We start from the raw sequence: 57671 nt of genomic DNA, 5'->3' as shown, positions 1-57671 counted from the left end.
CCATGGTTTATGACGCTGACATTGCCTAATGCGGAAAGCTGAAATCCCTGATTGGTATTGCCGGCGATATTCATTAATGAAGATATCTGTACTCCGTGCATGTCGCCTCCACATACGTTCGAAAGTCCGCCTATCGCTACTCCCTTCTGTTCGTTTCCGGCTATATTTGCCATACCTGAAATCAGTATTCCTTTCGTATTGACGGAACTCATGTTCAAAAGTCCCGTAATCATAAATCCTTTTTGGTTATTACCAGCCAGATTACCTATTCCGGATATCTGCATGGCGTAAGTGGACCTTCCGCTGATATTGAACAGGCCGGCAATTCTTAATCCGTGCGATTTCACTCCGGATATATTGGCTATACCGGCAACCTGCATTCCGGAACTTCTGTTTCCTACAATATTTACAAATCCGGAAGCCTGGAATCCTGCTGTTTTCTGATGAACCACATCCGAGATGATGTTTATACTGGCCCCATTAAGGTTCTGATAGTTACTTAACAGTCCGAAATTGAAATAAGTCTTTTGTTTTTCTGAGTTTTGGTTATTTATGCTCAAAGAGATGTTTCTTCCCTTTTTCAATCCATATTCCTGGGCAGAGATAGGGGAAAACATTGTTCCTGCTGTCAGTATTGCTGTCAGCAGGAACATCTTGAAATATGTGAAGTGTCTTTTCATCTATTATTTTACGTCTTGATACAAGAAACGCTTAATGCTCTTCTTAGGTGTCTTTTCGAATTCTTCCGGATAAATCTTCACTCTTGCTATCTGTGAGTATGCTGGAAGTTCGGAATTGAGTGTAACACGGTTTTCCTCCATTGTTTTTTCAATGTCGGCAGGACTCATTCCGTGTGTGTAGGCATCGTCGAAGTCCGGATAGATAAGTGCTGCCAGCTTATGGTCTTCCTGCTGTATGACTATACTTTCGCATACGAACGGCAGGTTGTTCAGCTTATCTTCTATTTCTTCCGGATAGATGTTTTGGCCCGAAGGTCCTAAAAGCATGTTCTTGCTGCGTCCCTTTATGGTTATGTTTCCTTCAGCATCCATTATTCCGAGGTCTCCGGTATGAAGCCATCCGTCCTTGTCGATAGCCTGTGCTGTAGCTTCAGGGTTTTTGTAATAGCCAAGCATGACATTATCGCCTCTTGTAAGGATTTCGCCTACTATATTTTCCGGATCAGGACTGTCTATCCTTACTTCCATACGCGGTGCGGCTTTACCGCATGAACCTGGTTTGAATCGTTTCCAGTCTTCGTAGCAGATAATTGGACCGCACTCTGTCATACCGTATCCTACTGTGTATGGGAAATCTATGCTCTTAAGAAGTTTCTCTACATCCTGATTGAAGGCTGCTCCTCCTATGATTACTTCGTAGAAATTTCCTCCGAATGCCTGTATCATGTGTTCCTTTACAGCGGCTTTTATCTTGTCGTTGATGATAGGTACCTTAAGCAATATCTTCATCTTTAGAGTCTCCAACTTGGGAAGGACGTTCTTCTTGATGATTTTTTCAATGATAAGAGGTACTGAAATTACGATACTTGGCTTGACATCGGCAAATGCCTGGAATATAATCTTAGGGCTTGGCATGCGTGTAAGGAAGTATATGTGACATCCTGTACACATCTCGTAAAGAAACTCGAAAGCCAGTCCGTACATGTGTGCCATAGGAAGTATTGAGATAACTCTGTCGCCTGGTTTTAGTGACAGGACTTCGAATGCAAACTGTGTGTTCGACCATATTGCCCTATAAGGAAGCATGACGCCTTTCGAGAAACTTGTGGTTCCGGAAGTGTAGTTTATTATGGCCAGTTCTTCAGGATTGTCCCTGCGGTATGAGACGTGTTCGCGACGGAAATTCTTAGGGAACTTCTTACCGAACATTTCGTTAAGATGTTCTCTGGCGTATAATAACTTCTCGCTTCGGCATACTAACAGTGTGAAGTCTGTCATCAGAATTATACCTTCCAATGAAGGCATTTCTGCTTCATTGAGGTTTTCCCACGCCATGTCGCCTACAAAGAGCAGGCGCGCGTCGGAATGGTTCACAATGTTGTGTACATTATCCGGCTTGAATTCGTGAAGTATTGGAACGGCTACAGCTCCGTATGTAAGTATCGAAAGGAATGCGACTCCCCAGTGCGAACTGTTGCGTCCGCATAGTGCTACCTTGTCTCCGGGTTTGACACCACTTTCCTGCAGCAGGATATGAAGTTTTTCTATTTTTCTGGCTACATCCTTATACTGTAGGGTAGCACCTTTATAATCTGTAAGGGCGTCAAGGTCCCAGTTTTTCTTGATACTTTCTTCTATAAAAGCTAAGAAACTATTTTCCATAATCGAAATTTTGGTTGTGCACAAATATAAGTGTATTGTGCAAATATACAATTTTGTTATAAGTATTCAAACTATTTATTGATAAAACGTTATGACATAATAAAGGTGTTCTCGAAAAATAGTTTTTATAAAATTTTTTAACTATTAACGGGAACACCTCTGTATGATTTTATGGAATGTCATTATTGGTACCACCAAAATGTGCAGCCTGCTTAATTGATTGTATCACAGTTTGTTATAAGCTTTCCAAGTGTGGCGATTTGAATAGAAAGAATTTTGGGAATAAACACGGCCGTATTTAAATTGAAACACGGTCGCACTTCGATTGAAATGTGACCGCGTTTATTTCAAGGTTTTGTGGTACTTTATTTTAGTACTGATTTTCAGCAGATGCTTATAACATAACTTAACATCTGGCTCTGCTTTTTATTCGTGGTTGCTGTAGTATTTCATGAACTGAGTTCTTTCGAATGGGTTGATGCTTCCTGCTGCATTGGCATTCATTTTACCTTTCATGCTTTCAATGTTTTCGAAGCCTTTTGATGCCATCCACTCTGTAAGTTCCTTGGTCATTTCAGCAATTTCCTTTTCGCCGTATTTGTAGATTGCGCTACATACTTCTACTGCGCTCGCTCCGGCAAGGATAGACTTGATTACCCCTTTTCCGCAATGTACACCTCCGGATATCGCATAGTCAATCTTAGGTACTGAAGCGGATGATATGGCTGTCCATCTTATTTTTTCAGTCAGTTCGTTAGCCTCGCTGAATACGTTCGAGCTGGTGAACGCCATTGTATCGATATTGATGTCAGGCTGATAGAAGCGGTTGAACAATACTACTGCGGCGGCACCGTTGGCATACAGCTGGTTTATAAGCGCTACAGGGTTTGTAAGATTGTTTCCGAGTTTCATTATCACAGGAATCTTTACGGCATTTTTAATGTTCTTCAGAACATCGATGTGCAATTGTTCGAAACTGCCGTATTTATATTCCTTTTCAGTCTGTAGGGAAAGGATATTGATTTCGAGTGCATCGGCTCCGGCTTCTTCCATGTGTTTGGCGAATTCAGTCCATTCGCTTGTTGAATAGCAGTTGATGCTTGCTATTACCGGTATGTTGCATTCCTTTTTGGCTTCCTTTATCAGCGCGATGTGTTCGTTCAGGGCGTTTGAACGTACGTATGCGCTCAGATAATCGTCAGCTTCAGGAGCTCCGTATCCGCTCATCTGTCCTGCCTGAACTGTTATCTGTTCTTCAAAAACAGATTTCAATACCACGGCTCCGGCACCTGCGGCTTCAAGTTTCTTGATTTTTTCTGCGCTGTTGGTCAGACCAGAGCTACTTACTATGATTGGGTTTTTAAGTTTCAACCCGGCAAATGTTGTTGTTATTTGTGTCATAATTATTATGATTTTAATAGTTTCTTATTCCGAAGATTTTACTGCCTATTCTTACGAGTGTACTTCCATGCTTGATTGCCAGATGATAGTCTTCCGACATTCCCATTGAGAGCTCCCTGAATGAATCATCATTTCTGAACACCGTCGATTTCAGATTTTCGAAGAACGACGCAAGCGTACTGAATTCCTGTTCAATCATGTTCTCATCGTCAGTATTTGTGGCCATACCCATTATTCCACATATTGATACGTTAGTGAGTTCTTTCCAGTTTTCGCTGTTCAGCATATCCATGCATTCGTCAGGAGTGAAACCATACTTGGTTTCTTCCTTGGCCACGTGTATTTCGAGCAGGCAAGGAATGACTCTGCCGGCCTTGGCGGCCTGTTTGTTTATTTCTGCCAAAAGCTTGAAAGAATCTACGGCATGAATCATGGAAATGTATGGTGCAATATATTTGACTTTGTTTGTTTGCAGATGTCCTATAAAATGCCATTCGATGTCCTGAGGAAGAATGTCGTGCTTTTCTTCCAGTTCCTGTACCTTGCTTTCACCGAAAATTCTTTGTCCTGCATCGTAAGCCTCCTGTATAGCCGAGGCAGGATGAAATTTCGATACTGCTACAAGTCGCGTTGTCTGTGGCAACTCGGCCTTTATTTCATCCAATATTGCTTTGATGTCCATGATAGTATAGTCTTATCTGTTTGCTGCATCAGGAAATTCTGGTTTCACGTCCGGTTCGGCAGAGTATGGATATACGTCCATGATAGCTGTTTCGGCAACCGAGGCTATCACATAGTCTGCCATTGTACCCTTCATCCCTTCGTCAAGCTTTTTGATAGAGTCCTTTAGGTCGGCAGCCTGTACCAGAACGTTGGTCGCTGTTTTCTTTTCCGCACCGCTTTTCTCGTCAAGGGTTATGAAATATAATTTGCATTTGAACCATTTGTCGGCTTCATCGTCTTCGCAGAAGAATAATTCGCTGTAATTGGCTCTCTTTATGTCGGAAACGGTGAATTCTCCGCTAATGAAAGGTGTTATTTCTTCTATTATCCTGGATTCAGCCTCAGTAAAGCTGAGTGCATCTACCAGGTATGGTTCTGTTACTTTTTTGTTCATCCCGTTTTCGGCTACTTTTTCATATCTGATTTTGCATTCAAACCAATTATGCATCATGTCGTTTTCCTTTTTTATATTAAATATTACGTATAATTTACTTCGACAAAGATAGTATTTATTTGTAAACGGTGTACGAAAACCGTCAAAACTTTCTTGGCGGTTAGTTGTTTTATTTAGCTATTAAATTTATATTTGCAGCCTAAATTCTTATTTTTATAATAATATGCCACAAATATCCATTAGAGGAAACGAAATGCCAGAATCGCCAATCAGAAAATTGGCGCCATTGGCCGAAGCTGCGAAAGAAAAAGGTATTCATGTGTATCACTTGAATATAGGTCAGCCTGACCTGCCTACTCCGCGAGCGGCCCTTGAGGCTATTCGTAACATAGACCGTACTGTACTGGAATACAGTCCGAGTCAGGGATATAGAAGCTATCGCGAGAAATTGGTAGGTTACTACAAGAAATATGATATCAATCTTACGGCTGATGACATTATCATCACTACAGGGGGATCGGAAGCTGTTCTGTTCGCATTCATGAGCTGTCTTAATCCCGGGGATGAGATAATTGTGCCGGAACCTGCATACGCCAATTACATGGCTTTCGCAATTTCGGCAGGTGCTGTAATCAGAACAGTAACAACAACCATTGAAGAGGGATTTTCATTGCCTAAGGTTGAGAAGTTCGAGGAACTTATAAACGAACGCACAAAGGGCATTCTTATATGTAATCCTAATAACCCGACAGGCTATCTATATACCAGAAGAGAGATGAACCAGATTCGCGATCTGGTGAAGAAGTATGATTTGTTCCTGTTCTCGGACGAGGTGTACAGAGAGTTTATCTATACAGGCTCGCCTTATATCTCAGCATGTCATCTTGAAGGAATTGAACAGAATGTTGTCCTGATTGATTCTGTATCGAAGAGATATTCTGAGTGCGGTATCCGTATAGGAGCGTTGATTACAAAGAATCCGGAGGTGCGTAAGGCTGTAATGAAATTCTGTCAGGCGAGACTAAGTCCTCCACTGATAGGTCAGATTGCTGCCGAGGCGTCGCTTGACGAACCGGACGAATATTCACGCGAGACATACGACGAGTATGTGGAACGAAGAAAGTGTCTGATTGACGGACTGAACAGAATCCCGGGAGTATATTCGCCTATACCTATGGGCGCTTTCTACACAGTGGCCAAACTGCCTGTGGACGACAGTGAGAAATTCTGTGCCTGGTGTCTGTCTGAATTTGAGTACGAGGGTGAGACTGTAATGCTTGCTCCGGCCAGCGGTTTCTATACTACACCTGGAGCCGGAAAGAATGAGGTACGTCTTGCTTACGTATTGAAGAAAGAAGATTTGGTTCGTTCGCTTTTCGTTTTGAGGAAAGCACTGGAAGCGTATCCGGGAAGAGTTGACGAATAAATTATGAATTGGAAACTGTTTATAGCCCGTCGGATATACAAGAACAATGACGGCAACAAAGAAGTGTCAAAGCCGGCTGTGCGTATTGCCATGGCCGGCATTTCTATTGGCCTTGCTGTAATGATTGTTTCAGTGGCTGTTGTCATTGGCTTTAAGAATCAGGTGCGCGACAAGGTCGTGGGGCTGGCTTCAGAAGTTATAATAACGAGTCTTGACGATGCACAGTTGTACATGACGGCGCCTATAGCGGCAAGCGACAGCCTTATTGGCGCATTGACGGCTATGCCTGACATTAGCCATGTGCAGAGATATTCTGTCAAGCCCGGCATGATAATGACTTCCGACAATTTCCAGGGAATGGTGTTGAAGGGAGTAGGGCAGGAGTACGATTTCAGTTATATCCGCAAACATATAACGGAAGGCGAAATCCCGGAGTTTACAGATACGGCAGCCACAAACAAAGTGTTGATTTCTAGGTCTATGGCCGACAAACTGAAACTTAAAACCGGTGACAGAATCTATACTTACTACGTAGATGACAATGTGCGCGCCCGGAGATTGACAGTAGCTGCTATATATCAGACAAATTTCTCGGCTTTCGATGATTATTTCCTGCTGACAGACATTTATACAGTAAACCGTCTCAATAAATGGGAAGCTGATCAGGTGAGCGGAATTGAGATAGATGTGGATGATTACTCGCGCATTGATGCCGTGAATGATGATATCCGCGCTGGGTTGTTTGAAGCCTCCGACAAATACGGGCAGAGCTATTTCTCGCGTACCATAGTTGAGGCCAATCCGCAGATTTTTGCATGGCTGGATTTGCTTGACCTTAATGTCTGGGTAATTCTTATACTGATGACAGGAGTGGCGGGATTTACCATGATTTCCGGTCTGCTGATTATAATATTGGAACGTACCAACATGATTGGTGTGCTGAAGGCTATGGGGGCCGACAATAATTCCATCAGGAAAATCTTCCTTTCATTCTCCGTGTTTCTGATAGGCAGGGGTATGCTGTGGGGAAATGTGATAGGACTTTCACTTTGTCTGATACAGTATTTCTTCGAACCGATAAAGCTGGATCCTTCCGTCTATTATGTCAGTTCTGTTCCTATAGAACTGAATTTTCTTATTTATATTCTGCTAAATGTGTTTACGTTGGTCGTTTCTGTGCTGATGCTCGTTGGACCATCCTATCTTATAAGCAGGATTCATCCGGCACGCTCAATCCGTTATGAATAAAGTCTGTTATCAATAATGATGAGTACGCCGGTCCAGGATAAAATATCAAATCAAAGAAACCGTTACACGGACGTGCTGCGAGCGTGACACGTAGGTGTTCCGCTCGTTACACGGATGTGTCGCGTGCGTTGCACGAACGTGTTCCGTTATCTTTTCCTTGACATTACGGGTGATGTGTATGTAAAAATTTTCAGAACGTACGGTAAACTATGTAAAGGAATAAAACGAAATGTCCGATACCGGGGAAGTTCCCTTGTATCGGACATTTCGTTTTTTATATCATCTTTGGCAATATCAACCTATCTTACTTATTTTCTTGAGCTTTTCTTCGTCTATAAGTTTGATTTTTCTTCCGTCTATTATTATCAGTTTTTCAGAGGCAAAATTAGAGAGTGTGCGTATGGCATTCGATGTTGTCATGTTCGACAGGTTTGCCAGGTCTTCGCGCGAAAGATAAATGCTTAGTGTGCATTCATCCTCTTCCAATCCGTATGTATCTTTGAGGAACAACAGAGATTCTGCCAGACGTCCGCGGATATGCTTTTGGGTGAGACTGACGGTTCTTTCGTCTGAGATACCCAAATCTATAGAGAGTTGACGGATGAAGAACAAACCAAGCTGTGCATTCTCTTCCAGTAGTTTTACTATACATGTCATCGGGATAAGACATATAGTGCATGGCTCAAATGCGGCTGCGGCTGTAACAAAGTTTTCGTTGGCAAAATATGCTCTATAAGCAAAATATTCTTTATCTTTTATTACTCTTATTATCTGGCTTCTTCCGCCGACCCCGTCTTTATAGATTTTTACTTTTCCTTTAAGCAGGCACATTAAGTGCTTAGGTGTTTCCCCTTCACAATAAATTGTTTCGTTTTTCTTGTACTTTTGGATTGTAAAGTTCTGCGCTAAATAATCTTTTTGAGCGTCTGTTAATGGTTGCCATAAATCGGGAATACTTTCGGCAATCTCAGTTTCAGATAATTCTTTTTTTACCATAGATGTTATAAAAAAGTGTTATATAGCACAAAGGTAAGAATAAAAAATTAAAAAACTGTTTTTTTGCAATTAAAAAATAATGCTTTCAATAGGTTTTGTGTATTTTTGTTTCTGATATGTCGTATATATTCAAATATGGAAGATTTAAACTATTGCATCTGCTTTTAGTTGTTTTTTGCATGATGCCGCTGATTGGGCAATCAGAGAATATTATTTCGCTGATTCCCAAAGACTGCGTTGTTCCTGATTCCATTCTTAATAAAATGTATTCATCGGCATCTATTTATTCTAACGAAGTAAAGTCGTATAGAGCAAATCTGTATCTTAAAGGTACAGTTACGGTGCATAACAGAAATAGGATTATCAAGTATATACCGTCTATGTTCAAACTGGAGGATAGCATAAAGCACTATATGCATGAGTCTTTAAGTGAATTGCAATATACAGCGCCGGCTATTTATGACAGAAAGATAAAAGCGATGGTTTCTACCTTCAGAAGTCAAAAGGGGCAGGTGTTTGACATTATGGACTATATGAAATTCAATGTCTACTCATCATCGCTGATGGGTGATAAAGTGCTGTCACCGCTTAATAGTCAGTCTAAAGTTCACTACAAATATATTCTTGACAGTTTGTTGGTAATAGATAATAAACCTTGTTATAAAATATATGTAAAACCCAAGTATAAGAGTACAAAACTGGTGGATGGATATATGTGGCTATATGCTGATGATTGGTCTGTACATAGTTTTGATTTTGAAGGAGTTTATGATTTGATTGATTTCAGGATTAAGGCATATATGGGGAATACACCTCAAACAAAGTATCTCCCTTGCTATATGGACTTGGATATGAATTTCAGATTCCTTCGTAATCATTTGCAAATGAGATATTTTGGATGGTTGGATTATAAAGAGGTGAGGTTTACGGAACTAGGGGAAGTAATATATTTAAAGAAGGACAGAAGTAAATATAATTTGTCGAGTTCATATACACTGACTTGTGACACCAGCAGGTTGGTAACCGATATTGATTCGTTCTCGAAATTAAGACCTTTTCCGCTCACTTACGAAGAAGAGTTGCTCTACAAGGATAAGATGGACCGTAAGATGCTGGACAGACAGAAATGGGTAAAAGATTCTATTGAGAACCTGAAAAGACCGAAAAGCCAGGTCTTTCTGGGACAGGTGGGTGATGCTTTGATAAACTCGTACGATATAGACTTGCCCAAGGTGGGAAGCATTAACTGTTCGCCTATTATCAATCCGCTGTTGCTTAGTTACAGTCATCGCAATGGTATATCCTACAGGCAAGTTTATAAATACAACAAATTGTTTTATGACGGGCGTCTGTTGAGAATAGCTCCGCAGATAGGTTTCAATTTTACGAAGAAGGAGCTGTATGCCAAGGCGGACATTGAGTATGTTTATAATCCAAGGAAACATGGTGCCTGGGAGTTGCACGTGGGAAACGGTAACAGAATTTACAGTAGTGTTGTGCTTGACCAGCTTGCGGCTATGCCGGACAGTACATTCTCTTTTGATGGGCTCGATCTGGATTATTTCAAGGATATATATGTAAATCTGTCGCATAACATAGAAATTATAAACGGATTGAATCTTTGGACAGGTCTTTCCATGCATTGGAGATATACGAAGAGTACTCCTGAACTGGATTCAAGAGTGCGCTCCCGGTATAACAGCTTCGCTCCGCGTGTGAGAATTGAGTGGACTCCGGGAATGTATTATTATATGAATGGAAACCGAAAGGTTAATGTGGGTTCGTTTTATCCAACTTTTATTGCTGACTATGAACGTGGCATTAAAGTCTTTAAAAGTTCAGGTGAGTATGAGCGTCTGGAATTGTCTGCGGAACAGATTATCAAGGTCAGGGACATTCATCACATAGCATACCATGTGGGATGCGGATTCTTCCTTAATCAGGAGGATATGTATTTCGTGGATTATGTAAACTTTGCAAACAGGAATCTTCCTCAGGGCTGGAATGATGACATTGGAGGGACATTCCAGATGCTCGACGGAAGATGGTATAACGCGTCAAGCCATTATGTACGCGGAAACATGACTTACGAATCGCCTTTCATACTGCTTTATCCTGTCAGCAAACTTCTTTCCTTCGTGCAGAAGGAAAGAATATATGCCGGAATATTGTTCATGCCACACCTTAATCCTTATTTCGAAATTGGATATGGTATAGGTACACATGTATTTGATGCCGGTGTGTTCATCGGGAATGAACGTGGAAAGTTTACCTCTGTGGGATGTAAGTTTACGTTCGAGTTGTTCAACAAATAATGTAATCCGTGTGTGACTATTTTCTCATATAGTCACTCTTGTGGCGGGTAATATATCTTATTTTCAGGCTCAGACTGTATAGCGGACGCATGATGTCATATACAAACAGATATGAGTAAACCTTTTCTCCCATAGCCTTTGCCGTTTTTGTGAATATTTCCATGACTGTGATTTCCTTTAATATCCATAATGTCAATGCTGAAATTGTAAAGATCCATTCTCTATAGAATATGCTTGTTGTCAACAAAGCTAATGCCGAGATGCTGAATAGTAATGAAGACCATGTTTCAATAGCGTTTAAGACTCTTGCGTGCCCTTTATAATGGCTGCCTGTCACTTCATATCCAATTTTTTCTTCTTCCCATTGCTTTCTTGTTTTAGGCAGAGGCATTCTCATTATGCTGTTTGATGAAAGACATACTTTTGTATTTTTTCCGTTTGAAATCTCGTTTATAAGTAAGTCATCATCTCCGCGTAGCAAAGGTAACTGGTTGTGGAAACCTTTATGGCTTAGGTATACATCTTTACGGTAGGCCATGTTTCGTCCTATTCCCATGTATGGCTTTCCTCCTATAGCCCTACCAAGGAAACGCATTGAAACCATCAGCATGTCGGAGATTATTCTTTTGGCAAATATTCCTTTGTGTATGTTGTAATTGCAGTATCCCAGTACAATGTCTGTTCCCGGAACGAAGTTTCTTGCCATGCTTCTCAGCCAGTCTTTGCTTTCAGGTTTGCAGTAAGGCTCTGTCACAACAATCCAGTCATATTTGCTGGCCTTGATACCCATTGCCACTCCAAGTTTCTTCCTGCTTATGTATCTTGCGGATTTAGGAATGAATGTGCGGTATAGGTGGTGGTAATGGTTTCCAAGTATTTTCAGTACATTCTCATCTTCGACAGATGATTCATCGTTTACCACTATCACTTCGAACTCCGGATAATCCTGTTCTAGGATTGACGGAAGGTTCTCTTTAAGCATGGTTGCCGAATCATTTGTAACTATAATTACAGAGAGTGGGGGACAATTGTCATTTTCCGGTAAATTGTTTTGCTGTTTACTGCATTTAAACATTCTGCTGTATGGAAAAAGAAAGTAATATAGCTGGATTAGAAACATCAGTCCGCAGAATATCTGCAAAAATAGAATAGCCGAATTATAGTCTATGTTTATCATATCTTATTTTGTTTTCTGAAAAGTCATGCAAAAGTAGTTCAAAATTTCAGAAAAAAGGCTCCTTCGATGGTTTTTATTTAGCCATGAAGGAGCCTTTGCGTGTGCGTTTTTGTTTCTTTAAATAAGTTCGTCGGATGTATATCCTTGCGGAAGTGTTCTGCAGTTGTATGCCGATGCCATTATTTCACCGTATGCACCTGCCGAGCGAAGCGCTATGAGGTCGCCTCTCTTAGTCTTGTTAAGGTCGATGGCCTTTCCGAAAACGTCAGATGACTCGCATATAGGACCTACTACATCGTATGCCTCTACAGCTTCTTCCGAAGTGATGTTTTCTATCTTGTGATAAGCCTGATACAGAGCCGGACGGATAAGGTCTGTCATACCGGCGTCAACGATTGCAAACTGTTTGTTTGTTCCTTGTTTAACGTATGTAACCTTTGTGATGAGGCTACCGCACTGTCCGACTACTGCGCGTCCCAACTCGAAATGCAGTGTCTGCTGCGGACGAAGGCGCAGATGCTTGTGGTATGTCTTGAAGTATTCTGCAAAATCAGGTATCGGCTGACGGTTAGGATGAGCATAGTCTATACCTAATCCGCCACCTACGTTGATGTGCTCAACGATGATTTGGCGCGCGAACAGTTTTTCCTGAAGTTCGTTCACTCTGTTGCAGAGTGCAACGAAGTCGCCCATATCAAGTATCTGAGAACCGATGTGGAAATGAAGTCCTACGAACTTCACATTATTCATCGCCAGAGCACGGTCGATGACATAGTCCATATCGTTCATGCTGATACCGAACTTGTTTTCTGCAAGACCTGTTGTGATGTTGGCGTGAGTATGTGCACCTACATCAGGATTTATACGGAAAGCCACTCTTGCAATCTTGCCTTTGGCTGCTGCAAGTTCATTGATGACTTCAAGTTCAGGAACAGATTCTACATTGAAGCAGAAAATATCGTAGTCCAGTCCGAGATTAATTTCCCAGTCTGTTTTACCTACTCCTGCATATACTATCTTGCTTGGAGGAAATCCAGCTTTGATAGCCGCTTTGATTTCTCCGCCGCTTACACAGTCGGCACCAAGCCCGCTTTCGCGGATAATACTGAGAACCTTAGGATTGGCATTTGCCTTAACGGCATAATGAACGCAGAATTTATTGTATTTGCCACTTTCATCCTTTATAGTCTGAAGAGTTTCGCGAAGAAGGTTTGCATCATAATAATAGAATGGGGTTTCCATTTCGCGGAATTTTCCGATAGGGAATGTACCTTTCATAAGATGTTCTGTTTTTTATGATTTTCGTTTGTAGCTATATATTTCACAAAAAAGGCGAATGGTCAGGATACAATATCCACAGCCATTCGCCTTTATATTATAGATGTTTATTTATTGTTGAATAAAACATCGCTCAGAGACTGCAGTGCGCGTTTCTTGTCTTCTTCACGGATAAGGAAAGAAATGTTGTAGTTGCTTCCTCCGTAAGAAATCATACGGACAGGAACTTCTTTCATTGCCTGAAGGGCTTTTGACTCGAAACCTACGTTTTCCCATTCCAGGTCACCTACCACACATACGATACACATATCCTGGTCAACGGTAACTGTACCGTATTTCTTCAGGTCGTCAACAATTTCGTTGAGGTGTTTTGTATTGTCGATAGACATCGATACGCCAACTTCTGAAGTACAAACCATATCAATGGCAGTCTGGTAGCTTTCGAATATTTCGAATACCTTGCGGAGGAATCCGTGAGTAAGCAGCATACGGCTTGACTTAATCTTGATAGCAGTGATATTGTCTTTTGCTGCCACTGCCTTGATTTTGCCTTTCTCTGTTTCGTTAGAGATAAGAGTACCAGGTGCGCTTGGCTCCATAGTGTTGAGCAGTCTTACCGGGATATTTGCATATTTGGCAGGCTGTACGCATGTAGGGTGAAGAATCTTTGCTCCGAAGTAAGCCAGTTCTGCAGCTTCTTCGAAGTGTAACTGACGTACAGGAGAAGTCTTCTCAACGATACGAGGGTCATTGTCGTGCATACCGTCGATATCTGTCCATATCTGTATTTCAGAAGCGTTGACAGCCGCACCGATAAGAGATGCTGTGTAGTCGCTACCGCCTCTCTGCAGGTTGTCTATCTCGCCGTAAGCGTTGCGGCAGATGTAACCCTGAGTGATATAGATTTCATATCCAGGGTTTGCTTCAAGTTGGAGAGCCAGTTTCTCACGGATGTAAGTCAGGTCAGGTTCGCTGTTCTTGTCAGTACGCATATATTCCAATGCTGGCAGAAGAACAGCATTGATACCTTGTTCGCAAAGGTAGTTTGTCACCATGTTTGTAGAAATGATTTCTCCCTGAGCCAGGATAACTTTTTCTTCGAACAAAGTGAAAATGTCTTTTGTATATGAACGGATATAGTCAAATACTGACTTTACGAATTCCAATGTCTTCTGTTTATATTCTTCAGTAGAATAAAGTTCATCTATGTGCTGTTTATACTTTGCTTCCAGCTTATTGATGATTTCATTCGCACCTTCAGGATTTTTCTTGTACAGATAATCCGAAATTTCAACTAATGTGTTAGTTGTACCCGACATTGCGGAGAGTACTACTATTTTCTGCTCGCCGTCAGAAATCAATTTGGCAACATCTTTCATTCTCTGTGCAGAGCCTACCGATGTTCCTCCAAACTTTAAAACCTTCATTTTACGTTTCGAATTTTAATGGATTGTTAATAATTAAATATCAGAGTGCAAAATTAGCAATAATAATCAATTTCTTTTTGTTTTTATGCCGATTTTACGTTCATGTTTGATTTTTTTATGAATTCTGCTGCTCTTCCAGCTTGTGCGACTCACATTTATATACTTTGCCGGGGTATTCCGAAAGCAAGTTTATATTGTGAGTGGTCATTATTATCGCCGAGCCTTGAGAACATATTTCCCTGAGGAGTTCAACAATACGATGACCGGTTTCTACATCAAGATTACCTGTCGGTTCGTCTGCCAGGATAAGTTCAGGCTTGTTCAGGATTGCCCTGGCTATTACAATTCGCTGCTGTTCGCCTCCGGACAGTTCGTTAGGCATCTTGTATCCTTTGGTTTCCATCCCTACCTGCGTAAGAACTTCTGTTATTCTGGCCTGGATGTCGTTATTGTTTTTCCATCCGGTTGCTTTCAGTACAAATTCCAGATTTTCTTTTACCGTACGGTCTGTAAGTAGCTGGAAGTCCTGAAAAACGATACCTATTCTTCTTCTTAGTGCAGGGATATGTTTTCTTTTTATACTTTTCATGTCATAACCCAGCACTGTAGCATTGCCGTCCTTTATGTCAAGTTCGCCATATATGGATTTCAAGAAAGTGGATTTTCCGCTTCCTACCTTACCTATAATATAGACAAACTCTCCTGGATTGATGCTGAAATTGATATTTTCCAGAATCTCCTGTTCCTGTTGCCAGATACTTACATTGCTGTATGATATAAGTGGTGCTTCGCTCATCGATTAATGTTTTTTCCAGGTTTCACTGTGGCGTTCTTTCAGTTCTCTTGCCAGATCTTCTATACGGTAACCTTTCGAAGTAAGCAATACTATAAGGTGATAGAGGAGGTCTGCTCCTTCATAAATAAGTCTTTCGTCGGTACCGTTGCATGCTTCGATTACAGTTTCAACGGCTTCTTCACCCACTTTCTGTGCCATTTTGTTTACGCCTGATTTGAATAGACTTGTGGTATATGATTTTTCTGGCATTTCTTCATGGCGTTTGTCTATAAAATCCTGAAGCTCCTTGAGGAACATGATGTCCTGCTCGTTCTTGTCGCCCCAGCAAGTGTCTGTACCAAGATGGCAGACAGGTCCAACAGGATTTACCATTATGAGGAGAGTGTCGTTGTCGCAGTCAGCCTTGATTGAAACCACATTCAGGAAGTTGCCGCTTTCTTCACCTTTAGTCCAAAGTCTGTTTTTTGTACGGCTGAAGAAAGTAACTTTACCTGTTTCTACTGTTTTCTGGTATGCCTCTTCGTTCATGAAGCCCAGCATAAGCACTTTCTGGGTATAGTTGTCCTGTATGATGGCTGGAACGAGTCCGTTCATTTTGTCAAAATTCAATTCCATAATTTTAAAATTCTTTTTCCGATTATTATATATGTATTTAAATTCTTACTGAGATACCTTCTTTGCGAAGATATTCTTTCAGTTTCATTATAGGTATCTCTCCAAAGTGGAAAACGCTTGCAGCGAGTGCGGCATCGGCTTTTCCTAAAGTAAAAGCGTCTCTGAAGTGTTCCATCTTTCCTGCTCCTCCGGAAGCAATTACAGGAATGTCCAGTGTTTCGCTCAGATGCGACAAAGCTTCGTTGGCATATCCGGTTTTCACTCCGTCGTGATCCATACTCGTAAACAGGATTTCTCCAGCACCACGGTCGTTGACTTCCTTTGCCCATTCGTACAGATACCTTTCTGTTTCCACTCTTCCGCCGTTAAGATAGCATTTCCAGCCATTGGCTGTCTGTCTGGCATCAATGGCTACCACGCATACTTGAGAACCGAAGTGTTTTGCTATTTCATCAACAAGCATCGGATTTCTTATGGCTGCAGAGTTTATGGACACTTTGTCGGCTCCGGCATTGAGCAGTCTGTCAACGTCTTTAAGCTCGTTTATTCCTCCACCTACTGTGAATGGAATATTAATATGTGCGGCTATTCGCTTCACAAGATCTGTGAATGTTTTTCTTCCTTCATGGCTTGCCGTAATATCAAGATAAACAAGCTCGTCGGCTCCCTGTTCGCTGTAAGCCTTTCCAAGTTCGACCGGATCGCCGGCTTGGCGTAAGTTTACGAAGTTTGTGCCTTTTACAGTCTGTCCGTCTTTTATGTCAAGGCATGGTATAATTCTTTTTGCAAGCATAATCAGTCTTGTTTGTCAGAGTTTGATAAATCGGACAAGTCCTTTAGTTTGATTTTACCTTCATATATAGCTTTCCCGAATACTACTGCAGGAATACCGGCCTCATCCAGTCTGTAAATATCGTCAAGGCAGCTTACTCCTCCACTGGCTATCAGATGCATATCCGGATGGTTTGCCATTATGTTTTTGTAAAGTTCTATTGACGGGCCTTCCAGCATTCCGTCCTTGCTTATGTCTGTACAAAGAACTTTAGATACTCCTTTGGCTGTATAATCGTTCAGAAAATCTTCAAGCATAATGTCGCTTTCTTCTTTCCAGCCGTTAATAGCTATTTTGTTGTCTTTTACGTCGGCTCCCAGAATTATCTGTTCGTGACCGTATTTGTTCAGCCATTTTTCGAACAGTTGAGGATTCTTGACTGCTATACTGCCGACAGTTACCATCTGTGCTCCGTTGTCGAAAGCAATAATAAGGTCTTCATCCGATTTTATTCCTCCTCCGAAATCGATAATAAGAGAGGTTCTTCCGGCCAGTTGCTCCAAAATCCTGTAGTTGACAATATGTTTTGATTTGGCTCCGTCTAGGTCAACTACGTGTAATCGTCTTATACCGTATGCCTCAAATTCTTTTGCTACTTCAACAGGATTTTCATTGTATATCTTTTTAGAGTCATAGTCTCCTTTTGAGAGGCGGACGCATTTTCCGTCGATTATGTCTATGGCAGGAATTATTTCTATCATAATATTATTATGTGTTTATAGTTCTAAGAAATTTTGTAAGATTCTTTCTCCCGTTTTTCCACTCTTTTCAGGGTGGAACTGTGTGGCATAGAAGTTGTCTTTGTGCAGCGCAGAACTGTAAGGAAGAATGTAGTTAGTACGTGCGGCTGTGAAATCGTTCAGCGGAACATAATAGCTGTGGACAAAATAAACATACTCATCCTTGTCGAATCCTTTAAACAGAGGGCTTACGGTATTCTCGATAGTGTTCCATCCCATGTGTGGCACCTTGTCAATGTGTCTTTGCGGACAGAATCTCTTTACATCTGTATCAAAAATTCCGAGGCATTCTGTATTTCCTTCTTCGGAATATTTACACATAAGCTGCATACCCAGGCATATTCCTAAAACCGGCTGCTTTAAGTCCTTTATCAATATATCCAAATTTTGTTCTTTCAGATATTTCATTGTGGTTTCAGCCTCACCTACGCCTGGAAATATCACTTTGTCAGCTTTAAGAAGTGTCTCCTTGTCGGATGTTATGACAGGTGTCACTCCGATGCGCTTTAAAGCATAATCTACAGAGAATATGTTTCCGGCATTATATTTTATGATTGCTACATTCATTTTGTCTTTTTTCTAACTCATTATATCGTTTTGCAAAAGTAACCAAATAATATTTAATTCCTATCTTTTATGTCAAAAAGTTTGAGATACGGCTTATTTTATTGCATGATATGACTTTTTTAATAGTATATTTCTGAATAAAGTTTTTTGATATTTATATGATACGATAAGTGAAAGAATATTTGTAATTTAATAGGAATAAATTAATACAATTACAAAAATTATATATATCTTTACAAAATTGATATTAAACAAGTGGAAAAAATGAAAGCAAACAATGTTATAATGGAAGTGGAGGCTTATGAAGCTCCGGAATGTCAAGTGATAAACTTGGAATGTGAATCAACTATCCTTAGTGGTAGCGTTTCGTCAACGCATGAAGGATTTGAAGAAAATGAATATATTTGGTGAATTAAGATTTTATGTATGAAAAAATATTTTATACCGTTCCTTATTCTAGGAACATCAATGTTGTATTCATGTACTAAAGAAGAAATTATTTCGGATACAAATTCTTCAAGTACTGAAAAAGTTAAATTGGAGTTCAAGGCAGGTATTGATCCGGTTTCGCGTACAGTTTTGGTTGCTGGAAATAAAGTGAATTGGGAAGAGAATGATGCAATATCTTTATTTGATCAAAATAGTAATAATAAATTTATTACATCTACGGGAGGAGAATCTGTAATTTTTACAGGCTCGGCACAAGACAATCAGAATACATATTATGCTTTGTATCCATATGATGCTGATGCTACAATTTCAGGAGATGGAATTACAACTACATTACCGGCAAAACAAACCGCTCGTGCAGGTAGTTTTGTAAATAACTTAAATCCGTCGGTTGCCAAATCTGGAAGTGATAAAACTTTGATTTTCAAGAATGCTTGTGCACTAGTGAAGTTTACCCTTCAGTATTCCGGAAGCAATAAAATAACAAAAGTGATGTTCCGTGGTAATAGTGGTGAAGCATTAGCTGGTAAATTATTTGTTCAAGTTAATGATGCAACTCCTTTAACGGCGGTTGAATCAGAAATTAGTACTGAAGTTATTTTGTCAGATGATCAAGGATTTGAAAATCAAAAAGACTATTATTTTGTTGTAGCTCCTTCTGAATTAAAAAACGGAATTACACTTGTTCTTTACGATGCCAACGGTATGGAATGGAAACGTAGTAGCAATAAACCTGTAACATTGAAATCCGGGCATATTTTAAATTTGGATAAAATAGAACCTGGTGAGTTTAAAAAAGTAATACGTATTAGTACTGCTGAACAATTGATTGCTTGGGCAGAAAGTGAAGATAGGTTGACTACAGATGTCATATTGGATGCAGATATTGAAATGAAGGATATGAAATGGACTCCTGTAGGAAGCAGTATGGATATTGGTAAAGGATATTCTGGAAATTTTGATGGAAATGGAAATGCTATAAAGAATTTGAGTTTGAGTGGAACTGGTAATATAGGTTTCTTTGGAGGACTTGCTATTGGAGCAAAGGTTCATGATGTTGTATTTACCGATGCAACAATTAAAGGAGATGCATCTTCTTCTGTAGGTGTGGTAGCAGGTACTAGCTTAGGTATAATAGGTAGCTGTAAAGTTAGTAACTCTACGGTATCTGGAAGTAATAATGCTGGTGCCATAACAGGTAACAATAGCCTACAAGTTAATAATAGTAATGTACAGAACGTGACAGTAAGTGGAAACAGTGCAGGTGGAGTAGCTGGTGTTAATTATGGAAAGATTGAATATTGTACAGCATCAGGCAATAATACTAAAATTACATCTACAGGTTTAAGTGCAGGTGGAATTGTAGGTTCTAATTCGGAGGAAGGTGGTACTAAGACAAGTGGTCGTGTTTTAAAATGTGCTGTAGATGGAATAACTATAATAGGTAATAGAGCAGGAGGTATAACAGGGGAGAATGGTTTTGGTACTGTGGCGCAATGTGTTGTAAATAAATGTAATATTACTCATAATTCTACGGGTAATAGTGCAAATCTTGGTGGAGTAGTAGGATACAATGCTCGTGGTGAAGTGGTTGCAAGCTATTCAGCAAATTCTATTATAGGTGCAGCAATTTTAATATCAGAGGCTATAGGTGGTATTGTTGGTTATAATATGAATTCTGCATCGTCACCGGCTTATGTTTATGGATGCTATTCAACACATGTATCATTGCTTGGTAGTGCTGTTAAGAATATTGGTGCCATAACAGGATATAATAACGGACATGTAACTTCGTGTTATGCTGTTTTGCCTGATGGTGTAACTGGAATTACATTGATTGGTAATGAAGCTTCTACAGGCATAATAGACCATTGCGTAGAAGTAGGTGGAAATAATTATACAGAACTTGAAAATGCCAGTGACCTTACAGTTACGGATGGTACCGTGTGGAAAGCTGCAGAAATTTGGGAAATAACAGCTTCTGGTGTTACTCCTACGATAAATGTAAATTATATAGGAGAAGCCGGCACTAATTAATTTAATACAATTGCTATATAATATTAATGGGACACGATTTCACATTTGATACGTGTCCCATTTTTTTAGCCTTATTTCTTGCCAGGCAATTGTGGAATAATACTTTCTATTCTGTTTTCAACTTCATCAGGTAGTTTCGAGAAGAAGTCCATCCCTGTGACATTCTCCACGCTATCCACCGTCACCATGTATTTATCTAAATCTTGTGAACGGGCGATGTTTTTGAATATAAATCCCATGGCTATAGGATTCTTTCTATTATATATAAGTATAACCTTGAAGAATCTGTCTGGTACGGCAACCTTATGCCCACCAATCCTCTTAGGTGATTTGGAATCAAAAATAGGTCCGCAGGCAATGTATATCCTTCCGTATTTGTCTGCCCAGTTTCTGCAAAGTTCTTCCAGGTCGTTCCAGTCCCCACGGTTCAGGTTACCAACTTGAGGACAGATATTGCTCATATAGAATGATTCTATCATAGCCTGTTTGCTCCATTTCATATCCGCTGCCGGAGCCATGTGCCCTCTGTCGTATCCGCTTTTCGTATAGTCTTTGTGTACTACTCTCGGTTCAGGCAGGTCCGGGTCGGGCATGAACTTATCGTATCTTTCTGTTTCTCCTTTAGTCTCTTCCCTTGTCAGTTCCCATGCCACCCAATTAGGGTTTTTATAATACTGGTTGTACGATAGTGTATATCCTGTTCTGTTGATGATGATTTCCTTTTCGTATCTTCCCGGATATGTATAAACAGGTATTTCCAGATTAAGTTTAGGTGTTTCGGCAGATGAGGTTGTCTCTTCCTTGTTTCCTGATCTTATCTTTTCAATTACCGGTTTCAGGTTTTCTGCCTGCGCTACTATTTCATCCTTAATCTTGTCGGCTTCCTGAACTGTTTTTTTTAATGTTTTCTGTATTTCTTTATTGTCAGGAAGTTCCGGTAGATTTATGTTTTTATTTTCTGAATAAACATAGTATCCACCTGCGCATAATCCGATAAGTATAATTAACAGCAACGGTTTCCACTTGATACCGCTTTTCGCTTTTTTCTTTTTTGCCATATCACTTAAACAAGTTTGAATCTTATCCTCAGAATACCATCGTTATGGTCGTGGCTTATTATCTTGAATGTTCCTATTTCTGATGTGTTCTGTACGTGAAGTCCTATGCAGAGGCATTCGTCGTAATCGCCAACCTTTACTATTCTCACAGTGTTCGAGGCATTTTCAGGCAGGCGTTTCATGTCGAATCTGTCTGCGGCTTCCTTTTGTGTTATGAATTCTGTGGTAACATCAAGGTGTTGTGCTATAACACTGTTCACAGTTTCTTCTATTTTCGTAATGTCTTCATCACTTAAAGGTTGCGGAATGGCATAATCCAGTTTGCTTTTCTTCCTTTCGATATGTGCCGAAACAGCTCTTCCGCATCCGAAGAGATTTATCATTGTCCGGTTGATTATGTGTTCGCAGGTGTGCATTGGAGGAAATTCCTGTTTGTTGTGTGCGTTAAGTTGAGTTGATGGTTCCATAATTAACTACATTATTGTTCGTTCTGCAAATTAACTAAAAAATATTCATTACTCTGATAGAATTGTTATTCTTCATTCTGATTTTTCATTCCTATGATGACATAAATATTTACTGATAAATTAGAGAAATATCAGTTGTTTAGTGTTTAAATGTCTTTTCTCATACATTGAAAATAGGCGATTTTTCATTATCTTTGCACTCAAATTAATTTTACGCATTAGAAAACGAATGAAAAATATACGCAATTTCTGTATCATCGCACATATAGACCATGGAAAGTCAACTTTGGCTGACCGACTGCTGGAATACACACAGACCATCAAGGTCACTGAAGGACAGATGCTCGACGACATGGATCTGGAACGTGAGCGTGGTATAACTATCAAGAGTCACGCCATTCAGATGGAGTATAACTACAATGGTGAAAAGTATATCCTTAATCTTATTGACACTCCGGGGCACGTGGACTTCTCGTACGAAGTGTCACGCTCCATTGCTGCATGCGAGGGTGCGTTGCTTGTGGTAGATGCTTCGCAGGGTGTGCAGGCTCAGACAATCTCTAATCTTTATATGGCGCTTGAACATGACCTGGAGATTATTCCTGTTATGAACAAGTGTGATATGGCGAGCGCCATGCCTGAGGAAGTGGAAGATGAAATTATCGACCTTTTGGGATGTAAGCGCGAAGATATTATCCGTGCATCCGGTAAGACCGGTTTGGGCGTTGAAGAAATCCTCAAGGCTGTTGTTGAGCGTATCCCTCATCCTGAAGGTGACGAAGAGGCTCCTCTGCAGGCTCTTATCTTCGACTCTGTGTTCAACTCATTCCGTGGAATCATTGCATATTTCAAGATTGAGAACGGAGTTTTGAGAACAGGAGATAAGGTAAAATTCTTTAACACAGGAAAAGAATACGATGCTGATGAGATTGGTGTGCTGAAGATGGATATGGTACCTCGCAATGAGCTGCGTACAGGCGACGTGGGATATATCATTTCAGGTATCAAGACATCAAAAGAAGTAAAGGTAGGTGATACGATTACACATATAGCGAAACCTTGCGACAAGGCTATCGACGGTTTCGAGGAAGTCAAGCCTATGGTCTTCGCCGGTGTTTATCCTATCGAGGCCGAAGATTACGAGAACCTTAGAGCTTCATTGGAAAAGCTGCAGCTTAACGACGCTTCGTTGACATTCCAGCCTGAATCATCATTGGCTTTGGGATTCGGCTTCCGTTGCGGATTCCTCGGATTGCTTCACATGGAAATCGTTCAGGAACGTCTGGACCGCGAGTTCGATATGAACGTCATTACTACAGTGCCTAACGTATCGTATATGATATACGACAAGCAGGGTGGGGTGCAGGAAGTGCATAACCCTGGCGGTATGCCTGACCCTACATTGATTGACCATATTGAAGAGCCGTATATTGATGCTTCAATCATTACTACTACAGATTATATCGGTCCTATCATGACTCTGTGTCTTGGCAAGCGTGGTGAGCTTGTCCGTCAGGACTATATATCCGGTAACCGTGTGGAACTGCATTACAAGATGCCGCTTGGAGAAATCGTGATAGATTTCTACGACAAGCTGAAGAGTATTTCAAAGGGATATGCTTCGTTCGACTATCATCAGTCCGGCTTCCGTCCTTCCAAGCTCGTTAAACTTGATATCCTCCTGAACGGTGAATCGGTGGACGCGCTTTCCACTCTTACACACTTCGACAATGCTTACGACCTGGGACGACGCATGTGTGAGAAACTAAAAGAACTTATCCCGCGCCAGCAGTTTGAAATCGCAATCCAGGCTGCTATCGGTGCGAAGATTATTGCCCGCGAAACTATCAAGGCCGTGCGTAAGGACGTAACCGCCAAGTGTTACGGTGGTGACGTGAGCCGTAAGCGTAAACTTCTGGAAAAACAGAAGAAAGGAAAGAAACGTATGAAGCAGATTGGTACTGTGGAAGTGCCGCAGAAAGCATTCCTTGCAGTATTGAAACTCGACTAATATACTTATCAAATAGTGAAACGAACCCACGACGGATGATTTTATGCCGTTGTGGGTTCGTTTTTTCTTTATAGACCTCTTCTTTATAAGTATTTTTTTGTAAGTTTGTATCAGCATTAATAAACAATCATACACTTGAAAAAGCATTACAAGACAATAATATTATCAGATCTTCATTTGGGAATGCCTCATGCCAAGGTGAACGAGCTTATTCAGTTTCTACGTTCGGTGTCATGCGAACGGTTGATTCTGAACGGTGATATTATTGACGGGTGGTACATACACAAGCATCCAAAGTGCGCTTGGAGAAGTGACCTGATGCGTCTGTTCCGTACCATATCCGAGATGATGAAGAACAGCACTTCTGATGTTATTTATACATACGGCAATCACGATGACTTCATGCAGAGGTATGTAGGTAAGGTTATAGTAGGTATAAAAGTATTCAGAGATTTTACTCTCTCAAGTGGAGGCAAGAAGTTCCTTGTTACGCATGGTGATTGTTTCGATACCGTAAACCGTAAAGCCACATGGCTCTCAAAAGTTGGAGCTTCATGCTACGAGTTTCTTCTTTTCTTGAATGAATTCTATAACAAGTACAGGGCTTTTCGCCATAAACAGCCGTTCTCTTTCGCTCAGGTAATTAAGCGATGGACAAAAAAACTTGTCTCAAACTTTACTAATTTCGAGAAACAGATAACAGACTTTGCCGTAAAAAATAATTACGACGGTATTATTTGCGGACATATACATCACCCGGAAGATACTCATCTTGGAAATATCCGCTATCTTAATTCCGGTGACTGGATTGAGAATAAATCAGTTCTGATAGAAGATGAAGATCAGAACTGGAAAGTCCTGATGGCATAATTCTGATTTATTCCTTTTTTTTGATGTGATAATAAAAAAATACCAGACATACCTTCCGGTATGCCTGGCATAAACCTATTCTGTAATAGTAAATTATTTCTTGAAGTATCTGTTGTACAAACCTTCGAAACCTTTTCCGTGACGAGCTTCGTCCTTAGCCATTTCGTGAACTGTATCGTGGATAGCGTCAAGGTTAAGAGCTTTAGCGCGAGTAGCGATACGTTTCTTGTCAGCGCAAGCACCGCTTTCAGCGTTCATACGCTTTTCAAGGTTAGTCTTAGTATCCCATACGCAGTCGCCAAGAAGTTCAGCAAACTTAGCAGCGTGTTCAGCTTCTTCCCAAGCGTAACGTTTGAAAGCTTCAGCTACTTCTGGATAGCCTTCGCGGTCAGCCTGACGGCTCATAGCCAAGTACATACCTACTTCTGTACATTCGCCCATGAAGTGGTTGTTAAGGTCTTTAATCATTTCTTCGTCGCAACCTTTAGCTACACCGATAACGTGTTCGTCTGCAAACTGAAGACCACCTTCTGTTTCTTCCATTTCTTTGAACTTAGAAGCAGGAGCCTTACACAATGGACACTTTTCAGGAGCTGAGTCACCTTCGTGGATGTAACCACATACTGTACAGATAAATTTTTTCATAATAGTAATAAGTTTTGTTTGTTATTAAATTAATATTTTATTCCGAATTTAATTCTTGTCGGAATTATTCTTTTTGCAGTCTGGGCAAACACCTTTGTAATAGTTGTGTACCTCTTCAACGCTGAATCCTTTGTCTGCCATGTCATTCATGGCTTTTTCGTTGATATGCATAGGCATATCGAAAATCTTACCGCAGCATTTGCACTGGAAATGTGCATGTGCCGATGTGTCACCATCAAAACAAGCGTTGCGCTCGTCTATCGTTAGCATCTTTGCGGCTCCATGTTCAACAAACAACTTCAGCGTGTTATATACAGTTGTTTTTGAAAGGGTAGGAATATCATCGTGAAGTGCCATATAAATCTCATCAATACAAGGATGAGTGTGGTGCTTCAGCAGATAGTCCATGATTGCGATGCGTTGTACGGATGGCTTGATGTCGTAACTAAGCAAATATTCGTAAACGTTCATACTCTCTTTCAATTCTGTAATTATTACAATTTTATTTCAATGGCAAAGATACAAACTTTTTTCTAAACTACAAGTTCCAAACTTACTTTTTTGTTTTTTTTACTTTTAACTTAACTGCTGTGCAAAGGAATAATTTGTATTTTTGCACAGACTATACATTATATATAACAAATTATATGAAATTTGGTTTTGTAAAAGTGGCGGCTGCCATTCCGACGGTAAAGGTGGCCGACTGTAAATTCAATGCACAGCAGACAGAGGCGCAGATTATGGTTGCCGACGGGAAGGGTGTGCAGATAGTGATTTTCCCTGAATTGAACCTTACGGGATATTCGTGTGGAGATTTGTTTTCGCATCAGCTTCTGATAGAGCAGGCAGAAATGGCGCTGATTCAGGTGATGAACAATACACGCCAACTGGATATTATATCTATTGTAGGTATGCCTGTGATGGTTAATTCTACTCTGGCAAATTGTGCTGTTGTATTCCAAAAAGGGAAAATTCTGGGAGTTGTGCCTAAAACATATCTTCCTAATTATAAGGAATTCTACGAGCAGAGATGGTTTGCGTCATCGCTTACTTATACAGGTATTTCTACGATAAGGCTTTGCGGCCAGATAGTGCCTTTTGGCAGGAATCTGCTTTTTGAAACATCGGATACATGTTTCGGAATTGAGATTTGCGAGGATGTCTGGGCACCTGTACCTCCAAGTTCGGAGTTGGCATTGAAAGGGGCTGAAATAATATTCAATATGTCGGCTGATACCGAAAATATATCCAAACATCAGTATTTACGTTCTTTGCTTGCACAGCAGTCGGCACGCTGTTTGGCCGGTTATGTGTTCTCATCATGCGGTTTTGGTGAATCTACTACCGATGTGGTTTTTGCAGGAAACGGTCTTGTTTACGAAAACGGAACTCTCCTTGCCGAAGCAGAACGTTTCTCTTTCGCGGAACAGTTGGTGGTAAGCGAGATAGATGTGGAAAGATTACGTGGCGAACGTTTGGTGAATACTACTTTTGCTGCCAGCGTAAGGGCATACGGCGCAGGCGATGTGCAGCGCATTCAGACTGAGCTTGTGAACAGCCGTGACCTGTCGCTCACAAGATGTATAGACCCTCATCCGTTTGTGCCTGCAGGAGGAAAACTTCTTGACGAAAGATGTGAGGAAATATTCTCCATACAGGTGGCAGGACTTGCAAAACGAATAGTACATACCAACTGCAAGAATGTAGTTGTGGGAATATCAGGAGGATTGGATTCTACTTTGGCGCTTCTTGTGTGCGTGAAGACTTTCGACAAGCTTGGACTTCCGCGCAAGGGTATAGTAGGTATCACAATGCCTGGATTTGGAACTACCGACCGTACCTACAATAATGCTCTTACACTGATGAGTTCGCTTCAGGTGACAACTAAAGAGATAAGCATCAAGGATGCCTGCATACAGCATTTCAAGGATATAGAACATGATATGTCTGTACATGATGTTACTTACGAGAACGGTCAGGCGCGCGAGCGTACCCAAATCCTTATGGACTATGCGAACAAGATTGGCGGTCTGGTTATTGGTACCGGCGACTTGTCTGAGCTTGCTCTCGGGTGGGCTACATATAATGGAGACCACATGTCGATGTATGGTGTCAACGCAAGTATTCCTAAAACTCTTGTACGCTATCTTGTAAATTGGGTGGCGCAGACAGGAGTTGATGTCATTTCACGCAACACTTTGCTTGATATTATAGATACACCTATCAGTCCGGAACTTATACCTGCCGACGAAAACGGTAATATCAAACAAAAAACCGAAGACCTTGTAGGTCCGTATGAGCTTCACGACTTCTTCCTGTATTATTTCCTAAGATTCGGGATGCGTCCGGCAAAGATATACTATCTTGCAGAGATTGCTTTCAAGGGAATGTACGACAGTACTACTATAAAGAAATGGCTCACCAACTTCTGCCGCCGTTTCTTCAACCAGCAGTTCAAGCGTTCTTGTCTTCCTGACGGACCTAAGGTCGGCTCCGTGTCACTCAGTCCGAGAGGTGATTGGCGTATGCCAAGCGATGCCAGTGCGGCAATGTGGCTGAAGGAATGCGATGAGCTTGTAGGTTGATTTGACAAAACTCCATGTAATATTTGCCGTAACACGTTCGTGTTACGCTCGCCACACGTTCGTGTCACACGCGTTGCGCGTTCGTGTTACGGGCGTTACACGTTCGTGTTACGCTTTCTTTGTATGGAAATTCAATGATTTATATCAGCGGATATACTTATCTGTAAACGCTTTTACCCTCTTGGTATATTCTTCAGGATAGTTTTTATATGATGTGGCATGGTCCGTATCAGGCACAAGCCATATTTCTTTCGGCTCTGATTTTGCGGCAAACACCTCGTTCACCATGTATGTAGGTACAAAATCATCCTTGTCGCCATGAATGAAGAACATCGGTTTCTTGCATTTTTTCACTTGCTCTATAGCAGAAGCTTCATGGAAATTCCATCCGTTTTGAAGTTCGCAAATCCAGCTTGCCGTGTATAGTAGCGGGAACGCGGGCAGATTGAATTGTTCTTTAAGTTCCTTTTTGAACTGCTCCCATACACTGGTGTATCCGCAATCCTCTACAAAACATCTGATATATTCAGGAAGTACTTCGCCCGAGGTCATCATGGTAGTTGCCGCTCCCATTGAAATTCCGTGAACTACGGTCTGTATGGAATCGCCGAAAATTTCAGGTGTGAGATTTATCCATTCCTTCACGTCAAGACGGTCCAGCCATCCCATCTGGATGGCATCTCCTCCGCTAAGCCCGGTGTATCTCAGGTCCGGTACTATTATGTTATAGTCAAGCGACTGGTTATACATGTATCCTATGTGGAACATTCTTATTGCACTGTCGGTATAGCCATGAACTATCACCGCAGTCTTTTTGGTAGGTTTTGATGCGTATGCATAGTATGCGTGAAGCCTGATACCGTCTGGTGCGGTGATGAATGTATCTTTCAGGAGTTTGTTGCTTTGCATGCTGTCCAGCCACCCGTTAATCTGTGGGTATGTCTCGCGCATGTATTTTTCCGAACCGGCAAGGTCTTTGCCTCGGTTTTCAGGGCGGAGTGAGTAGTTTATCATGTAGATGCTTCCGCCAATAAGACCTACAGCCATCATTATGATGACGGCAGTAAGTATGATAATTGGTTTTCTGTATTTCATAGTTTTATCTGTTCCATATTTCCCATGCCCCGAAAGCTTGAAGAAGAAGCATTTCCAGACCGTTCTTTACAATGGCACCTCTGTCCGAACCGTTTTTCATAAACAGGGTTGTGTCAGGATTATAGAGAAGGTCGTACATCAGATGTTCAGGTGTGACGTATTCGTATGGAATTTTTGGACATTCGTCCGCTTGTGGGTACATGCCTGTAGGAGTGCAGTTTACTATTACTTTATATTCATTCATTATTTCCGGAGTGATGTCATCGTATGTGATAGTGTTGTCATTCCTTTTTGACCTTGACACGAATTTTGTTTCAAGTCCAAGCTTGTGCAGTCCGTAGTTTATCGCTTTCGAAGCTCCTCCTGTACCGAGAATAAGGGCTTTTGTGTGATTAGGCTCAAGAAGTGATTCTATGGATTGTGTAAATCCCATCACGTCAGAGTTGTAGCCCGTAAGTTTCGTTTTTCCTTTGATTTTTTCTATTTTTATCACGTTTACAGCTCCAATTGCAGCCGCGTCAGGATCAAGTTCGTCTAAGTATCCTATTACCTGCTCTTTGTAAGGAATGGTGACGTTAAGTCCGCATAGTGTAGGATTTGATTTTATCACATTGCTGAAATCCTCGATTGTCGGTATCTCGAAGTTTACGTATTCGGCATCAATATTTTCCGAATGAAACTTCTCGTTGAAAAAGTTTTTGGAGAATGAATGTCCAAGAGGATAACCTATTAAGCCAAATTTTTTCATCGGAATAAAATTTTAAGTTATTTTGTTGCAAAGTAAAGTGTACAAATTCCTAAAGTAAGTCTTTTGAATGTCACTTTGCTGAATCCTGCCTTGTAAAGAATCTTCTGCATTACTTCTCCTTGCGGGAATGCCTTGATAGATTGTGGCAGGTATGTGTAAGCGCTGTTGTCTTTCGATAGTAATTTGCCTATTGTCGGTATAACGATTTTCGAATAGATGGCATAAAGCTGTTTCATAGGGAATGTTTCCGGCTCCGAAAGTTCCAGAATAACCAGATGTCCGCCGGTTGTCAGTACGCGGCGCATTTCGGCGAGTCCTTTATCCAGATTTTCGAAATTTCGCACTCCGAATGCCACTGTAATGGCATCAAATCTGTTGTCAGGAAAAGACAATGATGTGCAGTCTTCTTTTGCGAATGAAATCTGTTTGTCCAGTCCCGACTGTTTTACTTTTTCTCTTCCTACATTCATCATACCCTCCGAAATGTCTGTTCCAATTAGTTCTTCAGGCTGAAGCACGCGGCATGCCTGTATCGCAAAATCGCCTGTTCCTGTAGCCACGTCCATAATATGCATGGGGCGGTATGGTTTGAGCATGTTGATGGCTTTACGTCTCCAGCTTTTGTCAATGCCTAACGAAAGGACATGGTTGAGATTATCATAGGTAGGGGCGATGTTATCAAACATTTTTTCTACCTGTACGGCTTTGCTCTCGTCCTGATTATATGGCTTTATGTTTTCTTGGGGATAATTTGACATGTTATGAATGTAGTTATGTAGAGATATATAATGGGCGGGATAGTCCCCGCCCGTTAATATTATTTCAAGTATTCAGTTACGTTCTTTTCGATGCGTGACGCTAATTCAGTAGTATCAGCTTTTACGAAAGTCTCGCCAGTGATGTGTTCGTAAAGTTCGATATAACGTTCGCTGATAGAGTTTACTATTTCCGGAGTCATTTCAGGTACGGTCTGTCCTTCCTTTCCCTGGAAGCCGTTTGCCATCAGCCATTCGCGTACGAATTCTTTAGACAGCTGTTTCTGAGGTTCGCCTTTTTCGAAACGTTCTTCGTAACCTTCCGAATAGAAGTAACGGCTTGAGTCTGGAGTGTGGATTTCGTCCATCAGATAAATCTGACCGTTGTGCTTACCGAATTCGTATTTAGTATCGACGAGGATAAGACCGCGTTCTGCAGCTATTTTTGTACCACGTTCGAACAGTGCCAAAGTATATTTCTCTAATGTAGCATATTCTTCAGGAGTAGCAAGACCTTTAGCAAGGATTTCTTCTTTAGAGATGTCTTCGTCGTGCATACCCATTTCAGCCTTTGTGGTAGGAGTGATGATTGGAGTTGGGAATTTCTGGTTCTCGCGCATACCTTCAGGAAGTTTTACTCCGCATATTTCGCGGACACCGCTCTTGTAAGCGCGCCATGCGCTACCGCACAAGTAACCGCGGACAATCATTTCTACAGGGAAACCTTCGCACATAACACCTACAGTAACCATTGGGTCCGGAGTAGCGAGTTTCCAGTTTGGACAGATGTCAGTTGTAGCATCAAGGAATTTGGCTGCAATCTGGTTCAACATCTGGCCTTTGTAAGGAATACCTTCAGGCAAAACAACGTCGAATGCCGAGATACGGTCTGTTGCAACCATGACTAATTTTTCACCGTTGATGTTGTACACATCGCGAACTTTTCCGTGGTAAACACTCTTCTGACCAGGAAAGTTGAAGTCTGTTTTTGTTAATGCTTTACTCATCTTTTCTATATATTTTAGGAAGTAAATATGTTGTTTCAATCATTGTTTGGCCGATGTTTTCTTTTCTGCCTTTTCGGTTTTGGCCTTTTCTTCTTTTTCGGCTTTACATTTTTCTTCGAATTTTTCGTAAGCCTCAACTATTCTTGTCACCAACTTATGTCTTACGATATCTTTCTTGTTGAGCTCGATGAAGCTGATACCTTTTACGTCTTTCAGGATTTTTATTGCCTGTACAAGTCCGGAAGTCTGTGACGACGGGAGGTCAATCTGTGTCATATCGCCTGTGACAATCATTTTTGTGTTCATACCCATACGTGTGAGGAACATCTTGATTTGTTGTGTAGTAGTGTTCTGCGCTTCATCTAATATCACTACGGCGTCGTTCAATGTTCGTCCGCGCATGAAAGCCAAAGGGGCTATCTGTATAATGTTCAGTTCCATGTATTCTTTCAGCTTTGCGGCTGGAATCATGTCCTGAAGCGCATCGTACAGAGGTTGCAGATATGGGTCTATTTTATCTTTCATGTCTCCCGGCAGGAATCCGAGTTTCTCTCCCGCTTCGACAGCCGGACGGCTTAATATGATTTTTTTGATTTCTTTGTTCTTGAGGGCTCTTACAGCCAATGCTATGGCAGTGTATGTTTTACCTGAGCCGGCAGGTCCTATGGCGAATATCATATCGTTTTTTTCAAAATCCTTTACCAGTCTCAGTTGGTTCGGACTTCTCGGAATGATAGGTTTTCCAGTTACACTGAATACAATAGCCTCGCTGTTCTTTTCAATTTTGGTGTTGTTGCCTTTTATAATATCCAGGATAACTTCTTCGTTCAACGAGTTATATGTCGAACAATGTTTCTCAAGCGCTGTGATGGCATCTTCAAAGGCACACATTTCTTCTTCGTCTCCCATTATTTTTATGACATTGCCTCGTGCCACAATTCTGAGTTTGGGAAACAGAGCTTTTATCATTTGCATGTTGGTGTTGTTCACACCGTAGAAGATAACCGGATCTATATCTTCAAGTACAATATGTTTTTCTATCATTAAGTTAAAATCAATATGCTTATGTAGTGTTTATTTTTTCTGCAAATTTAATGAATCCTTTTGATTGTTTTGTAGAAATAGGTATAAAAAATGCCGACTTGGGATTAAAGCCGGCAAAATAATGACACGAAAAACGGTACTGTAAGGTCTATCAATATTCCGTGGAAAATTGCCACTGGTATCATGTCTTTTCCTGAGTATCTTGTAATGATTGGCAGAACCACATCCATAGAATTTACTCCTGCTGCAGATATAGGCGCAAGTTTTCCGAAATATTTCACGAGCAATGGTGTTCCCAGCAGAGCCATCATCTCGCGGAAGATATTCGACAGGAGAGCTATTGTACCGAGCTCCGTGGCAAGTTGCAGTCCCAACGACGCTTCTTTGAACTGGGTTATCAGAATGGACGAGAGTGAGTAATAGGCAAATCCGCTACCTACAGCCATGCAGTCGAAAATGCTCCACTGTGAAAGCAGTACGCTTGCCAGGGCGGAAAAAAGTAAAGTACCTATGATTGTTGCCAATGGAATGAGCAGATATTTCGGACGTATATCCTTAATTATGGATTTCAGGTCCTTGCTTGAACCTATGCTCAATCCCACCTGGAGCATCAGCGCATACAGTACGTACATTGACATGTCGCTCTTTTGTGAATCAAAAGGTATTATGTCAAGTATTCCCAATATGCAACCTGCCATAAAAAACATGAGAACTATCAGACTACCCTTCATGGCTTTCTCCTTTCTGGAAAAACATGGTTAACACCAGCCATGCGGCAAGAATACTGCCACAGGTTGCCGAAAAAGCTATTATGGCTGCCTGCCAGCCGAAAGTTCCGATGTTTTCTATTATTCTGTCGTTTGAGCCGACTGATACACCCATTATAAATAAAAGTAATATTATGGTGTACGATATTGTCTTTTCTGTTTTCTTCAGGATATTCAAGTTTCTGAATACATATCCTAAAATGATTCCAGTGAACATAGTTCCTATAATTGTAAACATAACTGTCTTCTTGTTTTTAGTTTGTGGATGATACATGTTTGTCCGGAGCTACATATATTATGTATCTCTTTAAGATTTTACGATAAAGATAAAGTTATGTTTATTGGAATCCGCTGAACCAATGAACGGACGCACTGCGATGTCCGAACGTAAGATAAATTCGGAGAGGAGTGTGAGGCTGTATGTATGTCAGAAGTTTGTTCATCAGTCCTATTCTTGTGTTTTGTGATGCAAAGATATGATAAAATTGCATATTTTCCAAATATTTATAAGCTTTCCGCATTCTGTTGAAATTATTTCATCCATAAAATGACAGATAATTAGGTGAAAGTAATAACTTTGCATTTATTATTAACGAAACATTCAGAATTGTTATGAATACAGCTTTTAATTTTGTCTCTTTATCTTACAGACAGAGCAGAACATATCTGTTTACAGTATTCTTTGTTTTAGGAAATATACTTTTGCCTCAGTTGTGTCATCTTGTACATCTTGGTGGTCCTACATTGTTGCCAATTTATTTTTTTACATTGGTAGGAGCATATAAATATGGAATGAAACTTGGTTTGCTTGTCGCAATACTTTCACCATTGGTTAATTCCATTTTGTTTGGAATGCCGGTTCCGGCTTTGTTGCCGGCCATAGTATGCAAGTCAGTCTTGTTGGCTGTCGCTGCAGGATATCTTGCCCATCGCACAGGAAAATTATCTGTTCTGTCTCTGATTGCTGTAGTATTGTTTTATCAGGTGGTAGGCGGATTGGCCGAATGGATTATGAGCGGCAGTCTTGACGCGGCGCTTCAGGATTTCAGAATAGGGGTTCCGGGAATGCTTCTGCAGATATTCGGAGGCTATTTCCTTTTAAAATCCATTTCAAAAATTTAAATTCATAAAAACATATGACAACATTATTACTATTGGGGATAGGGATGCAGGAAGTCCTGCTTATCGGACTTATCTTTTTGCTTTTGTTTGGTGGAAAGAAGATACCTGAACTGATGAAAGGATTGGGTAAAGGAGTAAAGAGTTTCAAGGATGGAGTGAAAGGTATTGAGGACGATATCGAGATGTCCGATAAAGAAAACAAGGATAAGAAAGAGCAGTAAAAGTGGAACAGGACGAGAAAGTAATGACATTTTGGGATCACTTGGACGAATTGCGAAGTGTCCTGTTTCGTATAGTCGTTGTTGTAGCGCTATTTACAATTCTTGGATTTTGTTTCAAGGACCAGCTTTTCGCTGTTGTACTGGCACCTAAGGAGTCCGATTTCATTTTTTATAGGTTTCTTTGCCGTTTGTCCGAGTCGCTTGGTATGCCGGGGTTATGTCCAGGCGAATTCACCTCCACGCTCATCAATACCCAGTTGGCAGGTCAGTTTATGATGCACGCCATGGTGTCCATATATGCAGGCCTGATAGTAGCTTCACCATACATTATTTATAAATTGTTTCATTTTATATCGCCTGCGTTATATGAGAATGAACGCAAATACTCTGTTCGTGTAGTAACGAGCGGATATCTGCTGTTTATTATCGGTGTATTGGTAAACTATTTTATCATATTCCCGCTTACATTCCGTTTTTTGGCATCATATCAGGTGAGCCTTGATGTTCAGAACACAATAATGCTTTCGTCGTATATCGATACGCTGATGCTTCTGAGCCTGTTGATGGGAATAGTTTTCGAGATACCTGTAGTTTGTTGGTTCCTTGCCAAGATAGGGGTTTTGCATTCTTCTTTCATGCATAAATACAGGAAGCATGCATACGTTGTGGCACTTATAGTGGCGGCTGTGATTACCCCTACATCTGATGTGTTTACATTGTTGCTTGTTTCTGTACCAATTTTTGTACTGTACGAGGCAAGTATTCTTATAGTAAAAAAGGTTGATAAGAATGTCGATGATTGATTTAAGAAAATCTATATTTGCAATCTTGTGTTGTATTGTCTCAGCGTCTTATGCCGGCGATACAATAAAGTATTGTTCTCCTCTTGATTTTCCACTGTTATTGAGTGCCAACTTTGGTGAGTTGCGACCGAATCATTTTCATAACGGTCTGGATTTCAAGACAAAAGGTACGGTAGGACATCCAGTAAGATGTATTGCCGACGGGTATGTATCACGTGTTGCGGTTCAGCATAGCGGATATGGTCAGGCTATATATATCACTCATCCCGACGGGCATACTTCCGTATATGGTCATGTTCTTTCATTTGCTCCAGAAGTGGAGAAGTATGTAAGGGACTACCAGTATTCCAACGAGACTTTTGTATGTTATCTCTATCCCGAACCCGGCCAATTCGAGTTCAAGCAGGGCGATATTATTGCGATGAGCGGAAACGAAGGCTCATCCGGCGGTCCTCATCTTCATCTTGAAATCAGAAAAACCGGTACAGATGAATATCTTGACCCGATGCCATATTTCAGCGGCCTCATTAAAGATACTAAAGCTCCTAAAGCCAGTTTCATAGGACTTTATCCGGTAAAGGGTAAAGGTCTGGTGGAAGGCTCTTCCAACAAGAAAATTTATCCGGTGTCTTCCATAAAATCTCCGGTGTATGCGTGGGGACAGGTATATGCTGCCATAAGTGCGAAGGATTATATGGACGATACTTCCAACTTCTACGGAGTACATTCCGTAACTCTTTATGTCGATTCTGTTGAGGTGTTCAACAGTAAGACGGACAGGGTTCTTCCCGATGAAAACAGAATGATAAATACCTTTACCGATTATGACGAACTTGTGCGTTCACGCAGATTGCTGATGCGTTCGTATAAGTCGCCCGGAAACAAGCTGCGTCTGCATCATGTAGGCGATGACAGGGGTATTGTGAATATAGACAACGAAAGGGATTATAAGTTTGTCTATGTCCTCGAGGATAATTTTGGAAATAAGAGTAAATACCGTTTTACCGTGAGAGGGAAAAGGCAGGATATTCCGGAATACCGTATGAAAGGAGAGGAACTGTTGCAGTCTTCTCATACGGCCATTATCCAGCGTCCCGGTATGGAGTTTATTATCCCAAAAGGAATGCTTTATGACGATGTGGAAGTTACTGTAGGTATTTCATCCGCAGATACAACAGCCGTTTCGCTTGAATATGACATTGATGCCGGAAACACTCCGCTTCACGGTTATTGTCCTTTGGCTATTGGAGTGAAAAAACAGAATACTGTATCTCCCGATAAATATTATATCAGGCAAATTGACGGCAGGAGGACGTATTACGTAGGAGGTGAATACGACAATGGCTGGATGAGGGCTAAGGTGCGTAACTTTGGAAAATTTTCTGTGGCTGTTGACACTGTTCCTCCTTCTGTCGTTCCGCTTGATAAGGCAAAATGGCGTTCCACTTCGAATATCCGTTTCAAGGTGTCCGACAAGGCTACAGGTATAGCTTCCTATAAAGTATATATCGACGGAAAGTTCGTTCTCTTCGGTCTGAAGAAAGGTATCCTTGTCATCCAGGATAAGGAAAAAGTAAAGAGGGGAGTACCTCACAAGCTGGAGGTCGTGGTGACCGACAATTGCGGAAACGAAACACGTAAACAATTAAATTTCTAAATAACTATTCAATCACAAACGCTTATGACAAACAGATTGTTGATGGCTGTGGTGTTGCTTACAGCCTTTGTAGTAAACGGTTGGGCTTGTACCAACTTTATTGTCGGTAAGAAAGCGTCTGCCGACGGTTCTGTAATAGTGTCTTATTCTGCCGACTCATACGGCATGTTCGGATGGCTTTATCACTATCCTGCAGCTACACATCCTGATGGTGCCATGCGTGATATTCACGACTGGGATACAGGCAAATATCTCGGACAGATCAAGGAAGCAAAGCAGACATATAATGTAGTGGGTAATATGAACGAATATCAGGTTACTATCGGCGAAACCACATTCGGCGGTCGTCCTGAACTGGTCGATACTACAGGTATCATGGACTACGGAAGCCTGATTTATGTAGCTCTCCAGCGTTCACGCACTGCCAAGGAAGCCATCAAGGTTATGACAGATCTTGTTAAGGAATACGGCTATTACAGTAGCGGTGAATCATTCTCTATTGCCGATCCTAATGAGGCATGGATTATGGAGATGATTGGTAAGGGTCCAGGCATCAAAGGTGCTGTTTGGGTGGCAGTCCGTATTCCTGACGACTGTATCGCTGCTCATGCCAACCAGAGTCGTATCCACAAATTCAATCTTAATGACAAGGATAACTGCCTTTATTCTCCGGACGTAATTTCGTTCGCTCGTGAAAAAGGCTATTTCACTGGCAAGAACTCTGATTTCAGTTTTGCCGATGCATATTGTCCACTTGATTTCAGTGGTCTTCGTTTCTGCGAGGCGCGTGTATGGAGTTTCTACAATATGTTCAGCAAGACAACAGGCGATGCTTATCTTCCATATATCCTTGGCGAGAGCAAAGAGCCTATGCCACTTTATATAAAGGCTGGTTCAAAACTTTCTGTACGCGATGTCCAGAGAGCAATGCGCGACCATTACGAAGGTACACCGCTTGATATCACTAAGGATTTGGGTGCAGGTCCTTTCGAAACTCCTTACCGTCTTTCTCCTCTTACATTCAAGGTTGACGGAGTGGAATACTTCAACGAACGCCCTATCTCTACACAGCAGAGTGCATTCTCATTCGTGGCACAGATGCGTGCAAACTTGCCAGATCCTGTAGGCGGTGTATTGTGGTTCGGACTTGATGATGCAAACATGACTGTATTTACTCCGGTTTACTGCTGTACAGACAGAATTCCTGTTCCATACGCTGAAGGAAACGGCGATTGCATCACATTCTCATGGGATTCTGCTTTCTGGATTTACAACTGGGTGGCAGACATGATCCGTCCTCGTTACAGCCTGATGATAGACGATATGCGTGCCGTACAGAAAGAATTGGAAGATACTTTCGAGTCTGCTCAATCAGGAATAGAATCTTCGGCACTGAAGTTGTATCAGGAAAGTCCTGAAAAGGCAAAGGATTTCCTTACAAACTATACTGACATGACTGCCCGTACAACAGTTGACCGCTGGAAGAAACTTGCAGAGTTCCTTATTGTGCGTTATAACGACGGTGCGAGAAAACTGGTAAAGAACGGAAAGATGGTTGCTCCTGAAACTGGAAACTGCGCTCCATTGGAACGTCCTGGATATCCTGAAGAATTCTTGAAGGAAGTAGTTAAGGCTACAGGCGACAGATATAAATCAGTTGAATTGAAATAAAAAAAGAGGCCCGAGGGCCTCTTTTTCTGTTATTGTCAGTTGCGGAAACTCAATCCGTCTCCACCACGTTCCACTATGATTGGTTTTGTGCGGTCAACTTCCTGTGAAAGAAGTTTCTTTGACAAGTCGTTGAGCAGATAACGCTGTATTGCACGTTTCACAGGACGTGCACCGAACTCTGGGTCGTAACCTGCTGTAGCTATGAAATCGACAGCCTGGTCAGTCATCTGGAGCTGTACACCGTTCTCTTCAAGCATCTTTCTAATGCCGTTTATCTGCAGACGTACAATCTGTTCTATCTCATTCTTGTTCAATGGCAAGAACATGATAGTTTCGTCTATACGGTTCAGGAACTCAGGACGGATAGTCTTTTTCAGCATATTCATCACTTCGTTCTTGGTTTCCTCTACTATCGTATCATGATTCATCGGAGTGATTTTTTCAAACTGGCTTTGTATGTATGAACTTCCCAAGTTTGAAGTCATGATGATGATAGTATTCTTGAAGTTCACCGTACGTCCCTTGTTGTCTGTCAGACGACCATCGTCCAATACCTGAAGCAGGATGTTGAACACGTCAGGATGAGCTTTCTCGATTTCGTCGAACAATACTACAGAGTAAGGTTTACGTCTTACTGCCTCTGTCAACTGTCCGCCTTCATCGTAACCAACGTATCCCGGAGGCGCTCCGATAAGTCTTGACACAGAATGTTTCTCCTGATACTCACTCATATCTATACGCGTCATCAGTGATTCGTCATCGAACAGATATTCTGCCAGTGCCTTGGCTAACTCAGTCTTACCTACACCGGTTGTACCTAGGAAGATGAATGAGCCTATCGGACGTTTAGGATCCTGCAATCCTGCACGGCTACGTCTTACGGCATCGGATACAGCCTGGATAGCCTCGTCCTGACCTATGACACGCTTGTGCAACTCGTCTTCCAGATGAAGAAGTTTTTCGCGTTCGCTTTGCAGCATCTTGCTTACCGGTATTCCGGTCCAGCGTGATACCACATCAGCAATGTCTTCTGCAGTAACCTCTTCCTTGATCATGGCGCTGTCGCCCTGCTTGTGTTTCAGGTCTTCCTGAATATTCTTGATTTCAGCTTCCAGTGCCTGTAACTTGCCGTAACGTATTTCAGCTACACGTCCATAGTCACCCTCACGTTCAGCCTTGTCGGCTTCGAACTTGAGTTGTTCTATTTCCTTTTTGTTCTGCTGAATTTTATTTACAAGTTCCTTCTCGCTTTGCCATTTAGCCTTGTAGGAAGTCTCTTGTTCTTTCAGTTCGGCAATCTCCTTGTTAAGCTGTGCAAGTTTGGCTTCATCCTTTTCACGTTTGATAGCCTCACGCTCGATTTCAAGTTGTTTCAATCGGCGTTCAATCTCGTCGAGTTCCTCAGGCAAAGAGTCACGTTCCATACGCAGTTTTGCTGCTGCCTCATCCATAAGGTCGATAGCTTTATCCGGCAAGAAACGTTCTGTGATATACCTGTTACTCAATTCAACTGCTGCTATGATTGCCTCGTCTTTGATACGTACCTGATGATGGTTTTCGTATCTTTCCTTCAGACCACGAAGGATTGAAATAGAACTCTGAGTATCAGGTTCGTCAACCATTACAGTCTGGAAACGACGTTCAAGGGCCTTATCCTTTTCGAAATACTTCTGATATTCGTCAAGTGTGGTAGCACCAATACTTCTAAGTTCGCCACGAGCCAATGCCGGTTTAAGGATGTTTGCGGCATCCATCGCGCCTTCGCCTTTACCTGCACCCACCAGGGTATGTATTTCATCGATGAACAATATTATGTTACCGTCTGATTTTGTTACCTCATTGATGACAGATTTAAGTCTTTCTTCAAACTCACCTTTGTATTTGGCACCTGCAACCAGCGCACCCATATCGAGTGAGAACAACTGTTTGTTCTTCAGGTTTTCAGGCACGTCACCACGCAGGATACGCTGTGCCAGACCTTCCACGATGGCTGTCTTACCTGTACCCGGTTCACCTATCAGGATAGGGTTGTTCTTTGTACGGCGGCTCAAAATCTGAAGTACACGTCTGATTTCCTCGTCACGACCGATTACCGGGTCCAGCTTACCTGTTCGTGCAGCCTCAATCAAGTTTATTGCATACTTTGAAAGTGACTGATATGTGTCTTCACTTGACTGTGAAGTAACCTTCTGTCCTTGTCTTAATTCGCTGATTGCGGCACGCAATTCCTTGTCGGTCATTCCGGCATCTTTCAGAATAGTTGCCACTGTACTCTTAACATTGAGCAAAGCCAGAAGTATAGCTTCAAGTGAAACGAACTCGTCGCCAAGCTCTTTTGAGTACTCAACTGCCTTCTGCAATACATTGTTCGTATCGCGGCTCAGATAAGCCTCACCGCCTGAAACCTTAGGCAGAGATGCAATCTGACGGTCAAGAACTGTAGCTACCTGCTGGCCGTTTATTCCAAGCTTCTGGAATATGAAGTTGGTTACGTTTTCGCCCACCTTCAATACGCCCGCAAGTATATGTTCCGGCTCTATGGCCTGCTGTCCTCGGCTTTGTGTCAAGTTCACAGCCTCCTGAACAGCCTCTTGCGATTTGATTGTAAAGTTGTTGAAATTCATATATATTCTCCTTTCTTATTTTATACTTTATTGTTATCCAAGAATCTTTTTACCTATTGTTCCAATACCTTGTTGTTATCCTTGTTTTTACCTTTCGTTTTTAATCACGCTTATAATACTCCAAACTTCTTGCCAAAACTGTTTTTTAATGATTATGTGTCTAAATGTCAGATACTTAGAGCCTAAGACTGCAATTTTGTCCTTTTTTAGGACAGTTTGTCTGTAAAGTTTTTAGTATCTTTACACGGTAATTGAATTTTTATGGAAAAGAAAATAGAATTTGCACCAAACGTGATGCTTATAGATGCATCATATCTTGATAGAGTAGGCCGCGATATGGCCGAACATTTTTCACCTATATTAAATAGAGAATTACCGAAGGCAGATCTGGCTGCATTGCTTGAATGTCTGGCGCTTGATGCAGGAGTTGTATTAGGGGATAATGCCGTTCAGGTAATTTTTATATATGATTCGGCAGAACCACGCATGTCGTTCTGTACCCCATCCGATTTGGATAAGGAACTCAATAATGTAGCCTTCAAGAGTCAGCTTGGCGAATTTTCCATATATTCTTTCCAGCCGTCAGATATGGCAACGTGCGAGGAATTGTTCAATGAGGCTCTTATGCTGGCAGGCGAATCCAAGGATGTGAAACGTGTTGTAGCTGTTGCCGATGAAGACGCATATCAGCAGAAAACTCATTCCACACTCAACAAGATAAAAGGAAAAGACAGTATAACGCTTTTCGGAATGAACCCTCCAAAGGATGAGGCTGTATATTCTTTTGAGATGCTAGGCTTTGCAGTCCTTCAGTCATTAGGAATAAAAGCGGAAGAGCTGTGATTTCTAGACAGCTCTTGGTACCGACGATGGTCAGCACCACTGCCGACGATGGTCGGCACCTCTGCTCACGATAGTCAGCAGCTCTGCTCACGATGGTCGGCAGCAGAATGCATATAGATATTTAAACGGCATTAAAAAATAAAATAGTCATGTCAGATTTCCGTCTTAAAGTATTTTACAGTGTTGCCAAAAACCTAAGCTTTACAAAAGCCTCACAGGAACTGTTTGTCAGTCAGCCGGCAGTGACAAAGCATGTACACGAACTGGAAAGCATGTACCACGTGCGTCTGTTCGACCGTATGAACAACAAGATAACTCTGACCGAAGCAGGAAAAGTTATGATGGAACATTGCGAGCGTATCCTTACGGAGTATCGCAAGATGGAATACGACATGCATTTGCTCAATAACGAATATGCGGGAGAACTACGTCTTGGAGCAAGTACAACAATAGCCCAATATATCCTTCCTCCGATACTTGCAAAGTTTACTGAGAAATATCCGCAGATAAAAGTGTCGCTAATCGATACCAATTCACGTAATGTGGAGAATGCCGTGTCGGAACATACTATTGATCTCGGTATGGTGGAAGGAGTGTTCCGTACTCCGAACTTGAAATACGAGGCGTTTCTTTGTGATGAACTCGTTCCGGTTGTACGTTCGTCGGCATTTCCAGCCGATGTAGAGGAAATAACCCTTGATGAGTTCTGCAAGATCCCACTTGTTCTGAGGGAAAGAGGTTCTGGAACACTCGATGCTATAGAAACAGTCCTTGCAGAGGAAGGTCTGAAACTTTCGTCACTCAATGTGAGAATGCATTTGGGAAGTACCGAGAGTATCAAGTCATTTCTGGCATGCAGCGATTGCATGGGAATAATCTCAATTGCCGCTTTGGTGAAGGAGTTGGGCGAAGGAATGTTCCGGGTGATTGATGTTTCTGGGCTTCAGTTTACACGTCATTTCTGCTTTGTGTCGGCACAAGGTCAGGAGATTGAGGCTGCACAGTTGTTCATGCGTTTCGTACGTAGCAGTCTTGGTAAAGAAAACAAATAAAAATACAATATATAATAATGAGTACAAGAGAAGAACAGATGAAAGCGTTCGGCCGTCTGCTTGATGTGCTGGACGAACTGCGCGAAAAATGTCCGTGGGACAGAAAGCAGACTAATGAGAGTCTGCGTCCCAACACTATAGAAGAAGTTTATGAACTTTGCGACGCTTTGGTTCAGAATGATAAGAAAAACATTTGCAAAGAATTGGGCGATGTATTGCTCCACGTAGTGTTCTATGCCAAGATTGGCAGCGAGACTGGTGATTTCGATATTAAGGATGTATGCGACAAACTGTGCGACAAACTAATATTCCGCCATCCGCACGTGTTTGGCGAAGTGAAAGCCGATACGGCAGAGAAGGTTTCGGAAAACTGGGAGCAGATAAAACTGAAGGAAAAAGACGGGAACAAATCAGTATTGAGTGGAGTGCCTGCTGCCCTTCCTTCGTTGATAAAGGCATACCGAATACAGGATAAGGCTCGTAATGTTGGTTTCGACTGGGAAGACAGGGAAGATGTATGGAAGAAGGTTAAGGAAGAAATCACCGAGTTTGAGGCTGAGGTAGGCGGCATGGATAAAGAAAAGGCTGAAGCAGAGTTTGGCGACGTAATGTTCAGTCTTATTAATGCGGCAAGGCTTTATAAGATAAATCCGGACAATGCGCTTGAGCATACCAATCAGAAATTCATCCGCCGTTTCAACTATTTAGAGGAACATACTATCAAGGCGGGAAGAAACCTCAATGAAATGACTCTCAATGAGATGGACGAACTGTGGAATGAGGCAAAGAGTAAAGGCTTGTAGATTTTTGCAAGATTTTTCCGTCAAGGTCTTTCATTTTGAAGTCAATTAACTATCTTTGCCGCTAAATTAGTTATTAATACCGATAAAAGATGAATAAATCAATTATTACCGTAGTGGGAAAAGATACTATAGGTATCATAGCCAAAGTGTGTACATATCTGGCAGAAAACAATGTAAACATACTCGACATCTCTCAGACTATCGTTCAGGAATATTTCAACATGATGATGATTGTAGATATGTCAGCTATTGAAAAACCATTCGAACAGATCGCAACAGAGATGGGAAGCCTGGGAGAAACGATGGGGGTTCAGGTAAAATGTCAGAGAGAGGAAATTTTTGACAAGATGCATCGTATCTAACTCACAAACTCAAAAACTTACAAACTCATGATAAATATATCCGAGGTTATTGAAACCAATAAAATGATAGAAAAGGAAAATCTTGATGTCCGCACCATCACTATGGGTATCAACCTTCTTGATTGTGCCGACGGAAATCTTGATGTCCTTTGTCAGAATATATACAACAAGATAACACGTCTTGCCGGTAAGCTGGTAAGTACAGGCGAGGAAATATCAAAGGAATTCGGTATTCCTATCGTGAACAAACGTATTTCCATCACTCCTATAGTCCTTGTAGGGGGAGCAGCATGCAAGACTTCCGACGATTATGTAAAGATAGCTCAGACTCTGGACCGTGTGGCAGCCGAATTGGGAGTGAACTTCATAGGAGGTTATTCTGCCATCGTATCAAAAGGCATGAGCCATAGCGACGAACTGTTCATACGTTCTATTCCTAAGGCATTGGCATGTACAGAGAGAATATGCAGCTCTGTCAATGTAGGTTCTACAAAGACAGGACTCAATATGGATGCCGTACGCCTTATGGGAGATATCATAAAGGAAACTGCAGAGATGACAAAAGACCGTGACTCTTTGGGTTGCGCCAAACTCGTAGTACTTTGCAATGCTCCTGATGATAATCCGTTCATGGCAGGTGCATTCCACGGAGTGTCTGAAGACGATGCTGTTATAAACGTGGGAGTAAGTGGCCCTGGAGTAGTGAAATATGCACTCGAGCAGATACGTGGAGCAAGTTTCGAAGTCCTTTGCGAAACAATCAAGCGTACTGCATTCAAGATTACACGTGTAGGTCAGCTTGTAGCACAGGAGGCGTCTCATCGTCTTGGTGTTCCTTTCGGTATTATCGACCTTTCGCTGGCACCAACACCTGCTGTTGGCGACAGTGTGGCTGAAATCCTTCAGGAGATAGGACTTGAGTATCCGGGTGCACCGGGAACAACAGCAGCCCTTGCATTGCTTAATGATCAGGTTAAGAAAGGCGGTGTTATGGCGTCATCATACGTAGGAGGACTTAGTGGAGCATTTATTCCAGTCAGTGAAGACCAGGGAATGATTGATGCTGTAGTGGCAGGAGCTCTTACAATAGAGAAGCTGGAAGCCATGACATGTGTATGCTCTGTGGGACTTGACATGATAGCAATTCCTGGCGATACTCCGGCTACTTCTATTGCAGGTATGATAGCCGATGAGGCAGCCATAGGAATGATAAACCAGAAGACTACAGCGGTACGTGTAATTCCTGTAGTGGGAAAGACAGTGGGCGAAACAGTAGAGTTCGGAGGTCTTTTGGGTTATGCTCCGGTTATGCCGATTAACCGTTTCAGCTGTGATGCTTTCGTAAATAGAGGAGGACGTATTCCTGCTCCTATACATAGTTTTAAGAACTAGAAAGAAATAATTTAGTATAGATGACGAGTCTTTCTCTTTAAGAGTATGGCTCGTCATTTTTTATATTTGCGTAAGATAGCTTCAACTCGGAATTAAAAGTCTGAAAGCTTTTTTTTGCTTTGTACTACATTATGTTTGCGCTATCTTTTGATAAGCTAGGATGCGTTTCGGCATAGTCTAAATTTGAAAAACTTTGTTTTTCATTTGTCTCTGCTCTCAACTTTCATTATCTTTGTAAAAGACGTGCGACACTCACAAAATAGCCTTTGTCCACTTTTAATTATTAATTATTAATTGAATTGCATGAAATATCCTATAGGAATACAGAGCTTTGACCGTATAATAGAGGACGATTATGTTTATGTCGATAAGACTGATATGGTATATAGCTTAGTGCAGGAAGGCTCAATATACTTCCTCAGCCGTCCGCGCCGTTTCGGCAAGAGTCTTCTTGTATCGACACTGAAGAACTATTTTCTTGGCAGAAAGGAACTTTTCAGGGGATTGAAGATTGATGCGCTGGAGAAGGACTGGAAGGTGTATCCGGTATTTCATATTGATTTCAATGGTGGAGAATATACAATTAAAGGCGCATTGAGAAGCGCTATCCTAAGCTATATCACAGATTGGGAGAAACTATACGAAATAGAAAAAGGCGAGGAAGAACTTAACTTAGGTTTCAGGTTCAAGAGAATACTCGAGGCAGCCTATAAAAAAAACGGTCTCCGTGCAGTGGTACTTATTGACGAGTATGACAAGCCTATTCTTGATGTTCTGGATTATGACAAGGATTTGGAGGAAGAACATCGCAATATCCTGAAAGGTTTTTATTCCACTTTCAAAGGAGCCGATGAGTACCTTCAGTTTGTATTCCTGACAGGTGTAACGAAGTTCTCGCAGGTGAGTGTTTTCAGCGGATTCAATCAGCCCAAGGATATAAGTATGCATGTCAAGTATGAGACCCTTTGCGGTATATCCCAGGAAGAGCTGGAGAGTTATTTCAGGAAGCCTATAGAACAGATGGCTGATGAATACAGTTGTTCGTATGATGAAATGATGAATAAACTGAAATCGCAGTATGACGGTTATCATTTCAGTAAAAGAATGGCAGATGTGTATAATCCTTTCAGTCTGCTTAATGCATTCGATTTAGGTGAAATGAATGATTATTGGTTCAAGAGTGGTACTCCGACATATCTTATCCGCCTGTTGTCGCATTATGATGAGAATATGAACGAGATAACAGGGAAGTATTATTCTTCTGAAGAATTTATAGACTACAAAGCCAACATTGAGCAGCCATTGCCTATGATATATCAGAGTGGCTACCTTACTATAAAGAAATTCGATTTGGAAGAAATGACATTCCTGCTTGATTTCCCAAACAATGAAGTAAAACGTGGGTTTCTTACGATGGTGGCTTCATCTTATTTTGGCGATAAAATGGAGACAGCACCATGGATAAGGAAAGCTGTATCACAACTGAAAAAAGGTGAGATAGATGATTTCCGTACCGGTATGACCGCTTTCTTTGCAAGTATTCCCTATACGATGCGACGCAAAGAGAACGAGCGCGAAAAGGGAAGATATTTCCACTATACATTCTATCTTATCATGCGCCTTATGAGTGTCTATACAGTCTATACTGAGAAGGTCCAGAGCCACGGTCGTGTGGACTGTATAGTGGAAACACAGGATTATGTCTATATATTCGAATTCAAGCTTGACGGAATCGCCGATGAGGCTATGCGTCAGATAGAGGAGAGGGGGTATGCCCGTGAATATGAGTCTGACAGACGGAAACTGTATAAGATAGGTGCTGTATTCTCGTCCGAGACGGGGACTATAGAGGAATGGAAGGTAGAGTAGATGTTTCTTGTTGTAATTCTGATGAAATAATAACAGAGTCTTATTCCAATTTTGATTACAGTTGTCATTCTTTTTGTCCTTACGTCTTATTTGATAAAAAAACATTAGGATAATTTGTTTTCATTTTATATTTTTGTGCATAATTAATCATATAATCAATAATCATTTTAATAACAACTAATCATGGGAAACGAAGAATTAATTAAGCTTTGTATTGAGAAGGCACAGAAATGGTTGACTCCAGCATATGATGCTGAAACTCAGGCAGAAGTAAAACGTATGATCGAGAACGAAGACAAGACTGACTTGATTGAAGCTTTCTATAAAGACCTTGAATTCGGTACAGGCGGTCTGCGTGGTATCATGGGTGTAGGTTCAAACCGTATGAACATCTATACTGTTGGTGCTGCTACTCAGGGCTTGTCAAACTATCTTAACAAATGCTTTGCAGGCAAGAATGATATTTCTGTAGTTGTAGGTCACGATTGCCGTAACAACAGCCGTCTGTTTGCTGAAATCTCTGCTAATATCTTCTCAGCAAACGGTATCAAGGTATATCTTTTCGACGATATGCGTCCTACTCCTGAAATGTCGTTCGCTATCCGTCACCTCGGCTGCCAGAGCGGTATCATTCTGACTGCTTCACACAATCCGAAGGAATACAACGGTTACAAGGCTTACTGGGATGATGGCGCACAGGTACTTGCTCCACATGACAAGGGTATCATCGACGAAGTAAACAAGATTTCTTCTGCTGCCGACATCAAGTTCGAAGGCAATAAAGACCTTATCCAGATTATCGGTAAGGATGTGGACGATGTTTACTTGGAAAAAGTTCACTCTATCTCTATCGACCCAGAAGTTATCAAACGTCAGAAAGACCTCAAGATTGTCTATACTCCTATCCACGGAACAGGTATGATGCTTATCCCTCAGGCTCTTAAGATGTGGGGATTCGAAAATGTTCACTGCGTGCCTGAACAGATGGTAAAGAGTGGTGATTTCCCGACTGTAATATCTCCAAACCCTGAAAATGCCGAGGCTCTTACACTTGCCATCAACCTTGCAAAGAGCATCGATGCCGATATCGTTATGGCTTCCGACCCTGACGCTGACCGTGTGGGTATGGCTTGCAAGAACAGCGAAGGCGAATGGGTGCTTATCAACGGTAACCAGACTTGCTTGATTTTCTTGTACTACATCATCAAGAACCGTATCGCTATGGGTAAGATGAAGGGTAATGAGTTCGTTGTGAAGACTATCGTTACTACTGAACTTATCAAGGCTGTGGCTGACAAGAACAATATCGAAATGTATGACTGCTACACCGGTTTCAAATGGATAGCACGTCAGATTCGCCTGAACGAAGGTATCAAGCAGTATATCGGTGGTGGTGAAGAAAGCTACGGATTCCTTGCTGAAGATTTCGTTCGCGATAAAGATGCTGTTTCTGCATGTACTCTTCTTGCTGAAATCTGTGCTTGGGCTAAAGACCAGGGCAAGACATTGTACGATGTATTGATGGAAATCTATGTAGAATACGGTTTCTCTAAGGAAGTGACTGTAAACGTTACTAAGCCGGGTAAGAGCGGTGCTGACGAAATCAAGGCTATGATGGATAACTTCCGTGCATGTCCTCCTAAGGAACTTGGCGGTTCTAAGGTTGCTCTTGTTAAGGATTACAAGACTCTTAAGGCAACAGACGGCAACGGTAATGTAACAGACATTGATATGCCGGAACCATCTAACGTGCTTCAGTTCTTCACAGAAGACGGAACCAAGATCTCTGTACGTCCTTCAGGAACAGAACCTAAGATTAAGTTCTATATGGAAATCAAGGGTGAAATGGCTTGTCCTAAGTGCTATGCAGGAGCATGCGCTGATGCTGAAGAAAAGATTGAAGCTGTCAAAAAATCTCTTGGTATCTGATAAATTTAGTAATCAGTTAAATGGCTTTTAAACACCGTTTAAATACTGTTTAAACAGTGCTCGAATATTACTCAGACTGCATCGGATGATGATTGTGATAACAATATCGTCCGGTGCAGTTTATTTTTTGTTAAAATCCTAATAACCATAAGTCTATGAGTGTGGAAAATACATTACCTTTGCATCCCGGTAAAAAGTACAGGATATATGGCAAAGTCTAAAGAGATGACATCAGGGGCTCCTCTGCCTCTAATATTGAATTTCACAGTTCCTCTTTTATTGGGAAATCTGCTTCAGCAGACATATTCGTTTGTCGATGCTGCCATCGTGGGTAAGTTTCTTGGTATCAATGCACTGGCATCTGTAGGTGCAAGTACGTCTGTTGTGTTTCTTATCCTTGGTTTCTGCAACGGATGTTGTGGTGGTTTCGGTATTCCTGTAGCTCAGAAATTCGGGGCACGCGATTATGTCACTATGCGCAGGTTTGTGTCAGTCAGTCTGAAACTTGCTGGAGTGATGTCTGTTGCCATAGCTATCGTGACTAGTCTGCTTTGTGCGTATATCTTGAAATGGATGCAGACACCTGATAATATCATGGAAGGTGCGTATCTATACCTCTTGGTTACTTTTATAGGAATTCCGTGTACTTTCTATTACAATCTTCTTTCTAGTATAATACGTGCATTGGGAGACAGTAAGACTCCGTTCTGGTTCCTTCTTATATCTACTGTACTGAATATTGTTCTCGATTTGGTATGTATCCTTGTGTTGGGGTGGGGTGTTGCCGGTGCAGCCATAGCCACGGTAGTTTCGCAGGGAGTATCGGCACTGATGTGCTATAAGTATATGTACCGCAAGTTCGATATTCTTAAGACTGCTCCGGCTGACAGACGTTTCCGACCGGAACTGGCAAAACAGTTGCTCTATATAGGTGCACCTATGGGACTTCAGTTCTCCATAACAGCCATCGGCAGTATAATGCTTCAGAGTTCCAACAATGCTTTGGGAACAGCATGTGTGGCAGCATTTACGGCAGCTATGAGGATAAAGATGTTTTTCCTCTGTATGCTCGAAAGTCTTGGTATGGCGATGGCAACGTACAGCGGACAGAACTACGGAGCAGGAAAACCGGAGAGAATATGGCAGGGCGTGAAGGCTGCCATGATGCTTACGGTGGCTTATGTGGTAATGGTAAACTTAGTTTTGTGGAATTTCTCCGAGGAGATAGCGATGCTGTTTGTCGATGCCTCTGAAACAGAAGTATTGGCCGACACAGCATTGTTTCTGCATGTATCGGCTTCATTCTTCATATTTTTGGGTATGGTATGTATATTCAGATATACTATTCAGGGAGCCGGTTATACCCAGCTGTCTATGCTTTCCGGATTGGCTGAGATGATAGCCCGCATATTGGTGAGTGTGGTAGCAGTTCCTATGTGGGGATATTGGGCAGTTTGTTTTGGCGATCCTATAGCATGGATGTTTGCCGTTACCTTCCTGCTTCCGGCGTTCAGGCATGTATATCGCAAATTATGCAGTATAGTTGAGAAGGAAAAGGCTCTGCAGACAGCCTGATTCAATTCTTTACACTCATCCTTTTCCAGACACATCGTGGAATGAGTCTCCAGAAAAAGACCAAAATTCTGTATTTCCAGTCTATTACGGCAATTCTCTTTTTACTGTTCAATGCCTTAACTATTAGTCTTGCCGTATAGTCTGTTTTCATCAGCATCGGGTATTTTTTCCCGTCATTAAGCAGGTTTGTGGCAACAAATCCCGGACGTATATCCGTGAATCGGATGTCCAGTTTCTTCATTGAAGCCAGCTGCTCGAGTGCATCAATGTAAGTATTCTGAAATCTTTTGGTAGCAGAATATGCAGGTGCTATTCCAAGTCCTTTTGTGCCGGCAATGGAGCTTATAACAGCTATGTGTCCTTTGCCTTTATCTCTGAAATATCTGAAGGCTGCACCAACCATTCTTGTAAATCCGGTTCCGTTTGTTTCAAGAGTATTAAGCTCTATATCTGCATCAAGGTTGGCGTTCTGATGTCCTATACCGGAACTGTGGAAGTACATATCCATGCCTCCAAGCTCATCTATGAGTGAGAACAGTGCGTTGCCGGCGTCTTCATCTTTCACGTCTATGGCTTTAATGCAAACCTGTCCTGGAAATTCCGATTGCAGTTTTCTTAGGTTTTCTTCTCTTCGTCCGGCCAGTCCAAGCTTCCAGCCTTCAGAGAGGAGGAGGCGTGCCACTTCGTAACCTATACCGGAAGTGGCTCCCATAATTACCGCACGTTTCGTCTTGTTTATCATGTTATTATCTGTTTGATTTTATTTCGTAAATAAACTCCTTGTATTCTGGTATGTTAGCATTCTTCCCGAGGTAGTATCTCGTCAGCATAGGCATCCGTTCGTTCAGGCTTACAAAATTCCTGTCCAGATTACTGCAGAAAGCCATATAAGCATTTCTGTTTGCCATATTTCCGGCATCATCCCTGTATATGGTTATGTAGTGGTTCATCGGACGGGCATGCATAAGCTGGTTAATGTGCATGGCGAGATGTTTGGCTTCTGTGGGTGATATACTGCCCATTATATTTGACATGTTGAAAATTACAAGTTCAGGAAGTACTGAATGTGCTTTCCAGAAGCCGTCACTGACAGATGTTATTCGTGGATGCAGGCTCCATTTTACATGTCTGTAGCTTTCTGAAGTCAGGAACTTTTCGCTTGTTTTTCCTATTTCTTCCGTAGGATATATACCTAAATAGTAGATATCAGTATGGTTAAGCTGTCTGCATAAGTCAATGAAAGCCAATCCTGAAGCTGCCGATTCGTATGATATATCGCAGAATACCACTCTTCCGGATATATTGCGTATTGCGCCCCTCAGCCAGCTTCCACAATCTTCGTACATTGCCATTGCCGCCGAATATTGTTTTCTCATCTGATAAAAGTTGAATAATAGAGCATACTCGTCTTCGTTCAGTCCTGATAATGATGCGAAATCTGTTCTGCCGTATGATATTATTTCCTTTGCCCGCGCCATATCCATTTCTGATAGGACAGCATTTTCGAAAAACGGTTTTTCTATAATACTCTTGAACGTCTGTCCGAAATATGTACTTATGGAATACGACTCATCTTTAGTCTCCCAATCTGTGTCGTAATTGGGGATAGTAAATTTGCCGTTACAGAAGTCTTCTGTATTGGTTTCTATAAATCCGTTGTTCATGCGGATATATTCCATAAGTTTGTAGAAAGTGATGTTAGCGCTCAGTACTTCAGGGTTTCCTGTCATAATCATTTGCTTGCGTGCGCGTGTTATAGCCACATTCAGTTTACGGTCTATAATTGCATCTTCCTCGCGGAAAGTGTTTGATGTCAGGAAATTAAGCTGACTGGTATTTCGCACGGTGAATGAATATATTATAATATCCCTTTGGCTTCCCTGATATCTTTCTACAGTGTCGATGGAGATATTCATCAGTTCCGGAATACCGAGCGATGAAATCTCCTTTCTTATCATTGCTATCTGGTTACGGTAAGGCACAATAATTCCTACAGTTTTGTCTGCATCAAAATAGTTTTCTGTAAGACTGTAAATTCTTTTCAGTAATGCCGCTATGATTTTTGCCTCGTTTATGTTTGCCTTGTCTGATAGAGCGGATATGTTTTCCGGGGTAGGGGTAGTGATGAAAATCATTCTCCTTGATGTCAGAAGCTTTTCTATCATATCCGGATTTTCAGGTATGTTCGAATATGGCAGTTCCTCTTCCTGATGAGGTAGAGGTACACATTCCAGACACTCGCGGCTGTAGAATGTGTTGTTCGGAAACTCTGCTATGGCAGGATGCATGCGTCCCTGTTTCCTCAGAACACTTTTCAAGTTTTCGCAACTTTGTTTGTATAATCGCTCGAACAGTGAGTTTCTGCAGTCGTACAGACCAATTTCGTTAAGAAGAGGATCTGTAATTCTTGCGCATTCCGCATTCTGAAGTGCGATGGCAGGTAATTGCTTGTAGTCGCCTATCAGAACAAACTTATCTATGGCATTGCTGTTCCCGCTTCTTGCAGAAAGGATACCAATAAGGTCAGGCTCAAGTATCTGAGATGCCTCGTCGATTATAGCCATGTCGAAATGTTTGATATCGAACAGGTTGAGTCTGTTGTTTATGGCAGTTGTGGTTCCTACAAAAATCCTTGTATCAGAAATTTTCTTTTTTATGTCAGCCAGTTTGGGACAATCCGCCAACTGATTTTTCATCAGGAAAGGTTCGAATCTTCTGTCGCACGACATTTCATGCCCAATACGGATGAACGATGTATCCGACGCTATTCCTGAATCGACAAGCATACTGCAAATCTCATCGACAGCCCTGTTGGTGTACGATAATAACAGCAGGGATGTATTCTTTTCAGTAAGCGCCTCTTCCACCATAAACCTCAATGCACACGAAGTCTTGCCTGTTCCCGGAGGACCTACAAGCAGGAAATAGTCTTCAGCCTGTTTTTCCTTGAGAATGATTTCATCAAAACGTCCGTAGTTGCCGTTCAGCTTTATTTCGTTATTTAACGACGGTTCCCTGCTTCTCAAGAGAAGTTCCTTCCTTTCAGCTCTGGCAGAAAGAAACGAGAACAAACCTCTTATGGCTGCAGATGCAGAGATATCCGAAGAATCGTGTTCGATGGCGAATTTGTCAGTTTCTCCACCAATGATATCCTTGTTCTGCTGTCCGTTTCTCAGTATGATAGTTACGCTGTCGTGAGTTATTTCAGTGATGTTACCTTTCATAAGTATTTCGTTTCTCACGTCAGGAATGTCTTCATAAGGGTAGAATATAACTATGTCACCTTTCCTGAAGTTTGGCAGAAAATCCTCTCCCTGTACAGGTATGCTTAACTCTATCAAGTCATAACCTTTATTGGGCGAGCTTTTTCTTTTGTCAATGATTTTCAGTCCGGTAAGAATATTCCCGTTTTCAAGTTTCTCGGCTAAAGTAGTGTTCCATACTGATGCAAATCCTCTTGAAGGATCATCGTTCCCGCCTGTACGCGACAGTACGGATTCTTTTGAGATAAAGGTGAAGAAACGTTGGAAATAAGCCTTCTCCAGTGGCGAACAATGTTTCAGAGTCTGTATAGTCTTATACAGTTCAGGCTCCTGAAAATCGTTCCATAATCTGTTGTGCAGTTGCAGTTCGTTTAGCAGGTCAGTATCAAGTTCTTCTGTCACCTTCGATATCGCCCCTTCGCTGAAAGCCATTTCGTTGCACACTATCATGTTTCTCAGCTTTATACTTTCGCGGAAAAGTTTCTCGCTGAAGTGTTCTATCATAAGCCCGTCTGTATATCTGGAATATAGCAGGAATGTCTGCATGTCTTCGGTTGCCTTACCGAAATTATACATCAGTACTCCCTGATAGAGCATCATCTGTATGAAATGGTCTTCCTTATGCCGGCGGTTAAACTCATCCTTCTTACCGGCCTTTTGTTCAATAAGTACTTTAAAATTCTTCTGAAGCAAGTCCACACGTCCCTGCAAGCCAAGTTTCTCGCATATAAACGATGCTTCCAGCATTACCTTGTTTCTGTCAAAAGATGGTATGCTGTGTGGAAGAATGTCGTTTACAAAAGAGCGGATATTCATCATCTGCGACTGTGCCATTGCATGGAAGTTGTCCGGTATCTGGCAGGTACAGAAATCGAGCGCCGATGTTGAAAAGAATTTCTTCAGACTCTCTGCGTAAGTCACAGGTTGAGTACTTCTTTCGTTTATATAATCATCAAGAAACATACCAGCAAGGTTACCCATAAGTATATGATGAGTATTGGCTTTCGGCTTGATACGGTTCATGAAATAGTTCAGCGGGTGATGTCCGTATTCTCTGAAGCATGTAGCCAGCGAACTTATGTCGAGAAGGAAATCCGGATGTAGTATTATCAGTTCGGGTATATAGTGGTTTTCTTCATCCACTTTCACATTAAGCAGATTTATCTGCATGTTTTCCGTGAGTAAATCGTTCAGATACATTATGTCGCCATTGTATCCCCCTTTGGCATAATTGATTACTATCAGAGGGTCATCGTTGCTGTCGGTAGAAGCAAAAATAAGGTTCTCGTTCCAACTGTTTACCGAGGCTCTGACGTAAGGAATATGTGAAAGTCGAGTACCGCTGTACGGGCGGTTGGAGTGAGGTATCTGTGGAAGAATTGAAGCGGGAATATCCTCTCCGAAAGCCAATGAGATGAATCGTACGATGGCTCTCAGGTCGTAAAGATACTCGTCCATGTCAGGATGGAAATCGTCACCTAAGGCCGAGTTACAGTTACGTCTCATGGTCTGTATGGCATATCTGTCCGATGGAGTCATTTTCTTTTCCTTACAGATGAAATCAAGTCTTGAGAACATATTGGCGAAAGATGCGGTTACTCCAGTTGTCAGTTCGTAACAGGCCTGTTCCAGTACCTTTTTAAGCAGAATATATTTAGCCCGCAGGTTGTCTTGCGACGCTGCGGGCTGAGTATGTATTTTTTCTATTCTCTGGAAAAAATCAGATGACTGTATGTCGATGTGTTCCGGTCTGTTAGTCATCAGTTATCTGTTGTATCGGCTAAAATATATTCAATTGTTGCTTTCTCGAGTTTAGGATACTGACTCTGATATGTTTCAGTCACATCATGTCTAAGAACTTTATAGGTATAGTTATTTTCTGTTTTCTCAATCAGATCCATTTTAATTTTATTATAACCAGCTAGTGATATTTCGAAACTTAATATCTTGTTTCCGCTTTCAGAGTCGAATGATTCATTTTGACTGAATATCCCTGTTACTGCATTTCCACCTTCTTGCTGATATATTGTTACATTACCTCCGTTCATTTCTTCTACAGTATATGTAAACTCAATAGAACCACTGACCTTCATTATTGCGCTTTCAATAATGTTTTCTTCAATAACCTTTGTCTCGTTCTGAGTCAGATCACCACCCAGAACTTCAGTTGAAATATTATTTACATGGAATATACGTGCCTGATTTTTTACGTTAATGATAAACCGGCTTTCATTCTTTTCATAATCTGTAATACGCAGACTTCCATATCCTATCTTGAGTGGAATGAGTGATACTTTCTCGCCGTTGTATTCATATCTTACAATATCTCTGTTCTGGTTTTCAAGGACATATTTCCCGTCTCCACCTCTGATGCTGAAATCCATACCTTCAGTAAAAGCGTCGATATATATAGTATCGTTATTTGTTATATGAGTCTTTCCGTCAGAGCTGACAAGTGTTATAGGAGCATAGCTTTCGCCACATGAAGTTAGGAAAACAGTAAATAATATATTTGTAATTACAATCAGAGATGATAATAAATTTCTTTTCATATTTCTCGTTTCCATTTAAAATCCAAACAAAGTTGGATAATTCATTATTAATTAACTTTAGTTTTATATCTTTGTATCAGGATGTTAAGAGGAAGTAGGCTCTGCTGAGGAGCAACC

At 41.5% G+C, this 57671-nt stretch carries 51 protein-coding genes (1 of these 51 running past the window's edge); 21 read left to right on the top strand and 30 right to left on the bottom strand.

The window, feature by feature from the left end; translation table 11 throughout:
* From H6A27_RS05345 to H6A27_RS05325, 5 genes are all read right to left on the bottom strand, one after another.
* Window positions 1–680: the 5' portion of a hypothetical protein gene (locus H6A27_RS05345; RefSeq protein ID WP_204404198.1), read on the bottom strand. It extends 577 nt beyond the left edge of the window; 680 of the gene's 1257 nt are visible here — the first part of the coding sequence; its start codon is at window positions 678–680; the stop codon falls past the left edge of the window.
* A 3-nt stretch (window positions 681–683) separates the two neighbouring features.
* Window positions 684–2342: a long-chain fatty acid--CoA ligase gene (locus H6A27_RS05340; RefSeq protein WP_204507964.1), complete on the bottom strand. Its 1659-nt coding sequence runs from the start codon at window positions 2340–2342 to the stop codon at window positions 684–686.
* A gap of 426 nt (window positions 2343–2768) precedes the next feature.
* Window positions 2769–3743 carry a dihydroorotate dehydrogenase-like protein gene (locus tag H6A27_RS05335; protein ID WP_204404194.1) on the bottom strand — a complete coding sequence of 325 codons (975 nt, stop codon included), beginning with the start codon at window positions 3741–3743 and terminating at the stop codon, window positions 2769–2771.
* Between the two features lie 13 nt (window positions 3744–3756).
* Window positions 3757–4425: a YggS family pyridoxal phosphate-dependent enzyme gene (locus tag H6A27_RS05330; RefSeq protein ID WP_204507963.1), complete on the bottom strand. Its 669-nt coding sequence runs from the start codon at window positions 4423–4425 to the stop codon at window positions 3757–3759.
* A gap of 12 nt (window positions 4426–4437) precedes the next feature.
* Window positions 4438–4917 carry a DUF4494 domain-containing protein gene (locus H6A27_RS05325; protein WP_154043040.1) on the bottom strand — a complete coding sequence of 160 codons (480 nt, stop codon included), beginning with the start codon at window positions 4915–4917 and terminating at the stop codon, window positions 4438–4440.
* Window positions 4918–5083: 166 nt separating this feature from the next.
* On the opposite strand from H6A27_RS05325, the gene H6A27_RS05320 reads away from it, so the two are divergent.
* Both H6A27_RS05320 and H6A27_RS05315 read left to right on the top strand, forming a co-directional pair.
* A complete protein-coding gene (locus H6A27_RS05320; protein ID WP_204404189.1) occupies window positions 5084–6286 on the top strand; it encodes a pyridoxal phosphate-dependent aminotransferase in 1203 nt (400 codons plus the stop codon).
* Window positions 6287–6289: 3 nt separating this feature from the next.
* On the top strand, window positions 6290–7534 hold the full coding sequence (locus H6A27_RS05315; protein ID WP_204507962.1) for an ABC transporter permease: 1245 nt from the start codon (window positions 6290–6292) through the stop codon (window positions 7532–7534).
* Window positions 7535–7828: 294 nt separating this feature from the next.
* On the opposite strand, the gene H6A27_RS05310 is transcribed toward H6A27_RS05315, so the two are convergent.
* Window positions 7829–8530 carry a Crp/Fnr family transcriptional regulator gene (locus tag H6A27_RS05310; RefSeq protein ID WP_204507961.1) on the bottom strand — a complete coding sequence of 234 codons (702 nt, stop codon included), beginning with the start codon at window positions 8528–8530 and terminating at the stop codon, window positions 7829–7831.
* Window positions 8531–8709: 179 nt separating this feature from the next.
* Between H6A27_RS05310 and H6A27_RS05305 the strand changes: the two genes are divergently transcribed.
* Window positions 8710–10845, top strand: coding sequence for a DUF5686 family protein (locus H6A27_RS05305; protein ID WP_239469581.1), 2136 nt, complete (start codon window positions 8710–8712; stop codon window positions 10843–10845).
* 16 nt (window positions 10846–10861) lie between these two features.
* Here H6A27_RS05305 and H6A27_RS05300 read toward each other — a convergent pair whose 3' ends face one another.
* From H6A27_RS05300 to hisH, 8 genes are all read right to left on the bottom strand, one after another.
* Window positions 10862–12022 carry a glycosyltransferase gene (locus H6A27_RS05300; protein ID WP_204507959.1) on the bottom strand — a complete coding sequence of 387 codons (1161 nt, stop codon included), beginning with the start codon at window positions 12020–12022 and terminating at the stop codon, window positions 10862–10864.
* Between the two features lie 117 nt (window positions 12023–12139).
* Complete coding sequence (gene lysA, locus H6A27_RS05295) at window positions 12140–13300, bottom strand: diaminopimelate decarboxylase (protein ID WP_204507958.1); 1161 nt, start codon at window positions 13298–13300, stop codon at window positions 12140–12142.
* A gap of 107 nt (window positions 13301–13407) precedes the next feature.
* A complete protein-coding gene (locus H6A27_RS05290) occupies window positions 13408–14727 on the bottom strand; it encodes an aspartate kinase (protein ID WP_204507957.1) in 1320 nt (439 codons plus the stop codon).
* 115 nt (window positions 14728–14842) lie between these two features.
* Window positions 14843–15523 (bottom strand): cell division ATP-binding protein FtsE, encoded by a 681-nt coding sequence (locus H6A27_RS05285; protein WP_204507956.1) that lies wholly within the window; start codon window positions 15521–15523, stop codon window positions 14843–14845.
* A gap of 3 nt (window positions 15524–15526) precedes the next feature.
* Window positions 15527–16141: a bifunctional phosphoribosyl-AMP cyclohydrolase/phosphoribosyl-ATP diphosphatase HisIE gene (gene hisIE, locus H6A27_RS05280; RefSeq protein ID WP_338083595.1), complete on the bottom strand. Its 615-nt coding sequence runs from the start codon at window positions 16139–16141 to the stop codon at window positions 15527–15529.
* 34 nt (window positions 16142–16175) lie between these two features.
* Window positions 16176–16931: an imidazole glycerol phosphate synthase subunit HisF gene (gene hisF, locus H6A27_RS05275; RefSeq protein ID WP_204404173.1), complete on the bottom strand. Its 756-nt coding sequence runs from the start codon at window positions 16929–16931 to the stop codon at window positions 16176–16178.
* Between the two features lie 2 nt (window positions 16932–16933).
* Window positions 16934–17671: a 1-(5-phosphoribosyl)-5-[(5-phosphoribosylamino)methylideneamino]imidazole-4-carboxamide isomerase gene (gene hisA, locus H6A27_RS05270; protein ID WP_204391126.1), complete on the bottom strand. Its 738-nt coding sequence runs from the start codon at window positions 17669–17671 to the stop codon at window positions 16934–16936.
* Window positions 17672–17686: 15 nt separating this feature from the next.
* Window positions 17687–18277 (bottom strand): imidazole glycerol phosphate synthase subunit HisH, encoded by a 591-nt coding sequence (gene hisH / locus H6A27_RS05265; RefSeq protein WP_204507954.1) that lies wholly within the window; start codon window positions 18275–18277, stop codon window positions 17687–17689.
* Between the two features lie 264 nt (window positions 18278–18541).
* On the opposite strand from hisH, the gene H6A27_RS05260 reads away from it, so the two are divergent.
* Together H6A27_RS05260 and H6A27_RS05255 are read left to right on the top strand one after the other, a co-directional pair.
* Window positions 18542–18688, top strand: coding sequence for a hypothetical protein (locus H6A27_RS05260; RefSeq protein ID WP_204404167.1), 147 nt, complete (start codon window positions 18542–18544; stop codon window positions 18686–18688).
* A gap of 15 nt (window positions 18689–18703) precedes the next feature.
* Window positions 18704–20764 carry a fimbrillin family protein gene (locus tag H6A27_RS05255; protein WP_204507953.1) on the top strand — a complete coding sequence of 687 codons (2061 nt, stop codon included), beginning with the start codon at window positions 18704–18706 and terminating at the stop codon, window positions 20762–20764.
* 71 nt (window positions 20765–20835) lie between these two features.
* Here H6A27_RS05255 and H6A27_RS05250 read toward each other — a convergent pair whose 3' ends face one another.
* Together H6A27_RS05250 and H6A27_RS05245 are read right to left on the bottom strand one after the other, a co-directional pair.
* Entirely contained in the window at window positions 20836–21822 is a 987-nt protein-coding gene (locus H6A27_RS05250) for a DNA/RNA non-specific endonuclease (RefSeq protein WP_204507952.1), read from the bottom strand.
* A 5-nt stretch (window positions 21823–21827) separates the two neighbouring features.
* Complete coding sequence (locus tag H6A27_RS05245) at window positions 21828–22289, bottom strand: alanyl-tRNA editing protein (RefSeq protein ID WP_204404161.1); 462 nt, start codon at window positions 22287–22289, stop codon at window positions 21828–21830.
* A 229-nt stretch (window positions 22290–22518) separates the two neighbouring features.
* Between H6A27_RS05245 and lepA the strand changes: the two genes are divergently transcribed.
* Window positions 22519–24300, top strand: coding sequence for a translation elongation factor 4 (lepA, locus tag H6A27_RS05240; protein WP_204404709.1), 1782 nt, complete (start codon window positions 22519–22521; stop codon window positions 24298–24300).
* A 135-nt stretch (window positions 24301–24435) separates the two neighbouring features.
* A complete protein-coding gene (locus H6A27_RS05235) occupies window positions 24436–25170 on the top strand; it encodes a UDP-2,3-diacylglucosamine diphosphatase (RefSeq protein WP_239469579.1) in 735 nt (244 codons plus the stop codon).
* A 93-nt stretch (window positions 25171–25263) separates the two neighbouring features.
* Here H6A27_RS05235 and H6A27_RS05230 read toward each other — a convergent pair whose 3' ends face one another.
* Both H6A27_RS05230 and H6A27_RS05225 read right to left on the bottom strand, forming a co-directional pair.
* Entirely contained in the window at window positions 25264–25815 is a 552-nt protein-coding gene (locus H6A27_RS05230) for an NADH peroxidase (protein ID WP_154043018.1), read from the bottom strand.
* 48 nt (window positions 25816–25863) lie between these two features.
* A complete protein-coding gene (locus H6A27_RS05225; protein ID WP_204507951.1) occupies window positions 25864–26286 on the bottom strand; it encodes a Fur family transcriptional regulator in 423 nt (140 codons plus the stop codon).
* Window positions 26287–26462: 176 nt separating this feature from the next.
* Between H6A27_RS05225 and H6A27_RS05220 the strand changes: the two genes are divergently transcribed.
* Window positions 26463–28400, top strand: coding sequence for an NAD(+) synthase (locus H6A27_RS05220; RefSeq protein WP_204507950.1), 1938 nt, complete (start codon window positions 26463–26465; stop codon window positions 28398–28400).
* Window positions 28401–28544: 144 nt separating this feature from the next.
* Here the strand turns inward: H6A27_RS05220 and H6A27_RS05215 are convergent, their stop codons facing one another.
* From H6A27_RS05215 to H6A27_RS05180, 8 genes are all read right to left on the bottom strand, one after another.
* The gene (locus tag H6A27_RS05215; protein ID WP_204404680.1) at window positions 28545–29495 is read right to left on the bottom strand and encodes an alpha/beta hydrolase; all 951 of its coding nucleotides are present in this window, start codon (window positions 29493–29495) and stop codon (window positions 28545–28547) included.
* A 4-nt stretch (window positions 29496–29499) separates the two neighbouring features.
* Entirely contained in the window at window positions 29500–30243 is a 744-nt protein-coding gene (locus H6A27_RS05210; protein ID WP_204404678.1) for a shikimate dehydrogenase family protein, read from the bottom strand.
* 17 nt (window positions 30244–30260) lie between these two features.
* Entirely contained in the window at window positions 30261–31001 is a 741-nt protein-coding gene (gene ubiE, locus H6A27_RS05205) for a bifunctional demethylmenaquinone methyltransferase/2-methoxy-6-polyprenyl-1,4-benzoquinol methylase UbiE (RefSeq protein WP_204507949.1), read from the bottom strand.
* Window positions 31002–31060: 59 nt separating this feature from the next.
* Complete coding sequence (locus tag H6A27_RS05200) at window positions 31061–32005, bottom strand: phosphoribosylaminoimidazolesuccinocarboxamide synthase (protein ID WP_204404674.1); 945 nt, start codon at window positions 32003–32005, stop codon at window positions 31061–31063.
* 39 nt (window positions 32006–32044) lie between these two features.
* Window positions 32045–33049: a PhoH family protein gene (locus H6A27_RS05195; RefSeq protein ID WP_204507948.1), complete on the bottom strand. Its 1005-nt coding sequence runs from the start codon at window positions 33047–33049 to the stop codon at window positions 32045–32047.
* 104 nt (window positions 33050–33153) lie between these two features.
* Window positions 33154–33780 carry a LysO family transporter gene (locus H6A27_RS05190; RefSeq protein WP_204507947.1) on the bottom strand — a complete coding sequence of 209 codons (627 nt, stop codon included), beginning with the start codon at window positions 33778–33780 and terminating at the stop codon, window positions 33154–33156.
* A complete protein-coding gene (locus H6A27_RS05185) occupies window positions 33770–34054 on the bottom strand; it encodes a LysO family transporter (RefSeq protein WP_204507946.1) in 285 nt (94 codons plus the stop codon). The genes H6A27_RS05190 and H6A27_RS05185 overlap by 11 nt, the downstream gene beginning before the upstream one ends.
* Window positions 34055–34154: 100 nt before the next feature.
* A complete protein-coding gene (locus H6A27_RS05180) occupies window positions 34155–34307 on the bottom strand; it encodes a hypothetical protein (protein WP_204507945.1) in 153 nt (50 codons plus the stop codon).
* 121 nt (window positions 34308–34428) lie between these two features.
* Here H6A27_RS05180 and H6A27_RS05175 point away from each other — a divergent pair, with 121 nt between their 5' ends.
* From H6A27_RS05175 to H6A27_RS05155, 5 genes are read left to right on the top strand one after another with little or no spacing between them, the layout of a single operon-like run.
* Window positions 34429–34938 (top strand): ECF transporter S component, encoded by a 510-nt coding sequence (locus H6A27_RS05175; RefSeq protein ID WP_204507944.1) that lies wholly within the window; start codon window positions 34429–34431, stop codon window positions 34936–34938.
* A gap of 14 nt (window positions 34939–34952) precedes the next feature.
* On the top strand, window positions 34953–35159 hold the full coding sequence (locus H6A27_RS05170; protein WP_154043008.1) for a Sec-independent protein translocase subunit TatA/TatB: 207 nt from the start codon (window positions 34953–34955) through the stop codon (window positions 35157–35159).
* 2 nt (window positions 35160–35161) lie between these two features.
* On the top strand, window positions 35162–35962 hold the full coding sequence (gene tatC, locus H6A27_RS05165) for a twin-arginine translocase subunit TatC (protein ID WP_338083594.1): 801 nt from the start codon (window positions 35162–35164) through the stop codon (window positions 35960–35962).
* Window positions 35949–37619: a M23 family metallopeptidase gene (locus tag H6A27_RS05160; RefSeq protein WP_338083593.1), complete on the top strand. Its 1671-nt coding sequence runs from the start codon at window positions 35949–35951 to the stop codon at window positions 37617–37619. Before tatC ends, H6A27_RS05160 begins: the two co-directional genes overlap by 14 nt.
* Before the next feature lie 24 nt (window positions 37620–37643).
* Window positions 37644–39290 carry a C69 family dipeptidase gene (locus tag H6A27_RS05155; RefSeq protein WP_204507943.1) on the top strand — a complete coding sequence of 549 codons (1647 nt, stop codon included), beginning with the start codon at window positions 37644–37646 and terminating at the stop codon, window positions 39288–39290.
* A 35-nt stretch (window positions 39291–39325) separates the two neighbouring features.
* On the opposite strand, the gene clpB is transcribed toward H6A27_RS05155, so the two are convergent.
* Entirely contained in the window at window positions 39326–41914 is a 2589-nt protein-coding gene (gene clpB / locus H6A27_RS05150) for an ATP-dependent chaperone ClpB (RefSeq protein ID WP_204391099.1), read from the bottom strand.
* A gap of 261 nt (window positions 41915–42175) precedes the next feature.
* Here clpB and H6A27_RS05145 point away from each other — a divergent pair, with 261 nt between their 5' ends.
* The 8 genes from H6A27_RS05145 (at window position 42176) to H6A27_RS05110 (ending at window position 51739) form a co-directional block, all read left to right on the top strand.
* On the top strand, window positions 42176–42757 hold the full coding sequence (locus H6A27_RS05145) for a DUF6621 family protein (RefSeq protein WP_204391087.1): 582 nt from the start codon (window positions 42176–42178) through the stop codon (window positions 42755–42757).
* A gap of 149 nt (window positions 42758–42906) precedes the next feature.
* A complete protein-coding gene (locus tag H6A27_RS05140; RefSeq protein ID WP_204391085.1) occupies window positions 42907–43809 on the top strand; it encodes a LysR substrate-binding domain-containing protein in 903 nt (300 codons plus the stop codon).
* A 14-nt stretch (window positions 43810–43823) separates the two neighbouring features.
* Window positions 43824–44612, top strand: coding sequence for a nucleoside triphosphate pyrophosphohydrolase (gene mazG / locus H6A27_RS05135; RefSeq protein WP_204507983.1), 789 nt, complete (start codon window positions 43824–43826; stop codon window positions 44610–44612).
* A gap of 89 nt (window positions 44613–44701) precedes the next feature.
* Window positions 44702–44974, top strand: coding sequence for an ACT domain-containing protein (locus H6A27_RS05130; RefSeq protein ID WP_204507942.1), 273 nt, complete (start codon window positions 44702–44704; stop codon window positions 44972–44974).
* A gap of 27 nt (window positions 44975–45001) precedes the next feature.
* Window positions 45002–46366 (top strand): PFL family protein, encoded by a 1365-nt coding sequence (locus tag H6A27_RS05125; RefSeq protein WP_204507941.1) that lies wholly within the window; start codon window positions 45002–45004, stop codon window positions 46364–46366.
* 303 nt (window positions 46367–46669) lie between these two features.
* Window positions 46670–48235: an ATP-binding protein gene (locus tag H6A27_RS05120; RefSeq protein ID WP_204507940.1), complete on the top strand. Its 1566-nt coding sequence runs from the start codon at window positions 46670–46672 to the stop codon at window positions 48233–48235.
* 183 nt (window positions 48236–48418) lie between these two features.
* Window positions 48419–50164 carry a phospho-sugar mutase gene (locus H6A27_RS05115; RefSeq protein WP_204507939.1) on the top strand — a complete coding sequence of 582 codons (1746 nt, stop codon included), beginning with the start codon at window positions 48419–48421 and terminating at the stop codon, window positions 50162–50164.
* 207 nt (window positions 50165–50371) lie between these two features.
* Window positions 50372–51739, top strand: coding sequence for an MATE family efflux transporter (locus tag H6A27_RS05110; protein WP_204507938.1), 1368 nt, complete (start codon window positions 50372–50374; stop codon window positions 51737–51739).
* A 1-nt stretch (window position 51740) separates the two neighbouring features.
* Here the strand turns inward: H6A27_RS05110 and H6A27_RS05105 are convergent, their stop codons facing one another.
* The 3 genes from H6A27_RS05105 to H6A27_RS05095 are packed head-to-tail and all read right to left on the bottom strand — an operon-like array spanning window position 51741 to window position 57554.
* Window positions 51741–52481, bottom strand: a complete 741-nt coding sequence (locus H6A27_RS05105; RefSeq protein WP_204507937.1) for an SDR family NAD(P)-dependent oxidoreductase — start codon at window positions 52479–52481, stop codon at window positions 51741–51743.
* A gap of 4 nt (window positions 52482–52485) precedes the next feature.
* The gene (locus H6A27_RS05100) at window positions 52486–56763 is read right to left on the bottom strand and encodes an AAA domain-containing protein (protein WP_204507936.1); all 4278 of its coding nucleotides are present in this window, start codon (window positions 56761–56763) and stop codon (window positions 52486–52488) included.
* Complete coding sequence (locus tag H6A27_RS05095; RefSeq protein WP_204507935.1) at window positions 56763–57554, bottom strand: hypothetical protein; 792 nt, start codon at window positions 57552–57554, stop codon at window positions 56763–56765. Before H6A27_RS05095 ends, H6A27_RS05100 begins: the two co-directional genes overlap by 1 nt.
* Window positions 57555–57671 lie beyond the last annotated feature (117 nt).

The organism is Bacteroides caecigallinarum, assembly GCF_016902295.1.
GTDB classification, from domain to species: Bacteria; Bacteroidota; Bacteroidia; order Bacteroidales; family Bacteroidaceae; genus Phocaeicola; species Phocaeicola caecigallinarum_A.
The sequence above is the reverse complement of the archived record's forward strand: the minus strand, read 5'-3'. Positions and strand labels throughout refer to the sequence as shown.

Coding starts and splice junctions, on each gene's coding strand:
- H6A27_RS05340 (WP_204507964.1), bottom strand. CDS start 2,342: ATGGAAAATAGTTTCTTAGCTTTTATAGAAGAAAGTATCAAGAAAAAC.
- H6A27_RS05335 (WP_204404194.1), bottom strand. CDS start 3,743: ATGACACAAATAACAACAACATTTGCCGGGTTGAAACTTAAAAACCCA.
- H6A27_RS05330 (WP_204507963.1), bottom strand. CDS start 4,425: ATGGACATCAAAGCAATATTGGATGAAATAAAGGCCGAGTTGCCACAG.
- H6A27_RS05325 (WP_154043040.1), bottom strand. CDS start 4,917: ATGATGCATAATTGGTTTGAATGCAAAATCAGATATGAAAAAGTAGCC.
- H6A27_RS05320 (WP_204404189.1), top strand. CDS start 5,084: ATGCCACAAATATCCATTAGAGGAAACGAAATGCCAGAATCGCCAATC.
- H6A27_RS05315 (WP_204507962.1), top strand. CDS start 6,290: ATGAATTGGAAACTGTTTATAGCCCGTCGGATATACAAGAACAATGAC.
- H6A27_RS05310 (WP_204507961.1), bottom strand. CDS start 8,530: ATGGTAAAAAAAGAATTATCTGAAACTGAGATTGCCGAAAGTATTCCC.
- H6A27_RS05305 (WP_239469581.1), top strand. CDS start 8,710: ATGATGCCGCTGATTGGGCAATCAGAGAATATTATTTCGCTGATTCCC.
- H6A27_RS05300 (WP_204507959.1), bottom strand. CDS start 12,022: ATGATAAACATAGACTATAATTCGGCTATTCTATTTTTGCAGATATTC.
- lysA (WP_204507958.1), bottom strand. CDS start 13,300: ATGAAAGGTACATTCCCTATCGGAAAATTCCGCGAAATGGAAACCCCA.
- H6A27_RS05290 (WP_204507957.1), bottom strand. CDS start 14,727: ATGAAGGTTTTAAAGTTTGGAGGAACATCGGTAGGCTCTGCACAGAGA.
- H6A27_RS05285 (WP_204507956.1), bottom strand. CDS start 15,523: ATGAGCGAAGCACCACTTATATCATACAGCAATGTAAGTATCTGGCAA.
- hisF (WP_204404173.1), bottom strand. CDS start 16,931: ATGCTTGCAAAAAGAATTATACCATGCCTTGACATAAAAGACGGACAG.
- hisA (WP_204391126.1), bottom strand. CDS start 17,671: ATGATAGAAATAATTCCTGCCATAGACATAATCGACGGAAAATGCGTC.
- hisH (WP_204507954.1), bottom strand. CDS start 18,277: ATGAATGTAGCAATCATAAAATATAATGCCGGAAACATATTCTCTGTA.
- H6A27_RS05260 (WP_204404167.1), top strand. CDS start 18,542: ATGAAAGCAAACAATGTTATAATGGAAGTGGAGGCTTATGAAGCTCCG.
- H6A27_RS05255 (WP_204507953.1), top strand. CDS start 18,704: ATGAAAAAATATTTTATACCGTTCCTTATTCTAGGAACATCAATGTTG.
- H6A27_RS05250 (WP_204507952.1), bottom strand. CDS start 21,822: ATGGCAAAAAAGAAAAAAGCGAAAAGCGGTATCAAGTGGAAACCGTTG.
- H6A27_RS05245 (WP_204404161.1), bottom strand. CDS start 22,289: ATGGAACCATCAACTCAACTTAACGCACACAACAAACAGGAATTTCCT.
- lepA (WP_204404709.1), top strand. CDS start 22,519: ATGAAAAATATACGCAATTTCTGTATCATCGCACATATAGACCATGGA.
- H6A27_RS05230 (WP_154043018.1), bottom strand. CDS start 25,815: ATGAAAAAATTTATCTGTACAGTATGTGGTTACATCCACGAAGGTGAC.
- H6A27_RS05225 (WP_204507951.1), bottom strand. CDS start 26,286: ATGAACGTTTACGAATATTTGCTTAGTTACGACATCAAGCCATCCGTA.
- H6A27_RS05220 (WP_204507950.1), top strand. CDS start 26,463: ATGAAATTTGGTTTTGTAAAAGTGGCGGCTGCCATTCCGACGGTAAAG.
- H6A27_RS05215 (WP_204404680.1), bottom strand. CDS start 29,495: ATGAAATACAGAAAACCAATTATCATACTTACTGCCGTCATCATAATG.
- H6A27_RS05210 (WP_204404678.1), bottom strand. CDS start 30,243: ATGAAAAAATTTGGCTTAATAGGTTATCCTCTTGGACATTCATTCTCC.
- ubiE (WP_204507949.1), bottom strand. CDS start 31,001: ATGTCAAATTATCCCCAAGAAAACATAAAGCCATATAATCAGGACGAG.
- H6A27_RS05200 (WP_204404674.1), bottom strand. CDS start 32,005: ATGAGTAAAGCATTAACAAAAACAGACTTCAACTTTCCTGGTCAGAAG.
- H6A27_RS05195 (WP_204507948.1), bottom strand. CDS start 33,049: ATGATAGAAAAACATATTGTACTTGAAGATATAGATCCGGTTATCTTC.
- H6A27_RS05190 (WP_204507947.1), bottom strand. CDS start 33,780: ATGAAGGGTAGTCTGATAGTTCTCATGTTTTTTATGGCAGGTTGCATA.
- H6A27_RS05185 (WP_204507946.1), bottom strand. CDS start 34,054: ATGTTTACAATTATAGGAACTATGTTCACTGGAATCATTTTAGGATAT.
- H6A27_RS05180 (WP_204507945.1), bottom strand. CDS start 34,307: ATGCAATTTTATCATATCTTTGCATCACAAAACACAAGAATAGGACTG.
- H6A27_RS05175 (WP_204507944.1), top strand. CDS start 34,429: ATGAATACAGCTTTTAATTTTGTCTCTTTATCTTACAGACAGAGCAGA.
- H6A27_RS05170 (WP_154043008.1), top strand. CDS start 34,953: ATGACAACATTATTACTATTGGGGATAGGGATGCAGGAAGTCCTGCTT.
- H6A27_RS05160 (WP_338083593.1), top strand. CDS start 35,949: ATGTCGATGATTGATTTAAGAAAATCTATATTTGCAATCTTGTGTTGT.
- H6A27_RS05155 (WP_204507943.1), top strand. CDS start 37,644: ATGACAAACAGATTGTTGATGGCTGTGGTGTTGCTTACAGCCTTTGTA.
- clpB (WP_204391099.1), bottom strand. CDS start 41,914: ATGAATTTCAACAACTTTACAATCAAATCGCAAGAGGCTGTTCAGGAG.
- H6A27_RS05145 (WP_204391087.1), top strand. CDS start 42,176: ATGGAAAAGAAAATAGAATTTGCACCAAACGTGATGCTTATAGATGCA.
- H6A27_RS05140 (WP_204391085.1), top strand. CDS start 42,907: ATGTCAGATTTCCGTCTTAAAGTATTTTACAGTGTTGCCAAAAACCTA.
- H6A27_RS05130 (WP_204507942.1), top strand. CDS start 44,702: ATGAATAAATCAATTATTACCGTAGTGGGAAAAGATACTATAGGTATC.
- H6A27_RS05125 (WP_204507941.1), top strand. CDS start 45,002: ATGATAAATATATCCGAGGTTATTGAAACCAATAAAATGATAGAAAAG.
- H6A27_RS05120 (WP_204507940.1), top strand. CDS start 46,670: ATGAAATATCCTATAGGAATACAGAGCTTTGACCGTATAATAGAGGAC.
- H6A27_RS05115 (WP_204507939.1), top strand. CDS start 48,419: ATGGGAAACGAAGAATTAATTAAGCTTTGTATTGAGAAGGCACAGAAA.
- H6A27_RS05110 (WP_204507938.1), top strand. CDS start 50,372: ATGGCAAAGTCTAAAGAGATGACATCAGGGGCTCCTCTGCCTCTAATA.
- H6A27_RS05105 (WP_204507937.1), bottom strand. CDS start 52,481: ATGATAAACAAGACGAAACGTGCGGTAATTATGGGAGCCACTTCCGGT.
- H6A27_RS05100 (WP_204507936.1), bottom strand. CDS start 56,763: ATGACTAACAGACCGGAACACATCGACATACAGTCATCTGATTTTTTC.
- H6A27_RS05095 (WP_204507935.1), bottom strand. CDS start 57,554: ATGAAAAGAAATTTATTATCATCTCTGATTGTAATTACAAATATATTA.